This is a genomic window from Psychrobacter sp. DAB_AL43B, assembly GCF_900168255.1.
In the GTDB taxonomy this organism is placed as follows: domain Bacteria; phylum Pseudomonadota; class Gammaproteobacteria; order Pseudomonadales; family Moraxellaceae; genus Psychrobacter.
In genome coordinates, this window is record NZ_LT799838.1 from 1,498,372 (window position 1) to 1,556,042 (window position 57,671).

Genomic DNA, 57,671 nt, shown 5'->3' on the forward strand with positions numbered 1-57,671 from the left:
AAACCGATATCAATCATCTTTCTCATAATAATTGATGTTATAGCTCGGTTTTTATAAGTTCTAACGTATGGTAATTTTTAATTCATCATCATAAATGAGTATAAGGTTTTGATAACCCAGTTATGACACGCTCAAATGATGGTTAACAATCTTAATTGAAACATGCATCAACAACTAAAATCAGATACTAATATTCAATAAACAGCCTTTTTAACATTGCTAAGTTAATAAAGGGTTTCGAGAGTCTCACGTATAAGTTTGTTATTAAACCGTTAATTAAGTAGTGACTTTGAAAGTCTAAAATCTACAAGTTGCTAACTATACGGATGAGCTACAACGACAATATAATTAAATGCTAACTTTCTTAGTAGCTCTGTACGGGTTATGTATAAATGACACTAAGACGAGATTAACGCAATTAATTGTAAAAAACAAGGAATAAAACCTATTGGTATTGAGTACTAAACGCTAAATATTCAACATGGTTTATAAGAGTGGTTTTTGCGTATATTATTAATAAAATCATGTATTTATATATAAATACAGAGGGAGTAAACAGTGCTTTTTATCACAGTTTATGTAGAACTGATTACAAATAAGATTGGTGCGAGCGGGCTTATTTACTAGGATTTTTGCTCATTCTATATTTACGTATAGTTACTTAATAAATAGATTTTAAGCCGAGTACGTACGGTTATTTGTTAATCTACTCATTTTTGAAACTTGCTAGGTTGTGTTTTACTTAGGTATTTAGCGATTGCCTTACCATAGCTATTTTCACTATTTTAGATACTAAAGTAAGTTCTCAAATACTGAATTTCTTAAAAGCTAAAACTATCTTGGTATGGCTTTCAAAGGGTATAAAAAAAGAGACCATGCAATGTAAACATAGGGTCTCTTAAGTTATAAAAAAATTGGAAAATCTTAGCCAGATTTGTGAGTATGAATGGACATGAGTAAGCCGAAACCCGCCATTAAAGTGACGACGGCGGTACCACCATAGCTAATGAAAGGTAAGGGGACACCAACAACAGGTAAAATACCGCCAACCATACCGACATTGACGAATACATAAACAAAGAAGGACATGGCGATAGCGCCTGCCAATAATCGGCTGTAAGTATCAGGATGGGCGAAAGCGATATATAAAGCTCGTGTCAGTATGCAAGCATAAATAAACATTAACAGTATCACACCAAGCAAACCAAACTCTTCAGAAAAAGCGGCGATAACAAAGTCGGTATGACCTTCTGGTAAGAAGTGTAAATGAGATTGCGTACCTTCCAAATAGCCTTTACCGGTCAGACCACCGGCACCGATGGCCGTTTTGGACTGAATAATATTCCAGCCTGCGCCTTGTACATCAGCCTCAGGATTGAATAGAGTGAGTACGCGCGTACGTTGATAGTCGTGTAATAAAAAGTTCCAAGCGACAGCAATAACTGGAATTGATAACGCCACAGCGCTTGCAATGAGTCGCCACGATAGTCCTGCCAAAAACAACACAAAGATACCGCTGGCGGCGACCAGTAATGAAGTACCAAGGTCAGGCTCTTTCGCAATTAATAATACCGGTACCACGATTAACGCTAAAGTAATGGCGATACTTGATAATGAGGGCGGTAAATCGCGCTTGGATAGGAACCACGCACACATCATGGGCATACCAAGCTTCATAAATTCTGACGGCTGTACACTGCCAAATCCTGGTAGATTAATCCAGCGTTGAGCGCCCATGCGCACCTCACCAATGATGTCAACCAACACCAGTAGTATCAGGCCCAATACATAAAAGATAGGCGTAAAGGTACGATAAATACTAGGTGGTATTTGTGCCATGACAGCCATGACCGTAAATCCAACACCGTAGCTGACCATTTGCCGTATGACCATATCCGTATCTTGACCTGCCGCACTGTATAAAATCGTCAAACCAATGCAGCAAACGGTCAGTAACAGTAGGGTCAACCACGGATCGATATGAATACGCTGCCAGATTGTCGGTGTATGACCTTGACCTAAATGGTGGCTTTGACGAGAAAAACGGTATTGCGGGTTAGAAGACATAGGCAAAGTGTGACTGGCAATTGGCGTGGAAGAGAAGTGATTTTCGATAAATAAACGAGTAATCAGCGATTATAAAGCGTTTATTCGACCAGATAATAACGAATAAAGTAACTTACGAGTAATAAAGTAACGTTAATATAAAAATGTTGAGGATAAGTGTTAATAACGAATAGGTCGCTGCTGATTAGTGACGATAGTTTAGCTTGCTTGCTTAAAATTTGATAGTATCGATAAAACGTTTTTAGCGGTAGTTTCTTGTAATGATCAATATCAAAAAACAAGCTTATGGAAAAATTCATCAGCCTATTATTGCACTATTTATTTGTGCCAGCAGTATCAGTGCTCATGCCGCCATTATCAGTGACAATAGCGAGCGCCGTATTCAAATACGTCATGGCAATAGCGCTACTAACAGCAGCACGAATGCCTACATCACGCCGTCTTCTCGAGAGGCAGGCCATAGTGGTGGCGTTACTATACTAAGCGGCGGGGAAAGTGGATCAAATAGGCTAAGTGGCGATAGTATGCAAGGGCTGATCCAACAAAAACAGCGTGAGTTTGAATTTGATGCCAGCTTATCGATAGAAGAGAACAAACGTGTCAATACCAATAAACGTACGCCGAGCTATAACACCACCTATAGCACCGGTAGTAATAACTATAATGATTTTACCAGTATGGATTTTAATACTTGGTTAAATAGTAACAGCTATCGCGCTGGGCAAGTGGCAAATTATCAACGCTACCTGAACTCACGAGTAGGCGCTCGAAATGTACCACCTTTATCGCAATTGCTTACGACTGCTCGTAGTTGGGATAAATGTGGTTATGAGCCTTATCAGCTACCACCGCAAGAGCTATGGTCAAACATTGTACCGACATTACAGTTATATGGTCAGCTAAAAAACCAAGGTATTTTGCCTGCCAGCACTGAGATACGCTCGGTATATCGCAGCCCTGGATTAAATGACTGTGCTGGCGGAGCTAGTAGTAGTAAGCATATGACTGCTGGCGCGATCGATATCTGGGTACCTCAATACGAGGGTAACTCATGGCAGCTGAGCAGTATGCAAGATAGCTTATGCGAGTTTTGGCAATATCAGGGTCAGTCTCATAACTTTGGGCTAGGATTGTATTCCACCGGTGCTATTCATTTGGATACCGATGGCTATCGTAAATGGGGCTTTAATCATGCCAGTAGCGGCTCTCCTTGCCGCTATTAATAAGAACTATTCAGAGATAAAAATAAGCTCAGCCTGTAAAAATTACAGGCTGAGCTTATTTTTTGTACCGTATTGAAGGTAAAAGATACTATTTGCTCGACTTCTTATCCCAAGGGTTAACCTCGCCAACGGTGACGATTAAAAAGTCCTCAGGCTTTAATGTATCACGTAGGGTTTTATTGACTTCTGATAAGGTTACTTGTTCGATGCGATTGACATAATTACTAAGATAAGTTGTAGGTAGCTGATAAAAATTCATCATGCCGAGTAAACCATTAATCCCTGCATTACTGGCAAAACCCATCGGGAAACTGTTTTTTAGATTATCCGTCGTTAATTTCATCTCATCACTGGTGATGCCGTTTTTTAATGTATCGTCAATGACTGCTAAACTGGCATCAATCGCTGCACGTGCCTTGTCATTGCGAGTTGAAAAACCAATCTGATAAGGTCCACGTGCCAGCATTGGGTTCATAGAGCCTGAAATACCATAGGTATAACCAAGGTTTTGTCTGATTTCAGTCATCAGCCGCGCGTTAAAATCGCCCCCTGCCAACACTTCGTTCCCTACAGCAAAGTTGGTTTGCTTTTGCTGGGCTTGGGTATCAGTCGCACGCTTCTCGCCCAATTGTCCCATTAGCACAGTAGTTTGAGTGCTGGGAAACGGAATATGAATATGCTGAGCTTTTGTCAGTGGTTTTGGCTCGGGGAGGGTGGGTGCCGCTTGTCCCACTGGTAAATTGACGGTGATATCTTCAGCCAGCTTTTTGGCTTGCGCTAAAGTTAGGTTCCCTGTCATAGCAAGTGATGCATTAGCAGCGACTAAATAACGATTTTTGAAATCTATAAGATGCTTTTTTTCTATGTTAGGAACCGTGTCAAGTGTCCCAACCGATGGGTGAGCGTAAGGATGGCTGCCATATAATGCTTTGTTAAAAGCAATGCTGGCAAGACTGTTAGGGTCTTGTTTTTGCTGCTGCAAACCGACCAATAACCGTGCTTTGTTACGCGCTAAAATTTGCTCATCAAAGCTCGGTTCGGTGAGCATTTGGGTCATCAAATCGATGGCAGGTAGTAAGTGCTTATCATCAGATAAACTGCGTAAAGAGACAGTAAACATATCTTTGTAGGCGCTGCTACCTAGATTAATGCCCAAGGTTTCAACCGCGCGGGTGAACTCGTTTTCATCTAAACGCTTAGAGCCTTGTTCAAGCATCGTCGCCGTCATATTGGCGATACCAAAGCCTGTGCTCTTTATGCTGCCATCACGAGCGCTACCCGCATTAAAACGCAAATCGATATCGACAATGGGTAATGCGGTCGTAGGTACAAAAAGCACCGGCACACCGGCTTTGGTCTTAAACTGCTGAATCTTTGGTACCGTGACTTTCAAAGGTTTGGCATCATCAAGGCTGGTCAACTTAGACAAAGCAGCAATTGGCGCACTGATATCGACCGTAGATGGCTGAGTGCGGTTGTCTTCGCCAGCAGCCGTCTCTGCCTGAGCCGTTATGGTCAAAGTCGTCAGCCCTAAAAATAAACCCATACTAAAACAGGGCAGTTGCTTAAATGTTGGCTTTATTAACGACATCAAAGCGGTCTTCTTGTTAGTGTTGAGAATAATATTCTGAGTCATGTCTTTCTTCTTATTAATAGCGTTTTTAACAGTAATTTTTGTTGAGATAATCTAACAACACCTCGCCTTTATTTGCCTTTGGCTTCTTTTTTAGCTGGCGCTTTAACTTGCTTTTTAGTTTGGTCTTTAGGCGGAACGATATGCATCACCGTTAAATTATCTTTTACTAAGTACTTTTTACTAGCCGCTTGGATATCTGCAATCGTTACGCTATCGAGCTTGGTTGGCAGTTTGGCAAGCAACCTATCATCAAGACCGATAGATTGTAATGAGCCAATCATGCGCGCCTGACCTTCCATACTGTCTTGCGCGTACACAAGACCCGTGACGGTATTGGTTTTGGCACGATTGATTTCATCTGCGGCAATTGGATCAGTTTTAAGCTTTTCTATTTCAGAGATTATAGCTTGCTGTGCTTGCTCTAAGCTGACGCCTTCACGCGGGGTCGCTTGTATCAAAAACAGCCCATCGCCGCGATCCAGTAGATCATAGGATGTACCCACTGTGGTGAGCAGACCTTGCTCGCGTATTAGTCTGCTCTCAAGGCGTGCAGATAGGCCACCATCTAATACGTCCTGAGCAAGCGAGAGCGCATAAGCCTGCTTTTCATTGCTTGTGCCTGCTGTTACAAGGCTCGGTACGTTATAACCCATTAATAAGACAGGCACTTGTACTGCTTGCTCGGATGCCACTTGCTGATAACCCCGAAAGCCTTTTTGACTGACAGCAGGACGCTTAGGTAGCTTACTTGGTGTCAGCTCGCCAAAGTAACGCTTCACTTGAGTTAAGACTTCGCTCGGCTCAACATCGCCGACGATGACTAAGGTTGCATTATTTGGCGCATACCATATTTTATACCAGTCTTTTAAGTCGGAAAGCGTAATCGATTCAAGCTCATTCATGGGTCCGATGACCGACTCGCCTTTAGGGCTATTCGGCAAAGCAAGCAAGCGAAATGATTCATAAGCTTTGGCAAGTGGATTGTCATCGGTACGCTGACGGCGCTCTTCCATGACGACTTGATGCTCTTTGACAAATTCTTTCTCATCAAATACCAAGTTTTTCATACGATCCGCTTCAAGCTCTAACGCTAAAGGAAAGCGGTTGGCGGGGAACAGTTCGTAATAACCGGTATAATCGTAGCTCGTAAAGGCATTATTGACGCCACCGAATTTGGCAATCAAGCGCTCATAATCAGCACTTGAAACGTCCGCAGTTCCTTTAAACATCATATGCTCGAGCACATGAGAGATACCGCCTTTATCAAGCGGCTCATCGGCTGACCCTACGCGATACCAAATCTGAGTCATGACCACGGGCGCACGGTGGTCTTCTTTAACTACTATTTTTAGACCGTTTTCTAACTGATACTCATGGCGACCGGACATATCCATGGTCAGCGCTGATGATTGCTCAGTCTCTTTAGGGGCTTTATCCTGACCTGCTTTATTTTGACTCAAAGTATTTTGAGACACTGAACTTTGAGACACTGGACTTTTAACAGCAGACACTGGATTAGAATCAATGACATTGGTTTGGCAAGCCGCAAGCGTGGTTGCCATGGCTAAGGTAACGGCGAGGCGTAGAGAGAGAGCAGTTAGCGATAAAGGTGAGGACATGGTATGTTCTACTTATATAAAAGGGAAACTTTTAAACGGGCAGCTTGTAAATTGATGCGTGAGTATATCAATTTTCTTCATAGTGCTTAAGCCATTATATAGACTTATGCGCCCCAACCATTACACTCGCGGTTGGTTTAAATTCTTGTGTCGTACTGCAACCTGTCGCTGATAGCGCCATCGTCGTTAGTAATACAGCAGCGCTAATATGGGTGATTTTTTTATAATAAATGGATAGAGATAGCATTAGATATTCCTAATATAAAGTGGTCGGATAAGGCTGATAGAGTGTTAAAAACTAAGTCCCGCTAAGGGTAGGCGAAGTTTGGCATCTCAAAGGTCAGATTTTTGTGTCTAAACCTTAAGCGAAACTTACTCAAAAATCGTGTTATATATGGGATTTTCTATCGAATAGTTTTTATATTGCCTGTTATATCGCCTTCTACATTACTTAAAGATTTTTGCCATTTGCCTGCGTTCTACGATGCTAAAGGATGAGCTTAACTTGAATTATGCTAAACTAGGCTAAAAACAATCTTCCAGTTAAGTCATAGAAAACTGACAATAGACAGATCAAATTTTAGAATAAACAAATTACTGATAATGATAACTTTTAGGGCAAGCTTATGAATAACCCCAATAATAGCAATCGTGTGGTCATCAATCTTGACGGTGGTCTTGATGACTTAGATGACGATGATATTACCTTACCCAGTCTGCCGGTGCAATCTGTGCCCATCATCGATGAGCCTGAAGATATTGCTCCAACTAAGGCTGATATTGATGAAAGCACCGCAGATAAGCAAATAACGCCTGCCATAAATCAAAAAGTCTCAAGCACCGATACGGCAGAAAGCATTGCTTTAGGCGCACCCATTATCATGACAGAAAAGCACAGTGCCGCTGAGAGTACCTCAGAAAGCTTTTCAAATACCAATAAAACAGAATCGACGCCGCAGGCGGTTTCTGCGCCAAAAATCCCCACCATGCCCTTACAAGACCAGTTAGGGGATCGTCCAAGCGTTACTGCTGCTAATACCAACACAAACGTAGGCAACGAGCCATCTAATATTCAGCAAACAACGGCAGTAGAATCGCAAGAAACTAAAGAGTCGCAAGAGGATCAGGAAAACACAAAAAAAGGCAGCTGGTTTAATCGGATGAAAACGGGTCTGAGTAAGTCACGTAAAAACTTAGCTGAAGGTATGGTGAGCATCCTTATTGGTGGCAAAGAAATTGATGATGAGCTGTTAGAGGAAGTCGAAGACCAGTTACTGGTTGCTGATATCGGTGTCAATGCCACCAACCGCATTATCAAGAGCTTAACTGAACAAACAGCCCGTGGTGATTTAATCTATGCGCATTCACTGTATAAAGCATTACAAACTGAGCTGGTTGATATCTTAACGCCAAAGGTTGCGCCGCTCGTCATTGATACCAGCAAAAAACCTTTTGTTATCTTGGTCGTCGGTGTTAATGGCGTGGGTAAGACCACGACTATCGGTAAACTTGCTAAACGTCTACAAGGTGAGGGTAAATCAGTGATGCTGGCTGCTGGTGATACTTTCCGCGCCGCTGCCACTGAACAGCTGCAAATATGGGGTGATCGCAATAACATTCCAGTCGTGGCGCAAGGTCATGGCTCTGATAGTGCCTCCGTAATCTTTGATGCCATGCAATCTGCTAAAGCAAAAAATATCGATGTATTGATTGCCGATACGGCTGGGCGTTTGCAAAATAAAACTCATCTAATGGCAGAGCTTGAAAAGGTAGTGCGGGTGATGCGTAAAGCCGATCCAAGTGCACCGCATGAAGGGATGATTGTACTTGATGCTGGCACAGGTCAAAATGCGATTAACCAAGTTGAGTTATTCAATAAAGTGGTGCCATTAACCGGTATTACGATTACCAAACTAGATGGTACTGCTAAAGGCGGTGTGGTCTTTAATATTGCTGAAACGACAGACGTGCCTATCCGTTATATTGGCGTTGGTGAGTCGATTGATGACTTACGTGCCTTTAGTCCAAAACAATTTGTCGCCGCACTTTTCGAGACTGATGATAAAGAATAGCGCTCAACAGTTCGTTTTAGCCAATAAACGAGTTTTGAAAATATAACGATTTGAGAGGAAAAGTCATGATAGTCACCACAGCAGCTTTTGGATCGCACCAGCTAACATTAATTGCTAGTGTCAATGAGCATAGCAGTCCTAAGCTGGTTGAAGTCAATTGGCTGCTGGCAGGTAACTCTTGGCACAGCTCAAAATCTATTCCCAAACTTAAAAAACACTATGGCCTTGTCGATCAGAGCTTCACATTCATAGATAAAGACAGCCTAAGCAAAAGCGAACCAGCTCAAGCTTTACTAATAGATGCTATAGCACAATTAGAGGGGTATTTTAAGGGTGAACGTCAGGGGTTCGATTTACCAATAGATGCAAGCTTGGGAACCAAGTTCCAGCAACGAGTTTGGCAGGCACTACAAGATATTGGTTATGGCGAGACCATCAGTTATGCAACGCTAGCAAAAAATGTAGATAATCCCAAAGGGTTTCGCGCCGTTGCCAATGCCAATGGTAAAAACCCCTTTAGCATTATCGTCCCTTGTCATCGAGTAATAGCTAGCGATGGTAAGCTTGGTGGTTATACAGGCGGCTTAGATAAGAAAGAGTATTTATTGGCCTTGGAAGGGGTGAGATGTAAATCATAATAAAGCCATGTAAAACTGTGCTCTCATGAATTGGAAAAGCCAAACGTTTTTAGCGTTTGGCTTTTTTGTGCTTAGTAATCAATGAAAATTATTGCTCAAGCTGCGCCATAACGTCATCTGAGAAGTTCACATTGCTATAAACCTCTTGTACGTCATCGATATCTTCTAACATATCAATCATTTTCATTACTTTTAAGGCGTCATCAATATTGTCAATCTCGGCACTGGTGGCTGGTGCCATGGTGACTTCAGCATTGTCAGATTCTAAGCCTGCCGTATTTAAGGCATCTTTAACTTGACCGAAATTTTCCCATTCAGTGATGACAAGAAGGCTTTCACCATCATTTTCAATATCAAGCGCGCCAGCATCTAACGCCGCCAGCATGACTTCTTCCTCTAAGCTGATATCGTTAAAAGTGATTTCACCGCGCTTAGTAAATAGATATGCCACTGAGCCTGAGGTACCAAGATTGCCCTCATTTTTGGTAAAAGCATGGCGCACTTCGCTGACCGTTCGGTTGAGGTTGTCAGTCAAGGTTTCGACTAATACTGCAACGCCACCGATACCATAGCCTTCATAGCTCACCTCATCCATATTGTCATTGTCATCGCCGCCTGTGCCGCGAGCCACTGCCCGATTGATGGTATCTCGAGTCATATTGACTGATAGGGCTTTTTCAATAACGGCACGCAAGCGTGGATTTTTATCAGGGTCAGGGTCACCTTGCTTGGCAGCAGAAACAATTTCACGAATAATTTTGGTAAATACTTTGCCTTTTACCGCATCCTGACGGGCTTTACGGTGTTTAATATTTGCCCATTTTGAATGGCCTGCCATATGACATCCTTAAGTGTTACGAGTTATGTATTATACGGATAAAAAATTTATTGGTAAAATTTTTTGTACTTGTTGAGATGTTTTTATTTATGATTGCGCTGTTAATCTAAGGTAATCAATCTGTCAGTAAGTTGACGATTTGTATGTCGTTAATAGCGCTTTTTTGCTACACTGCTACTTTCTATCTACTGACCAACTATCGATTATCACTGTAGCGGTCAATAGCAATAATACTTCCAATATTATAAACCACTTTAGCGCATTTTGACCAACCTTGGCTTATTCATGCCATCCTAAATCGTTCGGTTTTATGCCCATTAATCTTGTGACTTTATTGACCCTATGAAGCAACCAAATACCGAAGCCATTACTCATTTACGTAACCGCATTCATATCATTATCGAAGGCACAGATACTCGTTTGGGTAAGCTGTTTGATATCATATTGCTGATTGCCATTTTAGCCAGTGTAGCCGTAGTGATGCTCGATAGTGTACTCTACATGCGCTTGCAATACGGCACATTGTTTTTTTATGCGGAATGGTTTTTTACTATTTTGTTTACGATTGAGTATAGCCTTAGGTTGTTTTCAGCGCCCAATCGATTCCGTTATGCGTTTAGCTTTTTTGGGGTAGTGGATTTATTGTCGGTACTACCAAGTTACTTAAGCCTACTATTTGGCGGTGTGCAGTATCTATTGGTTATTCGCATACTACGCATCTTACGTGTATTTCGCGTGCTCAAACTCGAAGTATACATGCAACAAGCAGGTTTTTTGGCTTCTGCGCTTAGAACCAGCCAGCAGAAAATTACGGTTTTTTTCTTATCATTGGTCTTATTGGTGACCATTTTTGGCTCGATTATCTACGTCGTAGAAGGGCCGGAGAACGGATTTACCAGTATTCCAGTGTCTATTTATTGGGCAGTTGTGACGGTAACCACAACCGGCTATGGCGATATGTCACCTAAGACGCCAATCGGGCAAGCGATTGCATCTATGGTGATGATAGCGGGTTACTCTATTATTGCCGTACCGACGGGTATTTTCACTGCTGAGCTGGCTCGTAATATGCGTCCGCAGTTGAACCCTATAGCCTGTCCAAACTGTGGTAAATTCGGTCATGCAGTCGGCGCAGATTTTTGTGATCGCTGTGGCCATGCGCTACACGTATAGCAAGCATTAAAATTTATTCTTCAGAGTCTATAATCACCTAGAATTCTATATATTCTTTAACCAGCGGCGATAAATCTATTGTCACCCCTAGGTTAACAAGATTCCAATATTGACCCGAAATCGTACGATCTAGCATCATCGTGGTTGCTGAGGGCTGGAACTGACCAAAATATTTTAGCGATGTGCGCATTTGTGCGATGGCTTCATGATGGGTTTGACTACTAGCAAAATCAAAAGCACCATCTTGATACGGTTTGATAGACATGGGTTTAAGCCCAATCTCTAGCCACTTCTCATAAAACTCGCCAGGCACGATTTTATCATCATCACGGCGAATATCTAAGGCAATTAAGTCCTGCTCAAGTGCGGTCACATCACCTTTTAGGGCATGCTTGGCAAACCGGCGGAATAACTTCACTTCACTATCACTATAGCTGCGAATGCCACCGAAATCGTATGCTACAACACTACCATCAGCCCGAAAAGCAAAATTACCTGGGTGTGGATCACAGTGCATTCGGTATAAGCCAAACAGCTGTCCGGCGCTAAAATGAAACAGTCGCGCTGCGATTTTTTGTTTAATATCATTATCCCATGTCGATGCCACTGTCAGCGTTTCGCCCATCTCTTCAGTCAAGGTCAAAATCCGCTTGGAAGAATGACTGCTAATGACTTTAGGGATAATTAAGCCTTTATCTTCTGCATGAAAGGCGCCAAATACTCGTAGGTTATGCGCCTCTTTAATATAGTCGAGCTCATCATGTAAGCTTTGGCGAATCTCGTTAAATAGCTGTTCTTGCAATTGCTTACTCATATTTAGCACACCAGCGATTTTAAGCGCCATGCGTACTTGTTTAAGATCGCTATCACAGTTTTCATCGACATCAGGGTACTGTACTTTTACCACAACTCTTTGCCCAGATGGCAAAACCGCTCGATGCACTTGTCCGATAGAGGCGGCGGCAAAGGGTGTTTCTTCAAACTCAGTAAACAACTCGTTAACAGGCGCTTTAAGCTCACGTTCAATTTGTGCACGTATCTGCGCATAAGGCATCGGCGGGGCGTCTTTTTGTAGCTTTTCTAAAGCGTTTGCGACTTCAGGCGGAAACACGTCTTTATACTGTGAGGCAATTTGCCCTACCTTCATAACCGCGCCTTTCATTTCACCAAGCGTTTCGGCGATTTGAATACCGACGTCTTGCATCAATTCTGAGCGCGCTTGTAGACGTTTTTCTTCGTCACTTGAGAGATGCCTTAATGAGTTTTTAGCTGCTTTGCCGGCGATACTTGCTGTCATACCAGCAAGTTTCATAAAGCGTTTTCCGGACGATTTTGCCATTCATATCACCATATAGTGGATTGTTTGCTCAGCCATAATTCTATTATTTTAATCAGCCAATTGCTGTTTAACTACTGTGCTAAAGGTCACGTTTTTTTGCTTGAGTTATTATATTTTTCATTGTTAATATCGATACAAGTAACCATAAAATATTAATCATTGAATGTTATGGAATAAGTATTGGTTAGCCAATAATCTAATGCCATCTGATAACCTAAATGCCCTAGGCCACAAATAACGCCGACGGCCACATCACTGAAATAAGAATGTTGACGAAACGATTCACGGGCATGTACGTTAGATAAGTGAACTTCTATAAATGGTTTTTGTGTCGCCAAGAGCGCATCGCGTATCGCGACAGAGGTATGAGTAAAGGCGGCAGGGTTGATAATGATCGCGTCGACTTGATTGCTGGTGTCTGCCAATAGTCCATGATGCTGAATCTCATCGACAAGTTTGCCTTCATGGTTGGACTGACTGCAAACCAGTTCCACACCATATGCTGCGGCGCGCTTGATTAAGGAGTTTTCAATATCCGCAAGGGTGGTATGACCGTAAATCTCAGGCTCACGTTTACCCAATAAATTCAGATTAACGCCATTAATTAACAGTAACTTATGCGTTAACTGATGCGTCAAGGCTATATCGTTTTTTTTATGAGAAGGTTTTGCCGTTTTTATTGATTGAGAAGGGGTGGTCATAATAATCTCTATGGCTATCAAGGGGCGAATAAATCGTACAGGGTTTTTATAAGGGCTGGATAAATAGAATGGTCGTAGAATAGAAAATTCGACTGTCGCCTAACAAGGGTCTAAAAATAATACCCTAAGCTGAGTATTCTAGTCTTTATCCCTTTATGATAACAGCTTGCCAGTTATGTTATAAAAAAACTACATCAAAAGCTAACCTAAGTGGCAAAAATCATGTTAAAAGTCTTTGTGTTGCTAAAAACCCGTGTTATGATATTTTTTACGCAATAAATATTACATGTTTGTTGCTCATTCTAGTTTGGTTGATTATTAACGCTTTTTTACTAAAGTGGTTTTAGTTTTTTTGCCAAAGGCTAGAAGTAGGAAATTTACTATACGCTAAATAATAAAAGGCATTATAAAACTTTTGTTTTTCGCTAATAGTAGGTGAAGTAGGACTCTTAAATTTTGATTTCATAATCTTAGTACCCGTTTATATGCAATGTTGCAAAGGAATTTGGGGCTAAGTAAACTTTTTAGGAAGTAATATTATGTCAGCTCGTGAGCAAGGTATCGTTAAGTGGTTTAATGACTCAAAAGGCTTTGGTTTCATTCAACGTGATAGCGGAGAAGATATTTTTGTGCATTTCCGCGCGATCCAAGGTGATGGTTATCGCTCTCTAAAAGATGGCGAAAAGGTTGAGTTCAGCGTTGTAGAAGGTGATAAAGGCCTGCAAGCTGAAGAAGTCAGAAAAGTAGAAGAGTAATCGCTACAGTCATTATCGCAGTTTAGCTATAATGACTGTACAAACTACTGATATACTACTGAGTCAAGCCAGTCTTGTCTTACTTATGTTGAGTGTAATGCAGCATATTTTGTAAGACTATAAATGGGCTTGGCTTTTTTATGCTTATAAGTTTTACAGAGTTTTGCCTGACGGTTGCTATTGGTTAGTGGTTATCGTTTAGTAGAGGCAGTTAAGCCTTATAATAAGTCATTTATTTATTGATGATATACAAGCGAATTATATAAAAGGATATTTTTTTGAGTAACTTTACGACGTTTACGGATTTGCCACTTTCAGCAGCTACTTTACGCGCGGTAGGCGATTTGGGTTTTACTAAACTGACACCCATTCAAGCACAGATACTACCGCATACCCTAGCAAATCAAGATGCTATTGGGCAAGCACAAACGGGTACTGGCAAGACGGCAACGTTTTTACTGACCATAATGGAGGCGTTACTTAAGCGTCCTTTTGCAACGGATGAAGAGCGTTATTTAGGTGAGCCACGTGCAGTCGTTATGGCACCAACCCGTGAGCTTGCTCAGCAAATATTTGATGATTGTATCGCCTTGACCAAATACACCTCCTTACATAGCGTCTGCATTATGGGTGGTACCAATTATGAAACCCAGCAGCATGAGCTGGAGCGTCAATATGTCGATATTTTGGTTGCAACGCCTGGGCGTCTGATTGATTTAATGAATAAAGGCATGGTATATCTTGATCGTGTCGAAGTGCTGGTATTAGATGAAGCAGATCGCATGCTGGATATGGGTTTTATCCCAGATATCAAGCGCTTAGTCGGTCGTATGCCGCCCAATACCGATCGTCAAAGCTTGTTATTTTCTGCCACCTTTAACCAAGATGTGATGAATTTGGCTTATCGCTGGTTACATGAGCCACAGTTTGTCGAAATTGAGCCTGAGCATAAGACCAGTGAGCTGGTAGACCAGCATTTTTACTTGTTAACAGAAGATCAAAAACTAGAAGCTTTAGAGCGTATCATCACTGATACCGCAGTAGAGAAGGTGATTGTTTTTGCCAATCGTAAGGATCAAGTAAAACGTCTGTACCATAAGCTACGCCAAGGGCATAAAATCGTTATGCTATCGGGCGATGTGATTCAACAGAAACGCGAAAAGTATTTACAGCGCTTCAAAGACGGTCATGCATCGATTTTGGTAGCGACCGATGTAGCAGGACGCGGTATTCATGTCGATGATGTTAGCCATGTGATTAACTATACGTTGCCAGATCAGCCAGATGATTATGTACACCGCATTGGTCGTACAGGGCGTGCTGGGCAAACAGGTATTAGCATTAGCTTTGTGAGTGAAGATGATGCTTTTAATATACCTGCACTAGAGAAGCATTTAGATACTAAGTTTAGTCTTGAGCAGTGGCAGCAGTAGCAACTCTTTAACTGCTGAGCATTAAAAAAGCCCTCAACAAATTGTTGAGGGCTTTTCTGTGTTGATATGTTTTTTTGCTATGATGATAATAACACTTAACTACTGAGTTTCCTCCATAGTCGTTGAGTCATCATTCATATTATGCATACTGTGGTCCATTTGGCTCATATCATGACGAGTGGAGTCATCTGGGTCAGATATCATCGTGGCAGGACTGCCGTGCTGCATTGCCGCATGACTACCAGCACCATTAGTACCACTACTCATATCATGACCACCATGCATATTCATCATTATCATAGGGACAAAAGCGATGGCTAAGCCAGATAATACCATAATAGCGCCATTAAGCTGTCTTAAGCGAAAACGTCCAATCTTGTCACGCATCCAGCCGACCGTTTCGTGAGTGGCAACCAGCATCGGTACTGTTCCTAAGCCAAAGACAAACATCAGCGCCGCGCCACTTAATGGGTTGTGAGCGACTACTGCAATAAGTAGGGCGCCATATACCAATCCACAAGGCAAAAATCCCCATAGAAGACCGGCAGACAATGCCCGCGGAAAGGTGTTTAGCGGAAACACTTTTTGGCGTACAGGACTAAGATACTGCCAAAAGCGCATACCAAAACGCTCAAGTTTACTTAAAAATGGTGCGCCAAGCATGGTCACGCCGACAAATACCAGTACCAAGCCCAATAAAATACGCGGTAGACTGTTACCCTTCATTAAAGGCTCTAATAAGGTTGTGCCAATAAGTCCTGCGACTAAGCCCAAAAATGCATAGCTGGTTAGACGACCTAAATGATACGTCGCAACCAATGCACGGCGCTTAGCTGGGCTGACGTCTTTCATAGACAGACCAAATGCGGTCACTAGCCCGCCACACATACCTAAGCAATGTGGTGAACCAAAAAAACCCATTAACAATGCAGCAACTAGTAAAGCTGTAGTCATGGGAAGATTCTCCTAAAAATGGTAAAGGACGCACCGACTTATCTCTATCGTATCTAGCGAAAAAACAAGCAGGTAACGCATTTGTAAAATAGCCCGAGGCTATATTTTTGGATTGCTATCTGTATCAGAAGGATGGACTGATTCTATGTCAGCATTATTTATTTTATCATCAACTTTGTCAGTTGCAGCTGTATGCGTGTCTTGCTGAAGAGGCTCTGTGCGCTCATGAGCTTGTATGGTTTGCCGACGCTCTTGACGATCATCCAAGATAATACGCTGTGATGCGTTGTCTAAATCTTCGAATTGGTTAGATTTTACGGCATAGCGCACTGCCCAAATCGCCACCACAAACAGCATGAGACTTAATGGAATTAATAAAAATATACTGAGCATGGCAAATCTCTTTAATAGCAGTTTCTTTTATTATTATACACTTAATGCAAGTGTGGTGGAGAACCTGTAACGATAAAAGTAGGCGGGCAGATACTTATGAGATGATATTTTTCTCAACTAATAGCAAGCTCTATTCATCAGGTGCTTTTGCTACCTTACCTCTTGGTGTCATGAGCTGCTGTGAAGTCACGTCTTTGGCTTGGCGACAGTTGGCTTGTGGACGTATAACATCACGTAAATAAGCAGCAACTTCATAAACCGCGCGCCGTGAGTGACTCAAGTTTTGCGCCGGTTCCATCCAATCGCGTCTAACTGGCAAAGGGGCATTAATCGGAGTGCTGTTGATGCCGTTTAACGCAAACTGTCTGCGAGCACGGGCCATATGGTAGCGATCGGTAATAAGATAAACATGATGGAGGGGAATGCGCTTGGCGGTAAAGCGTGCATTTTCGCAGGTATTCATACTGGCATTTTCGCTGATTAAGCCATCAATACCATGTTCGATCAGCCACTGACCAAGCCAAGGCGCTTCAGCACCGCTTAGTACGATAGGTAGGGGTAGATCGTGATAGGCAGTCGCAGCTGTACGAGCACGATTGAGACTATAGCTATTTAGAATAATTTGATTATTATTGTCATTGGTCAGACCGCCACCTAACACAACATAGGCAGTCGGCGGCGAGCTCATGGCGGCAGATGGCATATTTGGTAAGGGTAAATGGGCTAAGATGTAAACAACGGCTTGTGAAAATAGTGGGGTAAACAAACTAATAAGTACTAAAATAACCGTCGTTGAGCCCAGCAAAAAGGTAGCATTGATAATCCGAAACAGCTTGATCATACGTTCAGCTGAACGCAAATAATGTCGCCATAGACGATTAGACCATGACTGTTTAGACCACATGCTCGTCATACCCGATGGAGCCATTAGCATTTACCCACACCGGCTCGCGCGATAATGATATCGCAAATTTTTCATACACGACATCGGCGATATATTGTTGGGCTACTGCCACATCGTTTTGGTTTGCTTGATAAGGGGCGTGATTGGTCAGTACTAAGGCTTGCTGCTGATGGGTAATAATAGGCGCTATACCGCCACCTTTTAGACTCGCTTGTTCAATAAGCCAGCCAGCAGCGACTTTTACCGTCGCCTCAGGCATGGCATAGCCAACAATAGCAGGATAAGCCGCTTGTAATGCTGTAAATTGCACTTGAGAAATAATAGGGTTCTGAAAAAAACTGCCACAGTTTGGCAACTGTTTAGGGTCAGGTAGCTTTTGCTGACGGATATTGATAATGGCGTGCATGATGTCAGTTGGCGCAGGCTGCTTGCGACCTTGCTGCTCGGCATAACTTTGCGCGACGGTTTTTACATCGCCATAGCTGGCCAACACTTTTGTCGCATCTGTATGCAAACGAAAACCCACGCGACTGATTAACCACATATTGGGATGACGTTTAAAGAGGCTGTCGCGATAGCCAAACTTGCAGTCTGCCGCTGTTAGATGATGCCAAGTTTGTGTTGTTAAATGATAGGCGCGCACATACTGTAAGCTATCTTCTAGCTGGACACCATACGCACCGATATTTTGTACAGGAGCGGCACCAGTGAGACCAGGTATTAGCGCAAGATTTTCAAGTCCATACCAGCCTTGAGTCACAGTATGCACAACCAAGTCATGCCAATTTTCACCTGCCATGACTTCTATATCAACATGGCTATCTGTTTGCGCCGTCACACGGATACCGCGCATCTGTGGTTGCAATACGATAGCATTTAGCTGCGCGGGTAATAACACATTGCTACCGCCAGACAGTACGAATAATGGCTGCTTATGCTCTGCATCTTCTACATAGTGTGCCATAAAAGCATCAAGCTGCGCCTCATCCGTCAATGTCACGACAGCATCGGCAATACACGCTAAAGCCATAGTATTGCTATGGGATAAATCCAATGTTTGACGGCATGATAAACTTGCTACGTCATCAGTTGGCAGCTCATATTGAGCATGTTTAGCGCTGTAATTAAGGCGTGAAGCTGAGGTCATAACATAGCCTATAGGGCAAATAAACAAAAAATCATGCGGTGTTTATTATAAAGGATGCTGGGTATAAAAGTAGCAGAAATATCGCGCTTTATTGCTATGATATCTTCCAGCTTTCGATCCACCCTTGTGCACTTGATTCAATGCGTTCAATCACCTCTTCAAACGCATCTGCATCGCCTGTATAAGGATCTGGCACATCGTCGCCGCCATAGGTAGGGTCTTCTTCACTGAATAACGCCAGCTTAGCTAAATTATTCTCTGTGTCTGCTATACCGTCTTTGATTGATTGCAGATCCGCTAAATTTTGCGCATCCATCGCTAAGATTAAATCAAAATCGCGAAAATCATCAATGCTGACTTGGCGCGCAACCAATTTATTGATGTTATAACCATGAGCTTTGGCATGGCGCTGTGCTCGTTCATCGGGCGCATGACCGATATGCCAATCACCCGTACCCGCTGAATCGACCTTCATTGACAGTCCTGCAATCGCTGCTTGCTGACGAAAAATCTCTTCGGCAGTTGGTGAGCGGCAAATATTCCCCAAGCAAACCAATAGGACAGATGAGGGAGTAGAGGCTTTGATTGGCATATGATGACCTTTTATAATAATAAATTATAACAACAAAAAAACATGCTATCAAAACCAGCATTGGTAGTGTGGTTTATGAGCATGCTATCGAGTGAATTAATTGGCTATAGCGTAACGGTTAATGCCTTGAATGGCAAGGGCAGAGACTAAACAATAGGGTCATTCAGTCCGCTAAATAATAGATAGCTGCTGACCCTATTATTTTTGCAATGAGTGAGAGCGGCTGCTGTTAATGCTATAGTAGATTCACTTTAAAAACGATACAGTGCTATTGGCTATAAATTTTTTGCAGCCTCTGTCATGCCTGCGAACAGCAAGCAAGAAAAAATGATAGCAATAGCACGTTATTACAATCGTATAACTTTTATTTTGAACTGACTATATTAGTCTTGACTGCTTTTAAAGCGTTGTAAATCACGACGCTCTTTTTTATTAGGTTTGTTATCAGGACGGGCAAGATTGGCAAGTTTACGCTGCTCGGCATAATAGGCACGGCGCTCTTCACTTTCCTTAGTCTCTGAATATAGCACTTCGGCAGCAGTAGCATTACCACGTTGCGCAGTTAGCGCTTCGACAAGCACGGTTTTTTCAGTCATCGCGGTCGCTGAACCTTGGCGGATAGTTAATTCATCGCCGACCGAAATCTCTTTACTGGTCTTCACACGGCTACCGCCATAGTGTACTCGTCCGCTTTCGATAGCTTGTTTGGCAAGCGTGCGTGTTCGATAAAAACGCGCCGCCCACAGCCATTTATCAAGACGGATTTTGGCTAAGCCTTGATTTTTAGCATCCATATTATTTTTCATAATAGCTACTCTGCATTAATGTCTGTATTGATTTAAAATAAGATATTATCAATGAGATTAGGGCATATTTGATATTTGCAAACAGTTTTTTACGGTTAGTCGTATATATAGTAAGTTCAAAATAAAATACGTACGACTATCACAACACTCTGCTGATATAAATTTTTCTCGCTTGCTGTGCACTTCGCCAGACAGAGGCTTCAAAAAATTCATACCAGCAATACTATATTCTCTTTAAAGTGAATCGACTATAGTAAGCGTGATAGAGTCAAATTAACGATGATTGCACTCGGCAACTTTTATAGCCATCGCTGCGGCATCGTTTGTATTTAACTTCTCTAAATCAGTGATCACACCTGCGATGTTTTCTGCTGTTTTATTTTGGCTTAATTTAAATTGGGCTTGGATGGAATCTATAGGAAGTTTAAAGCCGATAATGCCTCGACACATAGCATCGATATAAGCAGCGGGTGCATCCTCTAATGACCAAGGGTTGTCTGAAACGATCTCTTGCTGCGCGGTCATGGTTTCCAGTATCCACTTAAGCTTGTCTGTATCTTCGATCAATTCTATCTTAGATTGAATATGTATACTTTGATAGTTCCAAGTGGGCACTTCTTTATGAGTTTTTGCTTTGCTGGGATACCAATTGGGACTGATATAATGCCCTGTATCTTGAAAAATAATTAACCACAAGGTATCTGGCAAGGCGTCTTGATAAATAGAGTTTTTCCGACCGAAATGACCATAAAGGCAGCCGTATTGTGAATGATCATCATGCCAAAACAAAGGAATATGACAGGCTTCAATGCCTTTGCTGGTTTGCGCAATCAAGGAGGCTAATGGCTTAGCTGCTATAAAATTAAGGATGTTTTCAAGATTTTCTTCGGCAAAAATTGAAGGTATGTGCATGATATTCTCAGTTTATATTTTATATAAAATCAGTTACACCACTGTTTTTCACAAGGTATACCATCATTATTACCGTCCATTTTTGTATTGGAACAATGCTGTATAAAATAAGTCGCTTCTGCGCACGAAGTCATCTGAGAGCAATGCTTTCTGCCATCACATGAAAAGCTGAGCGCTGCTGGTTGTGGAGCTAATGTTGGTTTTACTGCCGAAACTGATGTTGAATTCGGATCTGAACCTGAATCAACATACGTTGGAGGTATGTCTATATCATCAAAGTCAGTAGAGGTGAATGCAACCTCAGTTGAAGTGTCAGTCGTAACATCAGTGGTGGAGTTGCTTGTAGAATTTTTAGGTTGGAGGATTTTATAACCCACAAGTGCTAAGGTTAATAACACTACCATCATTAATATCTTTTTTATCACTACTTAGTACTCATCAATAATTACTATAAACGAATAATCGCTATTAAATCATTAGTGCAGTTTTTTAATGACTTAGATTAAAAAACCGCACTGATAGATGATAACTTACAGCTATTGTATCTACTTTAAAAACAACTGATAACCAATATTGTCATTGAGCATGGTGCAGTCATAACCAATATCAAGAAGGGCATCTTGCAGCTGGCGAGAGTTACCCTCAGAAGCTTGTAAACCTACCAATACACGACCTTCGGCAGCACCATGATTGCGATAATGGAAAAGGGTGATATTAAAATCGTCGCCAAGTTTTTCTAAGAAAGTAAGCAAAGCGCCTGGGCGTTCTGGGAAAGTTACTTTTAATAATTGCTCATTTTCAACATGGGCATGACCACCAATCAAATGACGGATATGCGATTTCGCGATATCATCATCAGTTAAGTCATGTGCTGCATAACCATCAGCGGCCAATTGATCACTAATGGTTTGACGCTCTTTATCACCTTCTTTTAGGGCAATACCCACAAAGATTGCTGCAGGATCCATAGAGTCTGGTGATTTTTTGCTATCTGCACGGTAGTTAAACTCAGTAATATTACGTCCGTGTAGGCTACGACAGAAGTTTAAGAACGCCCCAGTCTGCTCAGGGATAGTTACACCAAAGATGGCTTCCTTTTTTTCACCAATCTCAGTACGCTCAGCGATATAGCGTAGGCGGTCAAAGTTCATATTGGCACCGCAGATAATGGCCACGCAATTTTTGCCTTGTATATTATTGGCTTCTATATATTTTTTCATGCCAGCGACTGGTAACGCACCAGCGGGTTCAACAATACTGCGATTCTCTTCAAAGATGTCTTTGACGGCAGCACATACTTCATCATTGCTACAAGTCACGACTTCAGGTTCGACGACAGGCCCTGATTTATCGCTCTTCTGCATACGAACGATATCAAAAGGCAATTCGCCAATCTGTGCAACTGCCACACCATCGACGAACAGTCCGACTTGTTCAAGCTTAACGCGCTCATTTGCTTCAAGCGCGGCTTTTAGACAGGCTGATTGTTCAGCTTCTATAGCGATAACTTTGACATGCGGGGCAACTTCACCTAAAAACGCTGCGACGCCTGAAATAAGACCACCGCCACCAACGGCAACGAAAACATAGTCCATATTACGCCACTGCTGGGTCAGCTCAAGTCCGATAGTACCTTGTCCGGCAATTACCAGCTCATCATCATAGGGTGGAATAAAGGTCAAACCTTCGGTCTCAGCACGATTGATCGCATAACGATTGGCTTCATCGAAGCTATCACCATATAAATCGACATTTCCGCCAAGTGCTCTAACCGCATCTACTTTGATGTCAGGTGTGGTGGTCGGCATCACAATAATATTGTTTAGTGATAATTTTCTTGCAGAGTAGGCAACGCCTTGCGCATGGTTGCCTGCTGAGGCACAAATAACGCCACGCGCTTTTTGCTCATCGCTCAATTGGCTGATACGGTTATAAGCACCGCGCAATTTAAAGGATTTGACCGGTTGTAAATCTTCTCGTTTAAAACGAATATCATTAGCAAAACGTTGGGTCAGCTTGGGTGCCGCTTCAAGTGGCGTTTGAATGGCAACGTCATAGACGGTGGCTTGCAAGATGGCTCGTACCCAGTGTGACAGCATAACGGTTCCTAATCTAGATGATAAATAAAGAGGTGATATATGAAGATAAAAATGAAATAGATTAGCCTATGCTGATTTTTAGCATCTTGCAAGGCGCAATTGCAATTTTCATGCGTATTTTTATAAGGCTATACCCCACTCTCAACTTGAAATAAGCAAATCAAACTGAAGTGGCGGGTTACCAAGTTTTTTGTTGAGTACAAAGCATAGATTATGTGACAGAATTTTACGAATCAATCGATGAGACAAATGCCATAAATCTCTTGCTCGTACCCTTTGTATATTAAATCGTTCTGATAGCTGACCAATGACTGTTTCAACGATACGGCGGGTTTTCATCAGCCGCCTTACCACCGGTTTGGGTCTATCCTCTTTCATGTTGGCTCTGAGTGGCGTTTGTAAATCCACTCCTTGAGCGTCGTAGTACGATGTCAGACTAGGGCTGATATACCCTTTATCAGCGCCGAGCAAACCATGGATATTGTCAGTAATATCAGGCGCAACCGCTCTTTCATCAACATTGGCAGGGGCAACGGTAAAGCCTTTAACCATGCCCGATAAGTTAACCAGCAAATGTCCCTCAAAGCCATAGTACCTCTCTTGCTTAGCTGCACAGTAGCTAAAAGCCGCTACGTCTTGATAGTTTTTATGCCGATAAGCGCGTCCATAATGACAGACGGGTATCGGAAAACCATCCATAAAATGGATGTTGTCACGGCCCTCAAGTTGACTGACTGTATCTTGTATCCGCTGTTTGACCTGCCACAGATTCGCGCAATGCTTTGCGAAGTTAGGATATGAGCCGATGGCTGGAAACCAAGATTGCCAATGCTGGGTAAAGTATTGCCAAATCTGTTTGTCTTGATCAAGGTTTAAAAATTCACCGACCAGTTCCATGCAAATAATCTCAGGATCACTCAGCTTTGGCGCGTAACCTGCACCTCGCAAGGGTTTGGTGACGACTATTTTGTAATATTGCTCTACCATTAAATAGATATTGATGATAAATTCGTCTATGGGCATCTCATGACTCCGTTGTATTCTTGGTCGAAAACAATAGATTAGTGAGATGCTCTTCTTTTTTCAATCCCTTTCGATGTTGAGAGTGGGGTAAGGCTATAGCAATTGACATAGCCTTATAAGGATTGAGTGGCACTTATAAAAAACATCAACAAAAATAAAGGGTAAATTAAAGTGGTTAGCAGGCCGACTCCGTTATAGCCATTGGTTATCGCTATCAGTTATAATGGCCGCGCATTTTACCTCTTTACCTCTTTTACATTGATAAATTAATCTTGCCAAGGATTTATGATGAGTGATCAGCACGCACAAAAGCAAGCTGCTGCTAAGGCCGCGTTACGCTATATTGAAGACGATATGATACTCGGCGTGGGGACGGGCAGTACGGTTAATTGTCTAATTGAGTTGCTACCTAAGTTCAGGCTTGCCGGTGCAGTGGCCAGCTCGCAAGTTACAGAAGATAGACTTCGCGCACTTGGCATTGAAATCGTTGATTTAAACTTCGCTGGTACGCTTGATGTTTATATCGATGGTGCAGATGAAGTAAACGCGCATTTGCAATTGATTAAAGGTGGTGGTGGCGCGCTTACACGTGAAAAAATCGTCGCTGCAGCATCCAATAAGTTTGTCTGCATGGTCGATGACAGTAAAGTGGTTGAGTTCCTTGGACGCGAGTTCCCTGTGCCGATAGAAGTGTTACCGCAAGCGCGCTCATATGTCGCACGGCAATTAGCACAGTTGGGCGGTGATCCAGTATATCGTGAAGATTTTGTCACTGATTATGGTAATGTTATTTTAGATACTTATGATTTAGATGTCAGCAATCCGCTAGTACTTGAGCAGCAATTAAATAATATCGTTGGCGTGGTGTGTAACGGTATTTTTGCCGCCAATCAAGCAGATGTTTTGTTAAAGGCGGGTAGTGATGGGGTGCAAACCATAACGCGCTAATTGTTGTTTAATATTGATAGCTCAAAATATTTGAACCATAAAAAAGGCAGATCACTTAGCGTAATCTGCCTTTTTTGTGCGCCGCTTTCTTTTATCTAAATAAGATTTTGATTATGCAGGCAGCTTAATCTTATCTTTTAATAAAAATTCCATCAGTGCTTTCTGGGCATGTAAGCGATTTTCAGCTTCGTCCCATACCACTGAACGTGGATCATCAAGCATATCATGAGAAATTTCTTCGCCACGATGGGCAGGCAAGCAATGCATAAACACCACGTCAGGGTCAGCCTTGTCTAATAGCGATGGCGTGACTTGATAAGAGGCAAAACGGCGTGCGCGCGTGTTTTGCTCAGATTCCTGTCCCATACTTGCCCATACATCAGTGACGATTAAGTTCGAATCTTTGGCCGCTTCTTGCACATTTTCGACAATACTAACGCAATGCGAAAAGCGTTTCATTAGCTCAGGATCTGGCTCGAAGCCATAAGGAGCTGCTACTCGCAACTCAAAACCAAACTGATTGGCTGCTTGCATATAAGAGGCACACATATTATTGCCATCACCAACCCAAGTCACGATTTTATTTTCGATACTACCGCGGTGTTCGTAATAGGTCTGCATATCTGCCAGTAACTGGCAGGGATGGTATTCGTCAGTTAGCGCATTGATAATCGGCACGCTAGAATATTCAGCAAAGGTTTCAACCTTTTCATGCCCAAAGGTGCGAATCATAATGATATCGACCATGCTCGATATCACACGCGCTGAGTCTTCAAGCGGCTCACCACGTCCAAGCTGGGTATCATTTGGCGATAAGAAAATAGCACTACCACCGAACTGACCCATACCCGTCTCAAAAGAGATGCGCGTACGGGTTGATGACTTCTCAAATATCATACCTAGCGTACGACCGACAAAAGGCTGATAAATCTCACCAGCATGTTGCATCTTACGCAACTCGCTGGCACGTTTGATGAGATTCTCTAGCTCTTGTTTGGTTAAATCAGATAAGGTTAAAAAATGGCGCAAGCTCATAGCAATCCTAGCAGTCGAACACAGTCAATGAAAAATGATACGTTATCAGCCGTCAATAGCATCGCATTAGTAGCGATACCGTGGTGACAACAAACTTTTAGTATAGCGTAATTACTTTCAATGTAAACGTCCAATTTGCCGTGATTAATCGGTCATTCAAACTAGCAGCCAATTAGTTGTGATCTAGTACGATGATTGTAATGAATAGACTTATATACGATTTGGGCGCGCGCTCAGGCGACACAGCAATTCATAGCTAATTGTACCAGCATGCTTGGCGACTTCATCGACGTGTGGCGCGTCGCCCCACAGTATTACCTTACTATTTAGTGCAATGCTTTCTGGTACGTTGCTGACATCGATGACAATCATATCCATTGCTACCCGTCCAATTACAGTACATGGATAGCGTTGATGATTTATGGCGTCAATGACGGAAACATAAGCATCATCACCAATCACACGTGGATAGCCATCTCCATAGCCGACACTGACCAAAGCGGTTTTAGTGTCTTGTTGCGCCAACCAGCGACTACCATAGCCGATAGCATCACCTGCGTTGATCGTTTGTAGAGCGATAATTTGTGCGCTAAAATCCATGGCTGGTTGTAAGCCTAACTCACGCGCACTTTGATCGATGACAGGCGCACTACCATATAACATAATACCTGGACGTACCCAATCGTGATGATGCTCTGAGAAATTGACGATGCCAGCTGAATTGCACAATGAGCCTTTGGTATCTGCGCTGATCGTTTCTCGCAAAGTACTAAGCATGTCATTGAAACGCTGGATTTGAATAGCGTTTAATGGATGATTGTGGTCATCAGCATTGGCAAAGTGGGTGGTCAAAATCAGCTGATATCCTGCTTCATGCAGCAATTTGGCCGCCGGAATAATGGTTTGATCATTAAAACCTAGGCGGTTCATGCCAGTATTGTATTTTAGCCAAACGACTTGGGTTGCGCTATTAGCGGGTGGCGTGTGTTCTAATGCCCACGCTAATTGCGGCGCATGATGAATCACACAGCTGATATCATATTCAATTGCTTGTCGCCATTCATCGCTAGTAAATGCACCTTCGATAAGACCAATCGTTTTGTCCCAGCCCAACTGCCTTGCTTCTAGCGCCTCTATCAAAGTTGCTACTCCGACACCATCGGCTTGTTGCAACGCTGGCAGGACAGCAGCCACGCCATGTCCATAGGCATTGGCTTTTACCATCGCCAATACTCTAGCCTGTGGTGCAAGTTTTTTAACCTGATTAAGATTATGAATAATGGCTGCTGGTTTAATAGTAATAGTGCGCATAATCGGCTTCTTTTTAGCAAAGTTATAAAATAATAAAGTTATAAAGCCAGTGAGTCATCAATCTAGCTGATGAATCACTGGCTATTTTTATTAATTATTATCTGTCAATTTTATTACTCATCATTCTCGAAACTGGCATTTTGATAATATTCTGGGGTTAAATTGATGAAGCGAGTAAATTGTCCTTCAAAACCCAAACGTATGGTGCCAATAGGGCCGTTACGCTGTTTACCAATGATGATTTCAGCCACACCTTTGTGATCTGTATTCTCATTATAAACCTCATCACGATAGATAAACATAATCAAATCCGCATCCTGCTCAATCGCACCAGATTCACGCAAATCCGACATAATAGGTCGCTTATTAGGGCGATTTTCTAGACTACGGTTAAGCTGCGATAAGGCGATGACGGGACATTCAAGCTCACGTGCCAGCGCTTTAAGGCTACGAGAGATCTCAGAGATTTCTCCAACACGGTTGGTATCAAGACCAGGAACTTTCATTAATTGTAGGTAGTCGACAATGATAGCGCCTAACTTTCCGTCATGGTTTTTGGCGATACGGCGACAACGCGAGCGCAGCTCTGAAGGCGGTAAAGCTGTACTGTCGTCAATATAAAGATGCTTTGACTGCAAATGCTGAATGGCATTCATCATTTTTGCCCATTCATCTTCATTCATTTGTCCAGAGCGCAGATGTGTCTGATTAATCGCGCCCCACGATGACAGCAGACGCATCACGATAGATTCTGCTGGCATCTCCATCGAAAATACTACGACTGGCAGATCTTCATTAAATAAAATCCCTTCCGCCAAGTTCATCGCAAAGGTCGTTTTACCCATCGATGGACGGGCAGCCACAATAACTAAATCGCCTGCTTGTAAACCTTGGGTTTTATTATTTAGTTCTACAAATGGTGTTTGTAGCCCAATCATGCCATCGGGGTTTGATTTAAGCTCTTGTATTTTATCAATGACATTGGTCAATACTGAGGTAATACCAACGGGTCCGCGCTGCTCAGCACGTTTATTATGCTGCTCATTAATACTAAATATTTTTGCTTCAACGTTGTCTAGAATGTCGCTGACCGTTTGATCCTTTGGGTTATAAGCAAGGGTTAGCATGTCATTGCCAGTGGTAATCAGCTGACGTAGCGTAGATAGCTCACGTACGCGCTGAGCATAAGCAGTCAGGTTAAATAAAGTCGCTGGGCTTTGGCTCAAGATATCCGCTAAATAGCTGTCACCACCGGCGCTTTTAAGCAGTTTTTGTGCCTCCAACCAGTCATGTACCATGACCGTATCATAAGGCTCGTTGACCGCTGCTAAATGGGCAATAGCATCAAAAATATACTGGTGTCGTCCAGCATAAAAGTCGTCCTTGGTGACGATATCTGCAATTTTGTCATATGCCTCTTCGATACTCATCAAAGATGCAAGCAAGGCCTTTTCAATATCGATATTGTGCGGCGGTGTTTGATTGAGTAAGTCGTCGGTTTTTTCGGTATCTGCCATGAGTGCCTAATATTTCAAAAGTCGGTATAAAAGTCGTGATAAAAATTATGTAATATGAGAGTTTAGCTGAGTGATGATACAGCAAATAAAGCGCCATGCGTCGCTATGATAGAAGTACCAAAACATGACCTCAGTGTTTGCTTGTAGATGCTACAATGAAAAGCGAAAGTTTAACACATAATACGATTTTTTCGGGCTCTATAAGTAACTATCGAGCCTAGATTGGGGTTGTAATAGGTAAAGAAATCATCTATACAACATGAATGTAATAATTTATTTTAATACTAAAAAATACAATAAAATTAACTGTTTACTATAAATATAAAGGTGCTGTTGTTATGAAGGATATGTCAGATATGCAAAAAAAATTACCGCTATTAATCACAACTGGAGAGCCTGCTGGTATTGGTATGGACGTGGTACTGCTATTAGCACAAGAAGGTAAGTTACAGGATTTTGCGCGACCTATCTGGGTAACTGCTGAAGCTGAAGCTATGCAAGCACGAGCTGATAAATTGGTCGCTGCTGGCGTGTTAACCACTTGTCCCTCTTGGCAAACAATCACGGCACAAGTGAATGCTGATGATTTTGTAGAGCAAATTGCACAGCAGACAGCTGCTTCTAATAATGATAATAAATATACGTTTATTCTACTTGATATTCCTTGTGGCGCCCCTGTAGTCGCAGGTCATATTGATATTAATAATGCTCTGATGGTCGCTCAGCAATTAGATATTGCTCACCAGATGGCGTCAAGTAATACGGTTGCCGCTATCGTAACGGGGCCACTACAAAAATCTGCGCTGATCGATGCAGGTATTAAACTGCTAGATAGCACCATGTTTAGTGGCCATACTGAGTTTTTTATGCAGCAAAGTGGCTGTGATAAAGTGGTCATGATGCTCGCCAATCAAGCCATGAAAGTGGCACTCGTTACGACACACTTGGCGTTAAAAGATGTGCCTGCCGCTATTACCGCCGATAATGTGCGCCAAACGGTACAAATTGTTATCGATGATATGCAAGAGAAGTTTGGTTTAACGAAGCCACGTATTTTGGTTTGCGGTCTTAATCCACATGCTGGCGAGGGTGGGCATTTAGGTACGGAAGAAATTGATATTATTAATCCAGTATTACAAGAGTTTATAAAGGCTGGCGTAGATATCTCTGAGGCGATGCCTGCTGATACGCTATTCACTCCAAGGCATTTGGCGAATTGTGATGCGGTGATTGCTATGTATCATGACCAAGGTTTGCCAGTACTTAAATCCCACGGTTTTGGCGATACCGTCAATCTAACTTTAGGATTGCCTTATATTCGTACATCAGTTGATCATGGTACTGCGCTTGATTTGGCAGGGCGGGGCGGCGCTAGTGCCACTAGCTTGTATCAAGCATTATTAATGGCAAATGAGATGGCAGATAAATCGCTTATTAATAGACCTCTTGTATAAGTCGGTGCCTTAGCGAGATGTGTAACGCAGTATTGGATAATTTTAGTGTGAGTAATACCTATTTATGAATCGTCAAACACGACCTAATATAAGTGGTTCCACTATAGCAGTCTATTTTGAGTAGTCTGTTAATTGATTAATGACACTGATTAGGTGGTTCCATTAGGGTATACCCCAAGGGAACCAGTTGACTATGTTGATTCATCGTTAGGCTTGGGCCTAAACAGTCGCTAATGATTTCGGTGTATTTATAAATATACTGTGATTGCTGTAACAATATGATCTGGATATTCAGCAGAATAAGGTAATAGATAATTTGTAGTAATATACACTCCTTCTAGTATATCTTCTGATTCCAACGGATTTGGCTTTAGGTAATGAGTATCTCCATGGCCATAGTAAAAATAAAATCCAAGTTCGTATTTCAGTAGATCAAGCCTATCCCCTATTTTTAATTTTTTTAACAAATACCCTGAATATTTGCTCATTACATGTATGCCAGTTAATATGGATTCATCTCCACTGAACTCTAAAACTATATTATTATCCCAGTAGCAATAAATCTCATTTATATGTATACCACCTATAGTCATCTCATCTCTATGGAAAAAAAACCATAAATTATGAGTTGATAGCACATCACATTCTTCCTTCGTAGGTTTATAAATATGTTCTGTGCTTTTTTTAAAATAGTCAAAACTTATCCCTAACTTTATACCAGCAGCCTGAATACCTGGAACAATATCTGCGTCCATTACTGGTTCTATCTTTATCATTGAATTACCCATTGACTGTTTTGATCTCTGCTAACGATTTCGTAGTTATTAATATACATACAATACTAGCAGTTCGATGCCTGTATAGGGAACCAAACTTACTTTGAACCACTTTTGAGGAAGATAACATCATGGAATCATTGGAGAAAATGCTTTTTAGTATTATGGCAATCGTTTTCTGCTTAAGTCTATCCGCTTGTAACTACGGTATTTTTGATTGGAATAATCAAAATCTCGATAAAAGAAAAGATTATAAGAATCGGAGTAGTTGTACTACTGACCAACAAAGTGTTGCGAGGATACAATTACAAGATAGCTATAACAAAGCAACTGATCAGGATATTTTTGAAAAATGTACTACTAATTCTAACTATAGGTTTAAATCCGATCCTAAGTATAAGCAGTAGAATTAAGAAGCTCGCCATCACGGCAAACCCAATTATTCCTATAAAAGCTATCTAGAAAATTTGATCATGATGACTATTTTTAAGCTTAAAAAGCTAACGTTCTGTACACTACAAAGTACACTGTCATGATTTTAATAGCTCTACCTATTAGTGTATGTAGCCTACAGCCAAAGATTTAAGTCCTCACTAGGGAACCATATTATAGCAAATGGTTTAAGAACCAAAAAAGGCACTGTGTCGGTTGTGCTAAGGTAGGGGCGGTTTACTAATAAAGTGTCTCAAAAATACAGCCTAATTATGAGCTGTGTTATAATTTGCCATTATAAAGCCAGTATATCGCTGGCATTGCCTTATCGACCATTTCTTTTTTATCTATTAAGAATTTTTTATGTCCAAAATTTCGTTTGATGCTCAGTCTATTTCTAACAGCCTACGCGCTGCCAAACACCAACCACGTAAACGCTTTGGTCAAAATTTCTTACATGACCGTAGTGTTATCCGTGAGATTGTTGAGAGCATTCGTCTAGAGCGCGATGATAATCTCATTGAGATTGGGCCGGGTATGGGTGCTTTGACTGAGCCATTATTGGCAGAAGTGGATGCGATGACCGTGGTAGAGCTGGATCGTGATTTGGCAGATAGCCTGCGTATTCGTATCGGTGCCAACAGCCATCCAAACTTTACGATTATCAAAGACAATGCTATGCATGTCGATTATCGTGAGCTATACAGCGATGAGCGCGGTAAGCTACGTGTAGTTGGTAATCTGCCATATAACATCTCTACGCCTATCTTATTTCATCTGCTCAGCTATGCCGATGTGATTCAAGACATGCACTTTATGCTGCAAAAAGAGGTGGTCGAGCGGATTACTGCTGATGTCGGTAGTAAGACCTATGGCCGCTTGTCTGTCATCATGCAATATCACTGCGATACAGATTATTTGCTGACCGTACCCCGCGGCGCATTCAATCCGCCACCGAAAGTGACCAGTGCTGTTTTTCGACTAACGCCGCATATTAATAAGCCAGTCGTGGCAGAAGATGAAGAGTATTTTGCGATTGTTGTACGCGAAACCTTTAATCATCGCCGTAAGACGTTACGCGCTATCTTTAAGAAGTCGACCTTGTTACCGACGTTGAGCGAAGAGGATTTTGCGGCTTGCGCTATCGACCCACAAGCCCGCCCTGAAACATTAAGTGTGAAAGATTTTGTGAACTTAAGCAATCAGGCACGCAAGGTAGAGGTTTAAATTATTAAAGTAGCTTTAAATGCATCAACATATAGTCGATTCACTTTAAAAAGAATGCAGTATTGCTAGTATAAGTTTCTCGAAGCCTCTGTCTGGCGAAGCGCACAGTAAGCGAGAAAAATTTATACCAGCAGAATATTGTAAAAATCGTATATATGCTATTTTGAACTTATTCTACAGAAGTTATCGATACATTTAACTGATGTTTACCTATAATAAGAGTCAATTTCTATCATAAAAAATGACCATACAAAAACTATCACATACAAATCATCGAGGTATTATGAGTTTTCGCCAGCAGTATGTCATCGGTGATTTGCAAGGCTGCTATGCTGCGTATCTTCAGCTACTTGAAATATTAGATTTTGATCCTACCCAAGATAAATTATGGTTTGCCGGTGACTTGGTGGCACGCGGTGAAGACTCGTTAAATACTTTGCGTCATGTCAAAGCATTGTGTGAGCAGGGCGCAGCAGCAACGGTGCTTGGCAATCATGATATTAATTTGCTCGCAGTATGGCGCGGGGTGACGAAAATTAAGAAAAAAGATAAGACGGCACCGATTTTTGCCGCCGATGACTGTGATGAATTACTTGATTGGTTACGCCATCAGCCCATATTGGCTTATCCTGATGAGCATACGGTATTGGTACATGCTGGTATTCCACCGCATTGGAGTATTGAGGAAGCTGCAAACTATGCACAGCAGTTGGAATCACAGCTACGCGGTAGTTTAAAGCAGCTCGATAAATTATTACCACATTTATATAACAAGACGGCCGATGATTGGCATGCAGGCATTAATGGTTTTACCAAAATGCGAGCGATTGCCAATTATTTTACTCGTATGCGCTTATGTAAGCAGGATGGGTCGCTTGAATTCAGTTTTGCGGCAGGTTTAGATGAGTCCATGCCAAAAGATTTTTTACCTTGGTTTGAATGGCACGCACCGCGTAGCCGTAAGATACTATTTGGTCATTGGGCCGCGCTTAAAGGTGAGATTGATTTGCCGTATGCGCGTGCGCTTGATGGTGGCTGCGTTTGGGGCAATCATCTACTGGCGTATCGTTTGAGTGATGGCAAAGCCATAACGTCAAGTGCGCATTGCTTGCTGCCATCATCTTAGCATCTTAATCTTACTGCCATCATTTTAGTGCTGTAATTTTGCTGCTATCATTGTAAATCTAGAAGCCATCAAATCGCCCCATTAACTGGGTAGATTTGGTGGTTTTTTTGGTTTAGGCAGCGGCGTTTTGGCATCGCCAGCGGCTTTGTTATCAGGATTGCTATCATTACTTTCATCATCAGCTATCGTCTGATTACCCTCATTGAACGCTGTATGAGCTTTATCATACTGAATATCCTGAGTATAAGGGACGCTGTTCAGTTCCTCATCTATCAGACCATCATCAAGATCAATAGTCTTTTTAGTGCTTACTTGATTAGTCGTGGTATGTGCTGCACGGCTTTTTAATGCTGGATCAACATTATCATTCGATGTCTGATTGCTATAATCTATGTCTGTTACCGCTTGCTCATTTTGCATGCTTTTCTGTTTAGATTTAGGCAATATTTTCACATCAGATAAGCGGCGCACCACATAGTTATTGGGTATGGGGTGTCCGCTTTGATTAGAAGTTGTATCGTCAAAAATCATATGTCCTTGGCTATCGATACGCGCGTACTTCATTGGCTTATCACGTGGCCAGAAAAAATCAGATGGATGGGTCAAGATGTGACTAAAAAGCTGCTTGGTCAGACGACTCCAATCGACAAACTTCACCTCTTTTGATCTTAATGCTACGAATAGCGCCAATGAGAAACTGACCATTAAGTTGACCATACCGATAAGCCCAACGCCAAGGACAGAAAGTAGCACAATCTGCCAATCCAATTGATTGGCGGATATATTAAATAAGCCATGAGCCAAATTGGCTGAGGCAAAGGCAATATGGCGAATATCAATCGGTAAACCAAATAAGAAGCCGATCGTTGCGGTGCTACCTAAGAATACCCCGAATATAAAATTGCCCATAATAGCGCCCAGATTGGACTCTACAAAGCCGCCTAGACGCTGAAGCCATGCTTTAGGTAGTAAGTATTTTAGAAGTCTATGGCGCTGAATGCGGGCACCGATTTGGTTGTAGACAGCTAAATTGTCATAGTAGCCTGCAATCAGACCGGATAAAAATAAATAGACGCCAGCAATAGCAGCGTGAGGTAGCGCTAGTGAGCGAAAGGGGTCTAAGTCATGTAGTAGGTGCGCCGCCTTATCAGTATTGATCATCGGCGTACCCGTATACTGTAGCCACGCAAAAGAGATAATAAGGGCGACCGGTATTGCTACCATAATATTACCCATAATCGCGACAAACTGGGTACGCAAAATATCGACCACCAATTCTGATAGCTTGTTAAGTTGGTGTGATTTTTTCCCAGAGGCATCCGATATGGTAGAGGCGATAGCAGCAGCAGTCATGGCTGGCTGCTTGGTGGCGACCGTACCATGGACGATATGAATAAAAACAAAACCCAACCCATAAATCATGCTATTTATAAAGGCACGCCCCATCGGAGCAAGTGCTAGGTGGTACGTCAATATCTTAGTAGTAGCCATAAAAGCAATGATAAAACCGCCAATAGAGGCTTTTTTAAACATCTTTCGGTAGCCGGCTTTATCGGTACTAATATAATGCTCGCCGACACGGCCGGCATTTTCGGTGACTTTGCGCGATAGCAGCTTGGTATTGTTGTCAATCAAATAACCGATGCTATAGCGGCGACTAGCAGTGGTAATCAGTGCTTGAATCAGCTCTATTACTGCCTGATCACGCTTATCGTGGTTGTCTGAGACCAGTTCAGTTAAAATACGCATACGCTGTAAACTTTGATCTAAGCGTAACATCATGTTAGTCAAACGGATGGAGATACCGGTTTTATAAATGCGCTTACGTATGGTGGCGACGATGTCTTCACATTGTTCAATCATGACCAATAAAGGCGCTGGATCGACGGCTTTTTCTGGAATGATATCCGTTAAGTTATCAAGCTCATGCGCTTCCCGATATTGATTGACGTATAATACGGCTTCTTGATTTTGTGCGACGAATGCGGCTGAATAGTTCAGCATTTGCGGATAAGATTCCATTAAATCTGGATGTAAACCAATGCCGCTAATACGATAAGATAAAATGATGATGGCGTTTAAAATGCTATTTTTTGCGGTAGCAACTAAGTCTAAATGCTCATCATTGACTTTGAGTAAATCAACCAGCGCATCCCATTTCTCTGTATCGATATTGCTCAGCCAGCGCTCATCAGTGCGTTTATCAAACAAATACCCAACCAGTTCGACCACAGAGTCTTCTTGCGGTAATAGCGGCAAAAAACGATGACCCATTAAACGGCGTAAGCTAATAAAAAATCCCTGATCTGACATGATGCCAGTATCAGTGTAGAGGGCAATTTGGCGATATTGAATAATGAGTTTTAGAACGAAGCTTGACAGTCCATCTCCATACTCTGGATGCTGACGTAGAACCTCAATCAGATGCTGCATATTTTGATTGGCTAAACAGGGTTCTTTATCACTGACCCGAAGCTCATCGATTAAACGTTTTAGTACTGCAGGATCAGGTACATCACTCAGTGCAGTAATCTGTTGTAAAATGTGTTTTATTTCTGACACATCGCATCCTTCATTATGGTTAATTCAATCATTGTTATTATTCAGTATTTGCAATGCAATAGGGGCTTATAGTAGTTTTTTAGTGTTTTCTGCAGTAAATGGCGCTATCAATATTGCAATAACATTACAATAAGTTTGCAATAAATATCACTATTACTTTATGAGTTGAAAATTTTATAAGTGGTTCAGTTAAGCTAAAGCGGTTTCAGCTTTGCGTTATTTTAATCGCAAGCACGCCTATAAGGTTAATTATTTTGTTAGCAGTTATTTTTTAGATAATTTTTAGACAGTTTTTTAAGTAATGTTTAATACCATTTTTAATTTTTTTACACTATTTGGGCAAAAAAAGGGACAGTATGCACTGTCCCTTTAATAAGTATTTTATAAATTAATTATGACAATCACGTATGTAAGAGCCACTTAGCTGATCGCGATATTAAAGTAGTCAAGATCAAAACTCATAATCGGATCACTACCTGCTTTGACCATTTGCGCATGGGCATCGATGCGTGGTAAAACACGACCAACGAAGTAGTCAGCAAGCTTGGCTTTATTGGTATAAAACTCACCTTCTTTGCCATCAGCGGCTTCTATCATCATAGCAAACATATATGAGTAGCATAAGTAACCGACCGTATGTAGATAATCTACCGCACAGCCATTAATCTCACTCTTACGCGTACTAATATTAGCAAGAACTGTTTTGGTTAGCTCTTCAACGGTATCAGCGGCGTCTAATGTGGCTTGTTTGATACCATGGTCAGCTTGCATGCTGCTGATATAATCACGAATTTCACCTAAGAAATGGGTGATGTATTTACCTTCATTGCGTGCAACTTTACGACCTAATAAATCAAGGGCTTGAATACCGTTTGCGCCTTCATAAATCTGGGCAATACGCGTATCACGAACGATTTGTTCCATGCCCCATTCGCGCACATAACCATGACCACCAAATACTTGCTGGCAATCAACCGTTGCTTCTAGCGCTTTATCGGTTAAGAATGCTTTAGCCACTGGTGTCAATAATGCCACACGAGCCGCCGCCGCTTGAGCCGCTTCAGGGTCAGTACTGAATTTTTCCGTATCAAGTTGTTTGGCAACATACATCGCAAAACAGCGTGATGCTTCAGAGTTTACTTTAGCATTTAATAACATGCGACGTACATCGGCATGGTGAATGATAGCGTCAGCCGGTTTTTCTGGGCTTTGAATTTGCGTGTCGCTACGACCTTGACCGCGATCGAGTGCATATAGTGCCGCATTTTGATAAGCAAGCTCAGTACCACCAAGACCTTGCAGACCCATTGTCACGCGCTCATAGTTCATCATGATAAACATGGATGATAAACCAGTATTTTCTGGACCAACCATCCAGCCTTTGGCATTATCAAAGTTCATCACACAAGTCGCAGAGGCTTTGATACCCATTTTGTGCTCAATAGAGCCGGCTGCTAGCGTATTGCGCTCGCCTAAGCTACCATCTTCGTTGACCAAGAATTTTGGCACAACAAATAGCGAGATACCTTTTGAACCAGCAGGGGCGTCTGGGGTTTTTGCCAATACCAAATGAATGATATTGTCGGTTAAGTCATGCTCACCGCCAGTGATAAAGATTTTGGTGCCTGAGATGTTGAAGCTACCATCTTCGTTTGGGACGGCTTTGGTTTTGATGATACCCAAATCTGTACCTGCATGCGGTTCAGTTAAGCACATCGTACCTGACCATTCGCCAGAATACATTTTTTCTAGGTAAGTTTGTTTTTGCTCATCACTACCGGCAGCATTCAAACATAGTGTCGCACCAACGGTCAGGTTAGGGTAAAGGGCAAACGATTGGTTGGCTGTAAAAACCATTTCTTCCGCTAGCATGGTTACCATTTTTGGAAAACCTTGACCGCCGTATTCAGGATTGCCGCCAAGACCAACCCAACCAGACTCCGCATATTGCTTATAAGCTTCTTTAAAACCTGCCGGAGTCTTCACAACGCCATCGCCTTCGTATGTAGCGCCTTCTTCATCACCACTACGGTTAATAGGCAGCAGAATGTTTTTGGAGATTTTTGCCATTTCTTCTAAAACCATGTCGACCGTTTCCATGTCAACATGAGATAAGCTTTCGTTGTTTTGCCAAAATTCATGAGCTTTAAATACGTCATTTAGGATAAAACGCATGTCGTTAAGAGGGGCGTTATAAACAGCCATAAACATTCCTTTGGTTCAAATGAATAAAAGTGAGTTGGACGAAGTTTTTCAATTGTTCTTTTGAGTTAAAATTAACTATTAGTAGTAGCTAAATTTTAGCAAATTAGCGTATAAACGGGTGTATTTCTTCGTGAATTGTGCGTACACCAAAAGTATTCTTAAATGATAGCATTTATAAAAATAAGATTGGTTTTTTTAAAAGTGTTTAATTTACTAAGCGTATTATTCACTATTGTTGAAACGGTCATTATTATGCTAAAAGTGATTTATTGAAAAATAATTTAGCGAGAATTGACTTGTTAAGAAAATATTCTGGATACAGCAGCCATATCGTTGTATTGAGCGACTTATTCTGTCCGTGCTAAGAAAATCGGCAACACACCTTGGTATGTTGCCGATAGGATAGGCACTATGAAGATAAACAAAACATCTAATCAGAAATTTAACGCGTCAATTAAAACGCAAATTGATCAACATCCATGCTCATATACGGCTCAACGCCAGTAGCAATGCGCTGTACGTGGGTGGTCGTACGTGGCAATAATTTAGCAAAGTAAAACTGTGCTGTTTTCACTTTGGCATCATAGAACGCTTGTTCGCTGCTACCATTTGCGATTTCGGTTTGTGCGATTAGGGCCATACGTGCCCATAAGTAAGCTAAAGTTACGTAGCCACTGAAATATAAGTAATCAACAGCAGCGCCACCAACGGCATCTGGATTTTCAGTAGCTTGCATACTAATACGCGCTGTCAAATCACCCCATTCTTTTAGATGCTTGGCAAGTGGACGGATAAACTGACCCATCTCATCATTGTCTTTATTTTCGTCACAGAATGTTTGGATGATTTGGACGAAGTTTGCCAGTAGCTTACCTTGTGAGCCTAAAACTTTACGACCTAATAAATCTAGCGCTTGGATTTCAGTGGTACCTTCGTACAAGCAAGCAATACGCGTATCACGAACGTTCTGTTCCATACCCCATTCGCTGATAAAGCCGTGACCACCATAAACTTGGACGCCATGGTTAGCTGCTTCCAAACCAGTCTCAGTCAAGAAAGCTTTAGCAATTGGGGTCAATAGTGACAACATTTGATCAGCAAACTTAAGCTCGTCGCCTTCACCTTTTGCCACAGTATCAGCAAAATGTGAGAGGTAATAAACCAGTGCACGACCACCTTCAGCAAAGGCTTTTTCGGTCAATAGCATATTGCGCACTGCTGGATGCACGATGATAGGATCAGCAACTTTTTCTGGCGCTTTGACACCTGATAATGAACGCATTGCTAGGCGGTCTTTGGCATAGGTTAATGAACCTTGGAATGCATACTCAGCGGCCGTCAAGCCTTGTACAGCAGTACCGATACGAGCAACGTTCATGAAAGTAAACATGCACTGTAGACCACGGTTTTCAGGGCCAATCAAGTAACCTGTTGCGCCGTCGAAGTTCATGACACAAGTCGCAGAGGCTTTGATACCCATTTTGTGCTCGATAGAACCGCAAACCACTTGATTGTTTTCGCCTAGGCTGTTGTCTTCGTTGATCATCACTTTAGGTACGATAAACAATGAGATGCCTTTAGTACCGGCAGGTGCGCCTGGTAGACGAGCCAAACAGATATGAATGATATTATCAGTTAAGTCGTGCTCACCGGCTGAGATGAAGATTTTTTGACCAGTGATGCTATAAGTACCATCTTCTTTAGGCTCGGCTTTAGTACGAATGATACCCAAATCAGAGCCAGCATGGGCTTCAGTCAAGCACATGGTACCTGACCATTCACCAGTGACCATTTTTTCTAGATAGGTTTGCTTTTGCGCTTCAGTACCATGATGCTCGATGGTTTGGATGGCGCCATGTGATAGACCAGGGTACATAGAGAATGACCAGTTAGCCGTACCAACCATCTCATTAATGACAGTCGATAGTGAAAACGGCATGTTTTGACCACCGAATTCTTCTTCTGCAGACAATGCTGGGAAGCCAAGCTCACAGTAAGCTTTATAAGCTTCTTTAAAACCTTTTGGTGTGGTCACTTTACCATTGTCAAACTGACAGCCTTCAGCATCACCGCTTTGGTTTAACGGCGATAGCTCATTTTCGGCAAAGCTTGCTGCCATCTCAAACAGGCTGTCCATCAACTCACGATCGGCTTCTTGAAAAGCAGGCAAGGTTTTGTAGTGGCTTTCGCTATCAAGTAACTCATGCATGACAAATTGGATATCACGTAGGGGCGCTTTATATTGCATAACTTCCTGTCCTTTTTTTAGTGTATGACCAACAGCGCTGCTGCGACTAAGCGATAGTAGGACTATATAGTTAAGTCTTAGTTGCTAGTGTTTGGCATCGGGTTTGTCGACATTATCAACAAGCAATAATGCCGGTCATATGAGATAACATTGAGAAGAGTAAAAAGAATTATCACTGTATTCGTAAATTCTTGGTAAAAGATAGGCGTTCACTGGCAAATATACAAGTTTGGTGACAATACTGATAAGTCATCAACCTGTCTTGCATCCTATGTACAATATAGCTTAAACGCCAAAGAACTTAATAATACTTGTAGGAAAACTCAATCTATTCACTTCTACATCGTCCCTCTAACAATCTTTATTTTTAGACAAATGTTGTTGCATTAACATATCGGTCGCAACTTCAGCAGGCATAGGTTTACCAAACCAATAACCTTGACCATATTGGCAACCCATGGTTAACAGTAAGTCACGTTGTTGCTCATTTTCGATGCCTTCTGCGATGACCTGCATATCCAGTGCCTGTGCTAATTGCAAAATAGCTTTTACAATAGCGTGTTGGGTTCGATCGCCTGTGATTTTAGAGATAAAACTCTTATCAATCTTAATAAAATCAAAGGGATATTCTTGTAGATAGCTTAAGGAGGCGTAGCCAGTACCAAAGTCATCTAACGCAAGACAAATTCCCAACTCTTTAAGCAAATTAAGCTGTTTCTTTACATTGGAATGGCGTTTTATTAAAGAGGATTCTGTCACTTCAATATGTAATTGATGCGCTGCAATCTTATGTTGTACAAGTAAATTGCTGACCAAATCGAAAAAGTCAGGATGACTGAATTCAGCGGCATCCGCATTGATACAGATATGTTGATTGAAGCCAAGTGTTTGCCAAACTGACAACTGCTCAGCGATTTGTGTCGCCATTTGAGAAAATAGCTCAAGCGATAGTTTATGAGCGATAATTGCATCAATAAAATCAATGGGTTGTAGTAATCCGCGAGTGGGATGTTGCCAGCGTACCAATGCTTCAAAACCTGTAATCTCGCCCGTATCCAATGCAAATTTAGGTTGAAAGTAGGGTATGAACTGACCTTCGCTGGTGGCCGTTCTAAGCTCAGATTCTAGCTGTATATGGTGCGCGTTAAACTCATTAATAGATTTTTGATACCAACAAACATCATCGCCACCGTGCTGCTTGACATAATTTAAGGCTTTCTCCGCTTTGGTCAATAATCCTATAAATTCATTATCATTTTTAGGAAAATAGCTGACCCCAACAGAGATATGGCAATAAACCTCTGATCCTTTTGTAGAGTTGTTATTTAAAAAGAAAGGACGCTCACACATTTGCATTAAGCTGTCTAACTGATGGCGTACCATATTGGCATCTTTACATTCAAATAGTAAAGCAAAGTCATCACCACCAAAATGAGAAAAACAGCGTAAATGATCAAGTTCCAGCGCTTTAATTCGCAGGACAAAGTTTTCTACTAAGGTATTGATGCAATCAGGTCCTAGTAAAATAGCAAGATTACGATAACCGTCAATGTTTAAGCGGGCAATGATCACTTCTTGATAGCTGTCTAACAGTAACTCACTTGTCTGACTTAAAAACACCTTGCGGTTTGGCAGCCCAGTAAGTTGATCATAATTAAGCAGATGTACCAGCTTTTTTTTATTTTTAGCAACAATGGACATATTTCGAATTTTACCGACGTAGTATGCTGTGTCATCCAGATAAATTCTTCGGTAGGTAATATGACAATCGAGGGTCTGTCCGTAGCGGTTTGCCATTGAAAAATCGCTTTCATAAAACCCTGTACTATCTAAGCTGTTGGTCAGATTCTTTAATACCGCTTGTTCTTCTTCTGATAAAAATTCAGCAGCGTATACACCAAGTGGACGTCCAAGCAAAAAAGCTTCCGTATAACCAAGCATCAGCTCATAGGTGGCATTGACCGACAAATAGCGCAAATTTTTATCTAAGATGAATATGGCATCTTCAAATTGCTCGCATAATTCGACCAATAATTGATGTTTGTCTTCCAGTGGCATAGGGGTAAAAGCAGTCATAACTGGACTCATAAAATGATTTTAAAATCGATAAAAAGAGCTTGTGGCTGGCTAATTAAAAACTTGTTTAAGTATAAGCGTTTTACGCTGTTGTTAAGGAGCAATAAGAGGCAAAAGTGCATGCAACGTTGCCAGCGCCACCACAGGCGCAGTTTCAGTGCGTAACACTCTTACCCCAATTTGCCAAGGCTCAAAGCCGACGTTTTGTGCTTGCAGACATTCGTCATCACTTAATCCTCCCTCAGGACCAATTAATAATTCAATATAAGGGTTTTTTTTCTGTAATGCAGTCGATAGTGACTCAGGCATAGCGGGCTGTCCTGCCGCTGGTACGCTCAGTTGTAAGCGTAAATCTGCTGGCTGTTGTAATAATTGATAATAGGAGTCTTGACTGAGCATAGCGACGATAGAGCTGACTGACATGACGTCATTTAAAGGCGTTATAGTCGATGCAATCGTTGCGGATTTGAGCCAATCATTGATAGAAATGGGGGCAAGGATAAGGGGCGGGCGATTAAGACCACATTGCTCACAGGCGGCAATAGCGACTTGCTGCCAATGGGCTAGCTTTTTTTCTACTTGTGCAGGTTTTAGATTAACCTCACCATGATGACTGCTTAACAATTGAATGGCAGTCACACCAAGCTCAGTCGATTTTTGAATCGCATAGTCCATACGTTCGCCACGGCTCATCACGAGACCGATTTTAGTAAGCACCGGTGCACTGCGGTCATCGTTTGTATGAGCCAGTAAAGTCACAGTCGCGTGCTTTTTACTGATGGTTTGTAGCTGTACCTGATACTCACCACCAAAACCATCAAATAAAATCCCTTGGTCACCAATCTTTGCCCGTAACACACGGCACCAATGATGCACGATGCTCTCTGTTAATTCAGCACTGCCTCCAATAGGCAAGGTGCTAAGCTGAGGGTAACTGGTATCTGTTCCATTACTGATGTCATTGCTGGTAGCATAAAAAAAACGTCGCACGGTCGCTTAGTCCTATAATGTGAATGCTGATACTTTTAAATATCTTAGCAGAATATCGTTTGAGTGGGTAAAGGTATCTTCGGGATTACAACTGTTCTAGTGCTTATCTTCTAATACTCATTTTTTAATACGTATGGTACAACATTGATTATTATCATTTTTAAGGCTATAAAAAATGGCTGTTTTAATCAAAAGCGTAAGCTATAGTCAGTCCTAAATAAAAAAGTACAAATATTATAACGCGCTACTGGGATAAATTTTCCTTGCTTGCTGTGCCTGCGCAGACAGAGGCAGCGCAAAATTTGTCCCAGTAGCACTGTTTTTTTATAGTGAATCGACTATACAACAAAAAACTGGCGCTCCTAAGAACGCCAGTCATTAAATGATAAATTGAGCAATTGTTTACGCAGAAAGTCCCAATGCTTCAACCAAACGTTTATTTGGCTCAACCTTATTCATGCTATAAAAATGCATGGCGGGCACGCCCTCAGCGATTAAGCGCTCACATAAGCGATAGACGACCTCAAAACCAAATTCACGAATGGCCTTGCTATCATCACCAAAATCAGCCAATTGCTTACGCACATAACGCGGAATATCAGCGCCACAGCTATCAGCAAAGCGTACCAGATTGCTAGAGTTGGTAATCGGCATAATACCAGCAACCAATGGCTGAGCGATGGTATCGATACCACGCTTCTCTAAGGTATCACGCAAATACAGATAGCTATCGGCGTTATAGAAAAACTGCGTAATCGACGCATTGGCGCCAGCTTGGTATTTATTAACCAAGTTATCGATATCAGACTCAAAGCTACGTGCTTGAGGATGCATCTCAGGATAGGCGGCCACTTCGATATGAAAATGATCGCCTGAATGTTCACGGATAAACTTCACCAAGTCTACCGCAAACGGCAGCTCGCCCATACCAACTTGACCTGACGGCAAGTCACCACGAAGCGCTACCAGACGCTTAATGCCCAAGCTTTTATAAAGATCCAGTAATTCAGCGATTTCCGCTTTATCATCACCGATACAAGACATATGCGGTGCAATGTCAGTATTACCGCGTACGCACAATGCTTGAACGATATCCAAAGTGCGGCTACGCGTTGAGCCGCCCGCACCGTAAGTTACCGAAAAATACGCAGGCGATAGCTTGTTCAGCTCATCATAAGTGCTGAGGAGCTTTTCGTGTCCTTGCTCGGTTTTGGCCGGAAAAAACTCAAAGGAGAAAGCAGGCTTAGTCACAGTCTGGCTCCTTTTAGTATTTATAAGCGTCAGGCTTAAATGGACCTTCGACAGGCACACCCAAATACTCAGCTTGTTTTTCAGTCAGCTTGGTCAAAGTACCATTAAAACCAGCAACCATCGCAGCGGCCACTTCTTCGTCTAGTTTCTTCGGTAATACTTTGACGTATAAGTTTTCGGTACGCGTATCCACTGGCAATTCAGCGAATTTTTCTTCAAACAGATACATCTGTGCCAATACTTGGTTAGCAAATGAGCCGTCCATCACACGTGATGGGTGACCCGTTGCGTTACCTAGGTTCACTAAGCGACCTTCAGCAAGCAAAATCAAATAGTCGTTCTCATCGTCTGAGCGGAAGATTTGATGGACTTGTGGCTTAATCTCAACCCAGCGCCAGTTATCACGCATAAACTGAGTGTCAATTTCGGTATCAAAGTGACCGATATTACAAACGACTGCACCAGGTTTTAGCGCCGCAAGCATATGTTTGTCACAAACATGATAGTTGCCCGTAGTGGTGACAATCATGTCGGTGTCTTCGAGTAAGCGAGTATTGATGTTTTCTGCGCCGCCAGTGTTATCGCCATTGATGTAAGGGGATAATACTTCAAAACCGTCCATACAAGCCTGCATAGCGCAGATAGGATCAACTTCTGAAACACGGACAATCATGCCTTCTTGACGTAAGCTTTGCGTAGAGCCTTTACCAACATCACCATAACCGATAACTAAAGCGCGGCGACCAGCAAGGAACATGTCAGTAGCACGTTTGATAGCGTCATTTAAGCTATGACGGCAGCCGTATTTGTTGTCGTTTTTAGACTTGGTAACTGCATCGTTGACGTTGATCGCTGGTACTTTTAGCGACCCTTTATTTAACATCTCAACCAAGCGATGGACGCCGGTAGTGGTTTCTTCTGAGATACCATGGATATTATCAAGTAGCTCTGCATAATCATTATGAATCAAAGCAGTCAAATCGCCGCCATCATCCAAGATTAAATTGGCATCCCAAAGCTGACCTGATGCTTCACCGCCTACATGGATTTGTTGACGTAAGCACCATTCGTATTCTTCTTCGGTTTCGCCTTTCCAAGCATAAACAGAGATACCAGCAGCAGCAATAGCAGCAGCAGCGTGGTCTTGGGTTGAGAAGATGTTACATGAGGTCCAACGTACTTCAGCACCTAGCGCAATGAGCGTCTCGATAAGAACGGCGGTCTGGATGGTCATGTGGATACAGCCAGCGATTTTCGCGCCTTTAAGCGGCTGATCCGCTTCGTAGCGACGACGCAAACCCATTAGGGCAGGCATTTCAGCTTCAGCAAGGGTAATTTCACGGCGGCCGTAATCAGCTAAGCTGATGTCAGCGACTTTATAGTCAGTGAAAGCGGGGTTGATCGTATGGGCAGATGGGGTGTTAGACACTGCGTCCATAATATGCTCCTATCAGTGGTTAATTTATGATAAAAAGAATAATAACGCAGGTGCCGTTGTTATGCTGTCAAAGACTGAAATAACCAGTATCAAACAGTTTACCGAGCCTAACATGATGAATATATCAGCTTATTTTGCTTATGAAGCGCAAACATAACAATCAATTCATATGGTGCAACACCTCTCGGAGGTCGTTATTGTAATTGATGGCAGTTAATTTGTCACCTATTGGCTGTGGAAAATAGTAAGCGCTCATGACACACAAAATTTCTTTAGATTATTGAGACCCATAAAAAAGGCCACCTAATAAATAGATGACCTTAATTATTAATAATAGGGTTTGCAATTTGGGCTAAGTAATTTTAGAACCAGTTATAGGTTAATGAGGTAAAGAAATTAATACCGTCAGTATTATAGTCTGGCACCGTAATGTATTTCTCATTGGTGATATTATTTAAACGAGCAGTCATAGTGAGGTCATCTGTCAGTTGGTAATTACCACTGATATTCAACAGCCCATAATTATCGACAGGTTGGGTTTCACCGTTATCATTATAATAATCGCCTACATATTCATATTCAGCACGAATATCTAAGCTTGGTAGACGATAGCCAGCGTATATCAAACCTTTATGTTCAGGACGAATTTTTAGGAATTTTCCGTCATTGCTGCCGCCAGTATCGTTTTTAGCCTGCTGATAATCATAGCTACCGCCGAACAGATAGTTATCGACTATCCAATCTGATGTTAAGGTAACGCCTTCAATTTTTGCCTTATCGACGTTTTCACTGCCACCTGCCCAAGGGTTATTGGCCGTTGGTTTTGCGACATAACTGATTAAATCATCGACTTTATTGTGATAGCCAGTCAAACGCGTCGACTGAAGGTTGTTATCATATTCAATAAAAGCTTCATAGTTGTCGCTGTTTTCGGGCTTTAAATCAGCGTTCCCTGAGCCGGGGTAGTAAAGGTCGTTAAATGAAGGAGCGCGAAACCCTTTTGCGTAGCTTACACCAAGACGAAGATTGGGGTTGATGTGATAAGCACCACCTAAATTATAAGTGGTTTGGTCACCATACTGAGAGTTGTCATCAAAGCGTAAGTTAGCTTGTGCATCGAATTGGTTATTGGTCATTACATAGCCCAAAAATGCACTGGTAACGTCACGGTCATCGATTTCATAAGCCGTCGTATCGATACTTTGGTTTAAATATTCCACGCCATAGACACCTTTACCGACAGGCAAAGTATGTTGTCCAACCAAGCTTATTTGATCTTGCTTAGTGTCGTAGCGGCTACTATAGGCACTATGGTCATCAATTTTATCGATAGAATGACCGTATTGTAATTTAACTGAAGAGTCTGTGAGATAACGCCAGTCAATAAAAACTTGGGCCGCGCCATTTTCTTGATTAGAATAGACATTGGCCAAATCGGTACTGTCGTACTCAGTGGTTGATTTGCTATATAGCGCACTTGCTCCAGCTGACCACTGCTCATTGATACGTTGGGTTAAAGCAGCGCTAAAGTTGTCGCTCTCAAAACCATCGTCATCACTGTTGTAGTTATAGATATTTGAAGGTAGGGCGGCATTGAAGCCGTCTGTTTCATTGTGACTGGCTGAAAGGCTCAATGCCGTGCCATTGTCATTGGTAAACTGAGCACTAGCACCGTACAGATATTGATTATGAGAGCCGACGCCAGCAGTCACTGAAAGATTGGTTTTTTTAACATTTGAACCTTTAGTAAAGACTTGAATGACACCGCCCATCGCATCGGCACCGTAAATACTGGAACCTGAGGCGCCATACAATATTTCGATACGGTCAATTTGATCAGCAGGAAGTAGTTGCAGCGAAGCGCCTCCATCACTTACAGAGCTATAACGTATGCCATCGATAAGCACCAATATTTGCTTATTATCATAACCGCGCATATAAAAGTTTGAAACCTTGCCAACACCGCCATTGCTGTAATGACTAAATCCCGGCTGACGCTTTAATACATCAAGGGCACTTTGACCTTGATAACGTTGCAATTCTTCGCTATCGATTACACGAGTTTGGGCGATAACGTTGCTCGTCTTAGTGGGCGTACGCGTCGCTGTTACGACGATTTTATCAAGCTCAACTTCTGGTAGCTCGCTATCATTCATGGCGCTGACGATATTTAGTTCATTAGTGGTAGCTGTTGCATTCATGGCAAATACGCTAAGCGTGCTTAAAATACATAACCGAAGATAGGTAGTCGAAGATGTACGTGATAAAGCCATATTTAATTCCAAATTGGTCAAATAAATAAGATACAGAAGAGAGAGCCAAGAAGTTAAAAATTACAAAAAGTAATAAATAGATTACACGTCGCCATTATCTATAAAAGTGCTCGACTTATAAACCACTTTAACCTAATTTTTATTCATCATAAGGTGAATATCTCTCAAGGTTGGCTGGTCTTTATTGGCTTAACTGCTATCAGCGACTCTTACAAGGTTATTAGATAATGTTGTTGACGAGTGATGATGGTTTTTATCATCAAGATTGCTATGTCGTTTATAAAAAGTGAAAGCGTCGTAGGCATAACACGTTTCGCCATAAAAACACGCAATCAAAAGCATTGCTGTCATAAATAATTGCTATTATAGTGGCAGATTTTATCTGTTTTTCGTTATGCCATTCATAAAGCTATGAGGTTTGTTTTGTCTATTAAGCGTAATCTGAGTACTAGTTCCTCGCAATCTCCATCTTCATTAATATTATTAACTAAGACACCGCTAATGGTGATCGCATTTCTTATCGTCATGATATTAAGTGTCATCACGCCACATAGTGCGCTGGCCGCTGAAGCGAGCATACTGGGTGTGGGTGGTACAAAAACGGAAGAAGGAGCTGATACATCGATACCGGATTCATTTGGACGTGATACGCCGCGTCATACTGTACAAGGGTTTCTCAATGCGCTGGGAGAAAACGATTATCTGCTGGCGAGTAATTATTTAAATTTATCTAAGTCTGATAATCCGACTACAATCGTGCGGCAGTTTAAACAAGCCCTTGATGCGGGTGGCCGTTTTCAGCCTGATTTGCAAATTAATAATACGCCTGAAGGCAATTTAACCGATCAGTTACCGCCAAGCCAAGAAAATGTGGGTGTCATCAACGTCAGTGATAAAAGTGTACCGCTGGTACTTGAAAGAGTGGTTTCTAAGCAAGGGGAACAATACTGGCAGTTTTCTACTGATACGCTCAGCTCAATACCAGAAGTCATAGAAAATTCTGAACCCACTTTAGTCTCTCGCTATACCATTGATTCTTTAGAAGGTAAAAAGCTATTCGGCTATCAGTTGGCTGACTTGGTAGCCGCTTTGGCGATGACTATCAGCAGTTTTTTATTCACTTATATTGCCGTATGGCTACTGTATCATTTGTTAAAACTCACTTATCCTCGTGTCCGTGGTGTACCACTGCCATTGCCAGATAGAGTCATATTGCCGTTGGCTGTGGTGATTATGGCACTGATTTTATCTGAGGTGATGGTTTACGCTGGCGTGTCAGTGACCTTGCGCGAGCCGGTCAACCGCTTCGCTGAGATTGCTTCGTGGGTAGCGATAACGTGGTTGTTATTACGCATTATCGATGCCTTATTTACCCGTGCAGTGAATTTAAGCTATAAGAAGAACTATACTGAACGGGTCTCAATTTTGGGACTGCTACGCAAAATCGTCAAAGCGCTGCTGTTGATATTTGCAGTCATCGTCACCTTCGGAAATTTGGGCTTTGATCTAACGACTGGTATTGCCGCATTAGGGGTAGGTGGTTTAGCGTTAGCATTAGGTGCGCAAAAGACCATCGAAAACTTAGTAGGCAGTGTCGTGGTGGTGGCCGATTCGCCCGTACGCATCGGCGACTATTGTAAATTTGGTACTTATGAGGGTACTGTCATCGATATTGGTATTCGTTCATCACGCGTGCGTACCTTGACCCGTACTATCGTCACCGTACCTAACGGTGATTTTTCTTCGATGCAAATTGAAAACTTTACCTCGCGTGATATGTTCCGCTTTTTACATCAGCTATATATCAAACGTACGGCTGATATCGACGTTGTTTTCCAAATGGTTAAGCACTTGGATAAGTTTTTGGATGAACACGAGTTGACCAACCAAGAATGGAATCAGGTCAATATTTTAGAGTTACGTCAAGATTGCTATATTATTCAATTACAAGCCTACGTCAATGCTAGCGGTATTATTGAATTCTACGACAAGCAAAACGTGTTATTCGTTGATCTGTTAATGCAAGTTAGAAAATATGATGTAGAGCATGCCTTGCCAACACAGCAGCTTATTGTCAAGCAACCAGAACTTCTGGCTCAATTAGAACATGAAGGCGAAAGTGAGGCAGCTGACAAGAAAGCTGATCAAAAAATTGCTGCTGCTGATAAGCCGCAAGCGGTTAATTTAAGCAAAGATGTGGATACTATTGATAATGAGCAGATAATAGAGAAACCCAAAGATACCTTAAAAAAGCACATGGTGGATAATAGATACAAACACATTCATAAAAATCGCGGTTATGCTTTAGCGAGATTAAAGTTCAAACAGGTAAAAAAGAGCTTTCGATTTCCTAAAGTCAAAAACCATGTAGTGAAATAGCCTATTATACTGGCAGAGCTTTTCTATTATTCAGCCAGCCATAATGTGACCATAGTAGTAAACTAGCAGCACTGCGATGTGGCGACCACTCTTTAGTTGCTGTCTCTAATTGCTTTGGCGTTGGGCGTTCTGCTAAGCCTAATAAATGCATCGCAGCGACTTTAATCGCTAAATCATCGACAGCGAGTACATCAGATCGCCCCAAAGAGAATAATAAATACATCTCGGCAGTCCAACGGCCAATGCCAACGACGGCAGTGAGTGTTTTAAGCACCTCGTTATCACTCATTGTGGTCAATGCTTCAAAATCGATATCATGCTCAACCAATGAGCGCGCATAACGAATTTTTTGTTTAGATAGACCTTGTGCTCGCAATATATCGTCTTCTACCTGAATAATCGTTTGCGGTGAGGTGAGGTTAGCGTCAAGCAGTTTTTTCCAAATGCTGGAAGCCGCCGCTACGGAGAGTTGTTGACCCACCATCGCTCTTAGTAGCTGCTCAAAGCCACCGGTATTACGTCGTAAGTCTGGTACGCCCACTTGATCGTAGATAGGAGCAAATCTTGGCTCAATAGCGATCAGTGCGTTGATGTGAAGCTTTAGCTGTTCAGTCGTTTCCGTTATTTCAACGGCGTCGATGTTTTCAGCGCTTTCAGTAGTCTCAATGATTTGTAAGCTCATGACAGACTTATCCTATATGGTTAAAGCTATTCAACATGAATGAAGCTATTTATAGTCGATTAACCATAAAATTCATACCAGCAGAATGTTATGACAATCGTACGTATTTTATTTTGAATTACTATAATATAGATTAAATACAGCTATAAAAAAGGACTGCACATATGCAGTCCTTTTTTGTTCCTAAACCAAAAAGCCTATTCGTCATCTGTTCTAGATTTTTTTAATAATACCAATACGGCGCCATTGCCACCGTCTTTTGGTGGGGCTGAGCAAAATGCCAATACTTCTGGCAATTGACGTAACCAACCATTGACGCAGGTTTTGAGAATCGCTTCACTACCTTTACCATGGACAATTTTTACCATAGTTTCGTTATTTTGCTTTGCTTGGCTGAGCAGTTGAGTCATTGCAACTCGCGCTTCTTCAATCGTACAGCCATGAATATCAACCGCATCATACCAACGTAATTTACCCTGTTTTAATTGGGTAAATACTTTGGTTTGTAGCGTTGGATTTTTATAAGATAAGTAGGCTTCACCAGCGACAGGATTAAGGAGCGCTTGCATGTCCGATAAGCCAGCACCTAAGTCTGCACCTTCACTACCTTGGGCGGCTGCACGCTTTGACAGCGTCGCTGCGTCAGGTTTTTTGGCTTTTGCTGCATTGGCCGGTGAGCGCACGTTTTTATCATCGAGCTGATTGACGCCATGCATCGCTTGCATAAACAATACTTTATCATCGTCGATATGCTCAGAGTCTAACTGTTTAACAGTCTTTTTGACTTGTTTTTGGGTCAATAGCGACACAGGCTCAGTTGGTTTTCCATTGTCGCCATCAGGTGAGGTGGTATCACGACCTTTGCTTAGTTGACCTTTAAGTTCTTTAAGTTGGTCTTGCATTTCTTTTGAAAACAGAGAGTTTGACATAATAATTAATGTATCGTTGGTTAGTGAGTGAATGTACTAATGATTGACCAAGTAATAAAGCCAATTAATAGAGTGATCAGTATCATGCTGGCTTTGTTTAAACCACCTAAGCTATTTGACTTTAAGCTGTTTTAACTTACTTTACGCCTGTGTTGCGACGCTCGCAAGTAAGGATTGTAATGCTTGTCCGGGATGATCAGTTTTCATGAACTGCTCACCAATTAAAAAGTGCTGAATATTATGGCTCAGCATTAAGCGAATATCGTCTGCACTATGGATGCCACTTTCGGTGACGATAAGTGGTCGCTGTAAGTTATCATTGGGATTAGCAGCCAGAGCATCATTACTAGCTAGCTCTCGTAATAGTGTATTCTTTAGATCAAGCGTTGTCTGCAAATCTACAGCAAAGGTATTTAAATCGCGATTATTGATACCATAGATATTGTGCTCTGAACGTGGCAATTGTAAAGCACGTTCAAGCTCGCCTGCTGTATGGACTTCAATCAATACGTCCATGCCTAACTCTATACTGAGTGCGTGTAACTCTTGTGTTTGCGCATCATCAAGGCACGCCATAATCAGCAATATACAATCGGCACCTAGCAAATAAGACTGATAAATCTGATAGATATCGACCATAAAATCTTTACGCAATATCGGCAGATCACAAGATTGGCGTGCTTGAGTTAAGTAGCTATCGTCACCTTGGAAATAATCGCGATCGGTCAACACTGACAGACAGCTAGCACCTGCTTGTTCATATTGCTTAGCAAATTCGGCCGGCGCAAAATTGTGATTAATAATACCTTTAGATGGTGACGCTTTTTTAATCTCAGCGATAATGCCAATATCAGCGGCTCGTAAAGCATTGGCAAAACCGCGACGAGGCTGTCTATCAGCAGCAACTTGTGATTTTAATTCCTCAAGCGATAACTCATTACGAGCAGTGGCAACTTCGTCGTGTTTGGTGGCGACGATACGCTGTAACACCGAAGGAATATCTGAGCGGGAGGTCGTATTAGTAATCATGGCGGTATCCAAATATGGTTAAATATAAATAAACAATCATAGCGTGAACTGTGTACTGATACATTTAAATTATCATCATAAAAAATAATAGTCGTTAATTTGCCGCTGCTAGTTGCTGCGTATAATTAGCCAACGCTTCAAGCTTAGTTAACGCATCACCATTTTGGATGACTTTTTGTGCTCGGCTTACACCATTTGAATAGTTGCTGGCAAGCCCTGCGGTATAGATTGCAGCACCTGCATTCAAGGCGATCATATCACGCGCTTTGAGCACGGCGCGGTCATTGGTATCTGACCCTGATAAAGCGGCACGAATCAGCTCTAGGCTTTGCTCTGGAGAATCGACATCCAAACCGATTAAGGTTTGTGATTCAACACCGGCATCTTCTGGCATCATCTCATAGACGGATATTTCTCCATCTTTTAGCTCAGCCACTGTGGTCGATGTCGCAAGGCTTATTTCATCCAAGCCATCTTTTGCACCGACGACCATCACATGGCGTGCGCCTAGATTTTTCATCACTTTTGCTAAAGGTTCACACAGCTGCGCGGTAAAGACGCCAATGACCAAGTTGGGCGTGCCAGCAGGGTTGGTGAGCGGGCCTAAAATATTAAAAATCGTCCGCGCTTTTAGCTCGCGGCGCACTGGATTGGCGTAACGCATCGCACTATGATGATTGGGCGCAAACAAAAAGCCAATACCTTGATTTTCGATACACTCTTGTGCTTGCTCAGGTGTCAAAGACAAGCTGATACCAGCCTGCTCAAGTAAATCTGAGCTACCAGACTTGCTAGAAACGCCGCGGTTACCATGCTTGGCCACTTGCGCACCTGCTGCAGCTGCAACCAAAGCCGCCGCTGTAGACACGTTAAATAAATTGGCCCCATCACCGCCTGTACCAACGATATCGACCAAATAATGACAGTTTTTCGGTACGATATTGGCCGCTAGAGTACGCATCGCACTAGCCGAGGCAGTAATCTCATCGATTGACTCACCTTTCATACGCAAACCGGTCAAAATAGCACCCATCATGGCATCGCTGCATCTACCTTGCATAATGATGAGCATCACTTGATACATCTCATCAAAAGTCAAATCAATATGCTGAAAAATTCTACCTAAGGCGCTAGTCAGTAGCTGATGGATACTCTCATCAGACAGATGACTGATATCTTCGGGATTCTGATTCAGAGTAGAAGATACATCCTGCATGATAGCAGTGGTCATAATATTCTCACTTATTATTATCTTTTATATTTTTGGTTTAAATAAATTGGTTAAACTAAACGTAGCAGCTCTTGCTATATCATTGGTTATAGACCGCTTGCTGATAAAAAGAGTATTGATACATAGCTAGCCCACTTGTGGCAACTCATCTGCGTTTACTACTGCTAAGTCATGCGCTTGCAAAAAGTTATTGAGCAACTGATAGCCCGCTTCGCTTAAAATAGACTCAGGATGGAACTGAACGCCTTCAATAGCAAATTTGTGATGGCGAATGCCCATAATTTCTTCAATACTACCATCGTCATGCTGTGTCCAAGCGGTGATTTCAAAGCAATCGGGTAGGCTTGATTTATCCACCACCAGCGAGTGATAGCGGGTGAATTGTGAAGGGTTAGGTAAGTTGGTAAAAGCACTTGTACCACTATGATAGACCGCAGATAAACGTCCATGCATAACTTCGCCAGCTTTGACGATCTTTCCTCCGAACGCCTGTCCGATAGCCTGATGACCCAAGCAAATACCTAATATTGGGATGATACCTTTAAAGGTATCGATGACCTCTAGTGAGATACCTGCACGGTCAGGGTCGCAGGGTCCAGGACCGATGACAATGATATCAGGTGCCAAGGCTTTAATCTCTTTGATACTGATCTGATCATTACGCCAAACGGTGATGTCCTGCTGCAATTCGCCGAAGTACTGTACAATATTGTACGTAAAGCTGTCGTAATTATCGATCATCAGAATCATTATGGCTTCAACTCATTGATTTGGTTTTGCTTTTAAGTACTGTGCAGTGCTTGGCTTATTTCTGTTGCTTTTCACTTATCTTAATTCATCAGGTTAACTGACTTTTATTACAGCAAATGCTCTTTTAGACGTCGTTATCTTACCACTATTTTGCAGTCTATCAAATGTAGCGCATCTGTATGCTGACGAGCGATAAATAAAAAGTATTTTTAATTATGGCGTGTTGAACATTCATAATTTCAACCAGAGATAAGCACAAGCAAGAGCCACCGTATTCTCATAACTTTGCTTGAGCTTATCAAATCTTGTGGCAACTGCTCTATAGTTTTTTAGTTTAGCGAAAGCGTTTTCTACTAAGTGGCGGACTTTGTACAAGTCCCAATCCATATGGTCGTTAGAGGACTTCGTGTTTCGTTTTCGAGGGATGTTATCACGCGTCCCTGCTTGTTTAATATGCGCCCGCAGTGCCTCAGAATCATAACCCTTATCGGCGCATACGGTCACTGTTGCGCTCAAATCTATGTTATCAATTAAGTCTGGTGCTATCTTCACATCATGAGTGGTGCCATCTGATAAGATAAAAGTGATTGGGTTACCATGAGCATCAACCGCTAAATGGATCTTAGTGGCACGTCCTGCCACACTTTTGCTAATACCTTGCAGGTTCTCATTACCACCACTGCTATGCTGATGCGCTTTAATATGAGTACCATCGATAAATACCCATTCGAGGTCTGAATCTTTGATTAATAAAGCGAACAACGCAATCAACTTATTACTGCGAAACCAGCGTTGATAAGCTTTGTAGATGGTATTAGGCTTACCAAAATTCTCGGGTAAGTCACGCCAAGGGCAACCAACGCGCATTCGATAAAGTATACCTTCAACTGTTTGTCTTAGATTTCCTTTGTCATAAATATTCAGTTCTAGTAAGATAGGTCTTAGTCTAGTCCAGTGTTCATCTTTGAGCATGGTACGAGGCATAGCGAACGTGATCTTTTGGTGTGAGAACTTAAAGATTAGACGTTCGCTATTTTTTTTGCCAACACTTTATCGCCAATGTTCAACACGCCCTATTAATTAGAGGTAGCAGTGCATAATCAAACGGGTTAAACGAAAATGTATTTTCTAAACACACCAAATTAATGCGCTATAAGGGTGCACAGGTAGTCAGTAAAAGCATTTATGTCGCACTTTTATAGTGCGTTTATTAGAATGTTAAATGCTTGATAGTTATCGATAGGCACAACCATAATATGACTATATTAATCTAAAATATTACTATATTTTCTATAAGTTATTATATTTATTGATAATAAATATAATGTTTAATGGTAGGTGGTCTCGGTATCTCGATAGATTGGCATAGCCGTTGCAGTTTTATTGTATAGCAATATATTATGTTGCTCAGCGGCAGAGGATTTTTACTAATAAGCATTTGAAGAGTTCAGCATTATGAGTCAGATGTTGTTAAAATA

General features: G+C 41.9%; 45 protein-coding genes and 1 pseudogene. 11 read left to right on the top strand and 35 right to left on the bottom strand.

The annotated features are described in order from the left end of the window. Positions 1 to 924: 924 nt before the first annotated feature. Positions 925 to 2,067, bottom strand: coding sequence for a rod shape-determining protein RodA (gene rodA, locus DABAL43B_RS06645; protein WP_079691642.1), 1,143 nt, complete (start codon positions 2,065 to 2,067; stop codon positions 925 to 927). 260 nt (positions 2,068 to 2,327) lie between these two features. On the opposite strand from rodA, the gene DABAL43B_RS06650 reads away from it, so the two are divergent. Beyond that, a complete protein-coding gene (locus DABAL43B_RS06650; protein ID WP_079691643.1) occupies positions 2,328 to 3,290 on the top strand; it encodes a D-Ala-D-Ala carboxypeptidase family metallohydrolase in 963 nt (320 codons plus the stop codon). A gap of 88 nt (positions 3,291 to 3,378) precedes the next feature. Here DABAL43B_RS06650 and DABAL43B_RS06655 read toward each other — a convergent pair whose 3' ends face one another. The 3 genes from DABAL43B_RS06655 to DABAL43B_RS14245 all read right to left on the bottom strand — a co-directional run bounded on the left by DABAL43B_RS06655 (position 3,379) and on the right by DABAL43B_RS14245 (position 6,792). Next, entirely contained in the window at positions 3,379 to 4,926 is a 1,548-nt protein-coding gene (locus DABAL43B_RS06655; protein ID WP_079691644.1) for a M16 family metallopeptidase, read from the bottom strand. Between the two features lie 68 nt (positions 4,927 to 4,994). After that, positions 4,995 to 6,545: a M16 family metallopeptidase gene (locus DABAL43B_RS06660; protein WP_079691645.1), complete on the bottom strand. Its 1,551-nt coding sequence runs from the start codon at positions 6,543 to 6,545 to the stop codon at positions 4,995 to 4,997. Between the two features lie 94 nt (positions 6,546 to 6,639). Then, positions 6,640 to 6,792 carry a hypothetical protein gene (locus DABAL43B_RS14245; RefSeq protein ID WP_171996337.1) on the bottom strand — a complete coding sequence of 51 codons (153 nt, stop codon included), beginning with the start codon at positions 6,790 to 6,792 and terminating at the stop codon, positions 6,640 to 6,642. A gap of 739 nt (positions 6,793 to 7,531) precedes the next feature. Here DABAL43B_RS14245 and ftsY point away from each other — a divergent pair. Together ftsY and DABAL43B_RS06670 are read left to right on the top strand one after the other, a co-directional pair. After that, positions 7,532 to 8,617 carry a signal recognition particle-docking protein FtsY gene (gene ftsY / locus DABAL43B_RS14500; RefSeq protein WP_079693055.1) on the top strand — a complete coding sequence of 362 codons (1,086 nt, stop codon included), beginning with the start codon at positions 7,532 to 7,534 and terminating at the stop codon, positions 8,615 to 8,617. A gap of 65 nt (positions 8,618 to 8,682) precedes the next feature. Continuing rightward, a complete protein-coding gene (locus DABAL43B_RS06670; protein ID WP_079691646.1) occupies positions 8,683 to 9,255 on the top strand; it encodes a methylated-DNA--[protein]-cysteine S-methyltransferase in 573 nt (190 codons plus the stop codon). A gap of 88 nt (positions 9,256 to 9,343) precedes the next feature. Here DABAL43B_RS06670 and DABAL43B_RS06675 read toward each other — a convergent pair whose 3' ends face one another. Continuing rightward, complete coding sequence (locus DABAL43B_RS06675) at positions 9,344 to 10,093, bottom strand: YebC/PmpR family DNA-binding transcriptional regulator (protein ID WP_079691647.1); 750 nt, start codon at positions 10,091 to 10,093, stop codon at positions 9,344 to 9,346. Positions 10,094 to 10,435: 342 nt separating this feature from the next. Between DABAL43B_RS06675 and DABAL43B_RS06680 the strand changes: the two genes are divergently transcribed. Beyond that, positions 10,436 to 11,266 carry an ion transporter gene (locus DABAL43B_RS06680; protein WP_079691648.1) on the top strand — a complete coding sequence of 277 codons (831 nt, stop codon included), beginning with the start codon at positions 10,436 to 10,438 and terminating at the stop codon, positions 11,264 to 11,266. 37 nt (positions 11,267 to 11,303) lie between these two features. Here DABAL43B_RS06680 and DABAL43B_RS06685 read toward each other — a convergent pair whose 3' ends face one another. Together DABAL43B_RS06685 and aroQ are read right to left on the bottom strand one after the other, a co-directional pair. Beyond that, positions 11,304 to 12,605 carry an ABC1 kinase family protein gene (locus DABAL43B_RS06685; protein ID WP_079691649.1) on the bottom strand — a complete coding sequence of 434 codons (1,302 nt, stop codon included), beginning with the start codon at positions 12,603 to 12,605 and terminating at the stop codon, positions 11,304 to 11,306. A gap of 152 nt (positions 12,606 to 12,757) precedes the next feature. Beyond that, positions 12,758 to 13,243, bottom strand: coding sequence for a type II 3-dehydroquinate dehydratase (aroQ, locus tag DABAL43B_RS06690; protein ID WP_227516775.1), 486 nt, complete (start codon positions 13,241 to 13,243; stop codon positions 12,758 to 12,760). A gap of 602 nt (positions 13,244 to 13,845) precedes the next feature. Between aroQ and DABAL43B_RS06695 the strand changes: the two genes are divergently transcribed. Both DABAL43B_RS06695 and DABAL43B_RS06700 read left to right on the top strand, forming a co-directional pair. Next, positions 13,846 to 14,061: a cold-shock protein gene (locus tag DABAL43B_RS06695; protein ID WP_011513806.1), complete on the top strand. Its 216-nt coding sequence runs from the start codon at positions 13,846 to 13,848 to the stop codon at positions 14,059 to 14,061. 278 nt (positions 14,062 to 14,339) lie between these two features. Next, positions 14,340 to 15,494 carry a DEAD/DEAH box helicase gene (locus DABAL43B_RS06700; protein ID WP_079691651.1) on the top strand — a complete coding sequence of 385 codons (1,155 nt, stop codon included), beginning with the start codon at positions 14,340 to 14,342 and terminating at the stop codon, positions 15,492 to 15,494. 99 nt (positions 15,495 to 15,593) lie between these two features. On the opposite strand, the gene DABAL43B_RS06705 is transcribed toward DABAL43B_RS06700, so the two are convergent. The 10 genes and pseudogenes from DABAL43B_RS06705 to DABAL43B_RS06750 form a co-directional block, all read right to left on the bottom strand. Next, a complete protein-coding gene (locus DABAL43B_RS06705) occupies positions 15,594 to 16,448 on the bottom strand; it encodes a sulfite exporter TauE/SafE family protein (RefSeq protein ID WP_079691652.1) in 855 nt (284 codons plus the stop codon). Between the two features lie 99 nt (positions 16,449 to 16,547). Beyond that, positions 16,548 to 16,841, bottom strand: coding sequence for a cbb3-type cytochrome oxidase assembly protein CcoS (gene ccoS / locus DABAL43B_RS06710; protein WP_079691653.1), 294 nt, complete (start codon positions 16,839 to 16,841; stop codon positions 16,548 to 16,550). A 130-nt stretch (positions 16,842 to 16,971) separates the two neighbouring features. Then, positions 16,972 to 17,745, bottom strand: coding sequence for a YdcF family protein (locus DABAL43B_RS06715; RefSeq protein WP_079693056.1), 774 nt, complete (start codon positions 17,743 to 17,745; stop codon positions 16,972 to 16,974). Further along, entirely contained in the window at positions 17,735 to 18,775 is a 1,041-nt protein-coding gene (murB, locus tag DABAL43B_RS06720) for a UDP-N-acetylmuramate dehydrogenase (RefSeq protein WP_264753852.1), read from the bottom strand. The genes DABAL43B_RS06715 and murB overlap by 11 nt, the downstream gene beginning before the upstream one ends. A 211-nt stretch (positions 18,776 to 18,986) precedes the next feature. Then, positions 18,987 to 19,484 carry a low molecular weight protein-tyrosine-phosphatase gene (locus tag DABAL43B_RS06725; RefSeq protein WP_079691655.1) on the bottom strand — a complete coding sequence of 166 codons (498 nt, stop codon included), beginning with the start codon at positions 19,482 to 19,484 and terminating at the stop codon, positions 18,987 to 18,989. A 383-nt stretch (positions 19,485 to 19,867) separates the two neighbouring features. Further along, positions 19,868 to 20,290, bottom strand: a complete 423-nt coding sequence (locus DABAL43B_RS06730) for an RNA-binding S4 domain-containing protein (protein WP_413771830.1) — start codon at positions 20,288 to 20,290, stop codon at positions 19,868 to 19,870. Positions 20,291 to 20,563: 273 nt separating this feature from the next. Next, entirely contained in the window at positions 20,564 to 21,202 is a 639-nt protein-coding gene (locus DABAL43B_RS06735) for an FMN-binding negative transcriptional regulator (protein ID WP_079691656.1), read from the bottom strand. A gap of 29 nt (positions 21,203 to 21,231) precedes the next feature. Next, positions 21,232 to 21,369: pseudogene (locus DABAL43B_RS14380) on the bottom strand (excalibur calcium-binding domain-containing protein); the annotation flags it as partial. Between the two features lie 378 nt (positions 21,370 to 21,747). Next, a complete protein-coding gene (gene ilvA / locus DABAL43B_RS06745; protein ID WP_079691657.1) occupies positions 21,748 to 23,301 on the bottom strand; it encodes a threonine ammonia-lyase, biosynthetic in 1,554 nt (517 codons plus the stop codon). A gap of 141 nt (positions 23,302 to 23,442) precedes the next feature. Beyond that, on the bottom strand, positions 23,443 to 24,324 hold the full coding sequence (locus DABAL43B_RS06750) for an IS982 family transposase (RefSeq protein WP_079691658.1): 882 nt from the start codon (positions 24,322 to 24,324) through the stop codon (positions 23,443 to 23,445). Positions 24,325 to 24,612: 288 nt separating this feature from the next. Between DABAL43B_RS06750 and rpiA the strand changes: the two genes are divergently transcribed. Beyond that, the gene (gene rpiA, locus DABAL43B_RS06755) at positions 24,613 to 25,272 is read left to right on the top strand and encodes a ribose-5-phosphate isomerase RpiA (protein ID WP_079691659.1); all 660 of its coding nucleotides are present in this window, start codon (positions 24,613 to 24,615) and stop codon (positions 25,270 to 25,272) included. Between the two features lie 111 nt (positions 25,273 to 25,383). Here the strand turns inward: rpiA and argF are convergent, their stop codons facing one another. The 3 genes from argF to dnaB all read right to left on the bottom strand — a co-directional run bounded on the left by argF (position 25,384) and on the right by dnaB (position 29,135). Continuing rightward, entirely contained in the window at positions 25,384 to 26,307 is a 924-nt protein-coding gene (gene argF / locus DABAL43B_RS06760) for an ornithine carbamoyltransferase (protein WP_079691660.1), read from the bottom strand. A gap of 210 nt (positions 26,308 to 26,517) precedes the next feature. After that, complete coding sequence (gene alr / locus DABAL43B_RS06765; RefSeq protein WP_079691661.1) at positions 26,518 to 27,618, bottom strand: alanine racemase; 1,101 nt, start codon at positions 27,616 to 27,618, stop codon at positions 26,518 to 26,520. Positions 27,619 to 27,731: 113 nt separating this feature from the next. Continuing rightward, complete coding sequence (gene dnaB / locus DABAL43B_RS06770; protein ID WP_079691662.1) at positions 27,732 to 29,135, bottom strand: replicative DNA helicase; 1,404 nt, start codon at positions 29,133 to 29,135, stop codon at positions 27,732 to 27,734. A 356-nt stretch (positions 29,136 to 29,491) separates the two neighbouring features. On the opposite strand from dnaB, the gene pdxA reads away from it, so the two are divergent. After that, positions 29,492 to 30,589, top strand: coding sequence for a 4-hydroxythreonine-4-phosphate dehydrogenase PdxA (gene pdxA / locus DABAL43B_RS06775; protein ID WP_079693059.1), 1,098 nt, complete (start codon positions 29,492 to 29,494; stop codon positions 30,587 to 30,589). Positions 30,590 to 30,837: 248 nt separating this feature from the next. On the opposite strand, the gene DABAL43B_RS06780 is transcribed toward pdxA, so the two are convergent. Beyond that, the gene (locus tag DABAL43B_RS06780) at positions 30,838 to 31,344 is read right to left on the bottom strand and encodes a hypothetical protein (RefSeq protein ID WP_145952513.1); all 507 of its coding nucleotides are present in this window, start codon (positions 31,342 to 31,344) and stop codon (positions 30,838 to 30,840) included. Between the two features lie 816 nt (positions 31,345 to 32,160). Between DABAL43B_RS06780 and rsmA the strand changes: the two genes are divergently transcribed. Beyond that, a complete protein-coding gene (gene rsmA, locus DABAL43B_RS06790) occupies positions 32,161 to 33,024 on the top strand; it encodes a 16S rRNA (adenine(1518)-N(6)/adenine(1519)-N(6))-dimethyltransferase RsmA (protein ID WP_079691665.1) in 864 nt (287 codons plus the stop codon). Positions 33,025 to 33,307: 283 nt separating this feature from the next. Then, a complete protein-coding gene (locus DABAL43B_RS06795; protein ID WP_079691666.1) occupies positions 33,308 to 34,150 on the top strand; it encodes a symmetrical bis(5'-nucleosyl)-tetraphosphatase in 843 nt (280 codons plus the stop codon). A gap of 81 nt (positions 34,151 to 34,231) precedes the next feature. Here the strand turns inward: DABAL43B_RS06795 and DABAL43B_RS06800 are convergent, their stop codons facing one another. The 8 genes from DABAL43B_RS06800 to DABAL43B_RS06835 all read right to left on the bottom strand — a co-directional run bounded on the left by DABAL43B_RS06800 (position 34,232) and on the right by DABAL43B_RS06835 (position 49,193). Continuing rightward, positions 34,232 to 36,712, bottom strand: a complete 2,481-nt coding sequence (locus DABAL43B_RS06800; RefSeq protein ID WP_079691667.1) for a site-specific recombinase — start codon at positions 36,710 to 36,712, stop codon at positions 34,232 to 34,234. A gap of 420 nt (positions 36,713 to 37,132) precedes the next feature. Further along, a complete protein-coding gene (locus DABAL43B_RS06805; RefSeq protein ID WP_079691668.1) occupies positions 37,133 to 38,917 on the bottom strand; it encodes an acyl-CoA dehydrogenase C-terminal domain-containing protein in 1,785 nt (594 codons plus the stop codon). Positions 38,918 to 39,371: 454 nt separating this feature from the next. Continuing rightward, on the bottom strand, positions 39,372 to 41,165 hold the full coding sequence (locus DABAL43B_RS06810; RefSeq protein ID WP_079691669.1) for an acyl-CoA dehydrogenase C-terminal domain-containing protein: 1,794 nt from the start codon (positions 41,163 to 41,165) through the stop codon (positions 39,372 to 39,374). A gap of 351 nt (positions 41,166 to 41,516) precedes the next feature. Further along, positions 41,517 to 43,241, bottom strand: coding sequence for a putative bifunctional diguanylate cyclase/phosphodiesterase (locus tag DABAL43B_RS06815; RefSeq protein WP_079691670.1), 1,725 nt, complete (start codon positions 43,239 to 43,241; stop codon positions 41,517 to 41,519). 93 nt (positions 43,242 to 43,334) lie between these two features. After that, a complete protein-coding gene (locus DABAL43B_RS06820) occupies positions 43,335 to 44,231 on the bottom strand; it encodes a 16S rRNA (uracil(1498)-N(3))-methyltransferase (RefSeq protein WP_079691671.1) in 897 nt (298 codons plus the stop codon). 402 nt (positions 44,232 to 44,633) lie between these two features. Further along, on the bottom strand, positions 44,634 to 45,482 hold the full coding sequence (gene metF / locus DABAL43B_RS06825; RefSeq protein WP_079691672.1) for a methylenetetrahydrofolate reductase [NAD(P)H]: 849 nt from the start codon (positions 45,480 to 45,482) through the stop codon (positions 44,634 to 44,636). A 13-nt stretch (positions 45,483 to 45,495) separates the two neighbouring features. Continuing rightward, positions 45,496 to 46,920 (bottom strand): adenosylhomocysteinase, encoded by a 1,425-nt coding sequence (gene ahcY / locus DABAL43B_RS06830; protein ID WP_079691673.1) that lies wholly within the window; start codon positions 46,918 to 46,920, stop codon positions 45,496 to 45,498. A 362-nt stretch (positions 46,921 to 47,282) separates the two neighbouring features. Further along, the gene (locus DABAL43B_RS06835) at positions 47,283 to 49,193 is read right to left on the bottom strand and encodes a TonB-dependent receptor plug domain-containing protein (protein ID WP_079691674.1); all 1,911 of its coding nucleotides are present in this window, start codon (positions 49,191 to 49,193) and stop codon (positions 47,283 to 47,285) included. Between the two features lie 501 nt (positions 49,194 to 49,694). On the opposite strand from DABAL43B_RS06835, the gene DABAL43B_RS06840 reads away from it, so the two are divergent. Beyond that, positions 49,695 to 51,572, top strand: a complete 1,878-nt coding sequence (locus DABAL43B_RS06840; RefSeq protein WP_413771831.1) for a mechanosensitive ion channel family protein — start codon at positions 49,695 to 49,697, stop codon at positions 51,570 to 51,572. A 4-nt stretch (positions 51,573 to 51,576) separates the two neighbouring features. On the opposite strand, the gene DABAL43B_RS06845 is transcribed toward DABAL43B_RS06840, so the two are convergent. The 6 genes from DABAL43B_RS06845 to DABAL43B_RS06870 all read right to left on the bottom strand — a co-directional run bounded on the left by DABAL43B_RS06845 (position 51,577) and on the right by DABAL43B_RS06870 (position 57,177). Continuing rightward, complete coding sequence (locus tag DABAL43B_RS06845) at positions 51,577 to 52,254, bottom strand: DNA-3-methyladenine glycosylase family protein (protein WP_079691676.1); 678 nt, start codon at positions 52,252 to 52,254, stop codon at positions 51,577 to 51,579. 197 nt (positions 52,255 to 52,451) lie between these two features. Continuing rightward, complete coding sequence (locus DABAL43B_RS06850) at positions 52,452 to 53,183, bottom strand: Smr/MutS family protein (RefSeq protein WP_079691677.1); 732 nt, start codon at positions 53,181 to 53,183, stop codon at positions 52,452 to 52,454. 141 nt (positions 53,184 to 53,324) lie between these two features. After that, positions 53,325 to 54,212 carry an indole-3-glycerol phosphate synthase TrpC gene (trpC, locus tag DABAL43B_RS06855; RefSeq protein WP_079691678.1) on the bottom strand — a complete coding sequence of 296 codons (888 nt, stop codon included), beginning with the start codon at positions 54,210 to 54,212 and terminating at the stop codon, positions 53,325 to 53,327. Positions 54,213 to 54,306: 94 nt separating this feature from the next. Next, a complete protein-coding gene (gene trpD / locus DABAL43B_RS06860; RefSeq protein ID WP_079691679.1) occupies positions 54,307 to 55,443 on the bottom strand; it encodes an anthranilate phosphoribosyltransferase in 1,137 nt (378 codons plus the stop codon). A 126-nt stretch (positions 55,444 to 55,569) separates the two neighbouring features. Next, a complete protein-coding gene (locus DABAL43B_RS06865; protein ID WP_079691680.1) occupies positions 55,570 to 56,193 on the bottom strand; it encodes an anthranilate synthase component II in 624 nt (207 codons plus the stop codon). Between the two features lie 231 nt (positions 56,194 to 56,424). Next, positions 56,425 to 57,177 (bottom strand): IS5 family transposase, encoded by a 753-nt coding sequence (locus DABAL43B_RS06870; protein WP_079690684.1) that lies wholly within the window; start codon positions 57,175 to 57,177, stop codon positions 56,425 to 56,427. Between the last annotated feature and the right edge of the window lie 494 nt (positions 57,178 to 57,671).

Bases quoted from the DNA above. Each gene is read 5' to 3' on its own strand.
- rodA (WP_079691642.1), bottom strand. From the start codon at position 2,067: ATGTCTTCTAACCCGCAATACCGTTTTTCTCGTCAAAGCCACCATTTA.
- DABAL43B_RS06650 (WP_079691643.1), top strand. From the start codon at position 2,328: ATGATCAATATCAAAAAACAAGCTTATGGAAAAATTCATCAGCCTATT.
- DABAL43B_RS06655 (WP_079691644.1), bottom strand. From the start codon at position 4,926: ATGACTCAGAATATTATTCTCAACACTAACAAGAAGACCGCTTTGATG.
- DABAL43B_RS06660 (WP_079691645.1), bottom strand. From the start codon at position 6,545: ATGTCCTCACCTTTATCGCTAACTGCTCTCTCTCTACGCCTCGCCGTT.
- DABAL43B_RS14245 (WP_171996337.1), bottom strand. From the start codon at position 6,792: ATGCTATCTCTATCCATTTATTATAAAAAAATCACCCATATTAGCGCT.
- ftsY (WP_079693055.1), top strand. From the start codon at position 7,532: ATGCCCTTACAAGACCAGTTAGGGGATCGTCCAAGCGTTACTGCTGCT.
- DABAL43B_RS06670 (WP_079691646.1), top strand. From the start codon at position 8,683: ATGATAGTCACCACAGCAGCTTTTGGATCGCACCAGCTAACATTAATT.
- DABAL43B_RS06675 (WP_079691647.1), bottom strand. From the start codon at position 10,093: ATGGCAGGCCATTCAAAATGGGCAAATATTAAACACCGTAAAGCCCGT.
- DABAL43B_RS06680 (WP_079691648.1), top strand. From the start codon at position 10,436: ATGAAGCAACCAAATACCGAAGCCATTACTCATTTACGTAACCGCATT.
- DABAL43B_RS06685 (WP_079691649.1), bottom strand. From the start codon at position 12,605: ATGGCAAAATCGTCCGGAAAACGCTTTATGAAACTTGCTGGTATGACA.
- DABAL43B_RS06695 (WP_011513806.1), top strand. From the start codon at position 13,846: ATGTCAGCTCGTGAGCAAGGTATCGTTAAGTGGTTTAATGACTCAAAA.
- DABAL43B_RS06705 (WP_079691652.1), bottom strand. From the start codon at position 16,448: ATGACTACAGCTTTACTAGTTGCTGCATTGTTAATGGGTTTTTTTGGT.
- ccoS (WP_079691653.1), bottom strand. From the start codon at position 16,841: ATGCTCAGTATATTTTTATTAATTCCATTAAGTCTCATGCTGTTTGTG.
- DABAL43B_RS06715 (WP_079693056.1), bottom strand. From the start codon at position 17,745: ATGTGGTCTAAACAGTCATGGTCTAATCGTCTATGGCGACATTATTTG.
- murB (WP_264753852.1), bottom strand. From the start codon at position 18,775: ATGGCTTTAGCGTGTATTGCCGATGCTGTCGTGACATTGACGGATGAG.
- DABAL43B_RS06725 (WP_079691655.1), bottom strand. From the start codon at position 19,484: ATGCCAATCAAAGCCTCTACTCCCTCATCTGTCCTATTGGTTTGCTTG.
- DABAL43B_RS06730 (WP_413771830.1), bottom strand. From the start codon at position 20,290: ATGAAAAATAATATGGATGCTAAAAATCAAGGCTTAGCCAAAATCCGT.
- DABAL43B_RS06735 (WP_079691656.1), bottom strand. From the start codon at position 21,202: ATGCACATACCTTCAATTTTTGCCGAAGAAAATCTTGAAAACATCCTT.
- ilvA (WP_079691657.1), bottom strand. From the start codon at position 23,301: ATGCTGTCACACTGGGTACGAGCCATCTTGCAAGCCACCGTCTATGAC.
- DABAL43B_RS06750 (WP_079691658.1), bottom strand. From the start codon at position 24,324: ATGCCCATAGACGAATTTATCATCAATATCTATTTAATGGTAGAGCAA.
- rpiA (WP_079691659.1), top strand. From the start codon at position 24,613: ATGAGTGATCAGCACGCACAAAAGCAAGCTGCTGCTAAGGCCGCGTTA.
- argF (WP_079691660.1), bottom strand. From the start codon at position 26,307: ATGAGCTTGCGCCATTTTTTAACCTTATCTGATTTAACCAAACAAGAG.
- alr (WP_079691661.1), bottom strand. From the start codon at position 27,618: ATGCGCACTATTACTATTAAACCAGCAGCCATTATTCATAATCTTAAT.
- dnaB (WP_079691662.1), bottom strand. From the start codon at position 29,135: ATGGCAGATACCGAAAAAACCGACGACTTACTCAATCAAACACCGCCG.
- pdxA (WP_079693059.1), top strand. From the start codon at position 29,492: ATGCAAAAAAAATTACCGCTATTAATCACAACTGGAGAGCCTGCTGGT.
- DABAL43B_RS06780 (WP_145952513.1), bottom strand. From the start codon at position 31,344: ATGGACGCAGATATTGTTCCAGGTATTCAGGCTGCTGGTATAAAGTTA.
- rsmA (WP_079691665.1), top strand. From the start codon at position 32,161: ATGTCCAAAATTTCGTTTGATGCTCAGTCTATTTCTAACAGCCTACGC.
- DABAL43B_RS06795 (WP_079691666.1), top strand. From the start codon at position 33,308: ATGAGTTTTCGCCAGCAGTATGTCATCGGTGATTTGCAAGGCTGCTAT.
- DABAL43B_RS06805 (WP_079691668.1), bottom strand. From the start codon at position 38,917: ATGGCTGTTTATAACGCCCCTCTTAACGACATGCGTTTTATCCTAAAT.
- DABAL43B_RS06810 (WP_079691669.1), bottom strand. From the start codon at position 41,165: ATGCAATATAAAGCGCCCCTACGTGATATCCAATTTGTCATGCATGAG.
- DABAL43B_RS06815 (WP_079691670.1), bottom strand. From the start codon at position 43,241: ATGACTGCTTTTACCCCTATGCCACTGGAAGACAAACATCAATTATTG.
- ahcY (WP_079691673.1), bottom strand. From the start codon at position 46,920: ATGGACGCAGTGTCTAACACCCCATCTGCCCATACGATCAACCCCGCT.
- DABAL43B_RS06835 (WP_079691674.1), bottom strand. From the start codon at position 49,193: ATGGCTTTATCACGTACATCTTCGACTACCTATCTTCGGTTATGTATT.
- DABAL43B_RS06840 (WP_413771831.1), top strand. From the start codon at position 49,695: ATGGTGATCGCATTTCTTATCGTCATGATATTAAGTGTCATCACGCCA.
- DABAL43B_RS06845 (WP_079691676.1), bottom strand. From the start codon at position 52,254: ATGAGCTTACAAATCATTGAGACTACTGAAAGCGCTGAAAACATCGAC.
- DABAL43B_RS06850 (WP_079691677.1), bottom strand. From the start codon at position 53,183: ATGTCAAACTCTCTGTTTTCAAAAGAAATGCAAGACCAACTTAAAGAA.
- trpC (WP_079691678.1), bottom strand. From the start codon at position 54,212: ATGATTACTAATACGACCTCCCGCTCAGATATTCCTTCGGTGTTACAG.
- trpD (WP_079691679.1), bottom strand. From the start codon at position 55,443: ATGACCACTGCTATCATGCAGGATGTATCTTCTACTCTGAATCAGAAT.
- DABAL43B_RS06865 (WP_079691680.1), bottom strand. From the start codon at position 56,193: ATGATTCTGATGATCGATAATTACGACAGCTTTACGTACAATATTGTA.
- DABAL43B_RS06870 (WP_079690684.1), bottom strand. From the start codon at position 57,177: ATGCCTCGTACCATGCTCAAAGATGAACACTGGACTAGACTAAGACCT.